Below are 56271 nucleotides of genomic sequence, written 5' to 3'. Positions count from 1 at the left end.
ATGGCGCCGATGCCGTCGATCTTGCAGTCGATGTCGTGGTCGCCGTCGCACAGGCGGATGTTCTTCACCTTGGTGCCGACCTTGACCACCAGGGACGAGCCCTTGACTTTCAGGTCCTTGATCACGGTAACGGTATCGCCATCCTGCAGGGTGTTGCCGACCGAGTCCTTGATCACCTTGTCGTGTTCGCCGGCCGCAGCCTCCTCGGTGGCGGACCACTCGTGGGCGCACTCCGGGCAGACCAGCATCTGGCCATCTTCATAGGTGTATTCGGAGTTGCATTGGGGGCAGGGTGGCAGCGTGCTCACGGGAGGTCCTCGGGACGGAATTGCGGAAAGCCGCGCATTGTATAAGGTTTTGTCCCGCTTGGGGGCTGGTGCGCAGGCGGCGTAGGGCAATCGCGCTATGGCGCTATTCCGTAACGGCCATTCGATAACAAAGCACTGAAGGCTGGAAAGCTGGACGAAAGAAACGCCAGATCTGCGTTCACTCTCGAGCCACTTGTCGTTCAGCCTCCAGCTTCCCGCGCTGTTTTCGGCTTTTTTGAGCGCATAGTGCGATCACGCGGTCAGTTCACCGCGGCGAGGGGCTCGTTGCCGGTACGCAGGTCGCGGTAGCGCTGTTCCAGTTCGCGACGGATTTCGCGGCGCTGGTAGGCCTGGGCGAAGCGGCGCTGCTGCTCGGGCGTCTTCGGGTTCAACGGCGGTACCGGCACCGGCTTGCCGTCCTCGCCGAGGGCGACCATGGTGAAGAAACAGCTGTTGGTGTGACGTACGGTCTTCGTCCGGATGTCTTCGGTGACGACCTTGATGCCGATCTCCATCGACGTGGTGCCGGTGTAGTTGACCGAGGCGAGGAAGGTGACCAGTTCGCCGACGTGCACCGGCTGGCGAAACACCACCTGGTCCACCGAGAGGGTTACCACGTACTGCCCGGCGTAGCGGCTGGCGCAGGCGTAGGCGACTTCGTCGAGGTACTTGAGCAGCGTGCCGCCATGTACGTTGCCGGAAAAATTGGCCTTGTCCGGCGTCATCAGTACGGTCATGGTCAGCTCTGCATGTCCATCTAGCATGGGGGTCACGGCTCCTCGGTGGATGAAGGGGTGCTACTTTAGTCGAATGCGCCGCGCCTGTGTGCTGATTTTCCGATTCGCTTCATCTTTTTTTTCGATCGTCAATGCGGCGCAAGCGCGCAGTGGGTGCTTGGCCGTAATAACCGCCGCAACGGCGGGATCGTCGTACCGCGAGCGAGAACCTGACGCCGATCTGTGATGGTTTTCGCAAAAGGTGCCAGGCCGCCCCGCTCGGGACGCCTTTTGTTGATTTGGGCCGGGATTCGAGCTCTCCCCACACCTATAGTCGGTCACCCCAAAACGATCCCACTGGCCCACCTCGGTACCGGATGACCCCATGCGCGCTCTTGTCCTCGCTCTGTTCTGCTGTTTCGTCCCACTCACCCACGCCAGCGAGGAGGCGATGCAGCGCTTCAACTACCTGATGGCCGATGAACAGCGGCGCCAGCAGGCCAGCCTGGCCGGCCAGGAACGCGCGGTGTTCTGCACCTACTGCCATGGCGAGACCGGCAACAGCAAGCGCAAGCACATTCCCAATCTGGCCGGGCAGAATCCGCTGTACCTGTTCCACTCCTTCGAGAAGTTCGCCAGCGGCGAGCGCAGCGACTTCGTCATGTCCAGGCTGGCGGAGAACCTCACCCTGGAGGACCGGGTGAACGTCGCGGTGTATTTCAGCCAGCAGAAGGTCAATCCGACCGAGGGCGCGCCGGACGAGCAGTTGCGCAAGACCGGCGAGAACATCTTCCAGAGCACCTGCACCGGTTGCCATGGCACCCACGCCGAGGGCATGGAAACCATGCCGCGGCTGGCCGGGCAGCCCGACGAATACCTGCGCAAGGCGCTGATGCGGTTTCGCGAGAACGACCCCAGTCGCGCCGGTTCGGTGATGATCGCCGTGGCCAGCAAGCTCTCGGTGACCGAGATCGAGGCGCTGGCCGCCTATCTGTCGAGCCTGCAACTGAGCCCGAGCGAGGAGTTGGCCAACCTCGTCCGGCTGCGCAAGGTGGCCGCTCAGTAGCGCTCGATCTGCGCCGGTGTCCGGCGCATCAGTACCTTGCCATTGCGGATCGACAGCAGCGCATGGCCCTGGGTGCGCAGCATCTCGTAATCGTCCGGCGCCGAGAGAATCAGCAGGTTCGCCGGCCGACCCGCTTCCAGCCCGTAGCGCTCGCCCAGGTTCAGCGTGCGGGCGCTGTTGTCGGTGATCAGGTCGAGGCAGCGTTGCAGATCCTCGTAGCCGAGCATGTGGCAGATGTGCAGCCCGGCTTCGAGGATGCGCAGGATGTTGCCGTTGCCCAGCGGATACCAGGGATCGACGATGGAATCCTGGCCGAAGCAGACGTTCATCCCGGCGCGGTCGATTTCGGCGACGCGGGTCAGCCCGCGGCGCTTGGGGTAGGTGTCGAAGCGGCCCTGCAGGTGGATGCTCTCGGTCGGGCAGGAGACGAAATTGATCCCGCTTATCTTCAGCAGGCGGAACAGCTTGGAACAGTAGGCGTTGTCGTAGGAGCCCATCGCCGTGGTGTGGCTGGCGGTGACCCGCTGGCCCATGTCGCGCACCCGCGCCTCTTCGGCGAGCACTTCGAGAAAGCGCGACTGCGGATCGTCGGTCTCGTCGCAGTGCACGTCCACCAGGCAGCCCGTGCGCTCGGCCAGGTCCATGAGGAACCTGATCGAGCTGACGCCCTGGTCGCGGGTGTTCTCGAAGTGCGGAATGCCGCCGACCACGTCGGCGCCCATGGCGATGGCCTCGGCCATCAGCGCGCGGCCGTCCTTGAACGACTCGATGCCCTCCTGGGGGAAGGCGACGATCTGCAGGTCGATCAGGTGACGGGTTTCCTCGCGCACTTCGAGCATCGATTTGAGCGCCGAGAGCGTCGGGTCGGTGACGTCGACGTGGGTGCGCACGTGCTGGATGCCGTGCTCGACCAGCATGTCGATGGTCTTCTTCGCCCGCGCCTTGGTGTCCTCGTGGGTCACCAGCGCCTTGCGCTCGCCCCAGCGCTCGATGCCCTCGAACAGCGTGCCGCTCATGTTCCAGGCCGGCTCGCCGGCGGTGAGGGTGGCGTCGAGGTGGATATGCGGTTCGATGAAGGGTGGCACCACCAGGTTGCTGGCGGCGTCGATATCGCCGTCGCAGGCTTCGGCCGGCGCCTGCTGCGCGGTGATGGCGGCGATCCGCGCGCCATCCAGCTCGATGCGATGGAGACCGCTGCGGCCTCGTAGGCGGGCGTTGAGGATGTTCATGGCGACTCCTTGTTCAGCGTGAGCTCGGGTGCGTCAGTACCGTGCGCGACAGGGCCAGGCGCCGGCCCTCGTGCAGGACAATATAGGCCGTGGCGCCCACCAGTATGCCGACGATGGGCGCGATCCAGGGCGAGAAATAGGCGCAGGCGGCGCCCAGGAAGTAGGCCGCCAGGCCCAGGCTGTTGTACTTCGGCAGGCGCGCCTCGGCCAGTTTCGGGTATTGGCCGCGGTGGCGGTAGAAGTAGTCGGCCATGATCACGCCGCCGATCGGCGGGATGATCGAGCCGAGCAGGATCAGGAACGGGATCAGCAGTTCGTACATGCCGCCCAGCGCCAGCAGCGTGCCGACGAAAGCGCCACTCAAGGTGACCAGCCGGCGCCGTTCGGTGCGCAGCAGATTGCAGCCGGCGGCGGCGAAGTTGTAGATGGTGTTGTCCTGGGTGGTCCAGAGGTTGAGAAAGAGCATCACCACCGCGGCCATCGACAGCCCCTGCAGCACCAGCACCTCGACGATGTCCGGCTGCTGGTAGACGATCGCCCCGTAGGCGCCGGCGACGATCATCAGGCCGTTGCCGACGAAGAAGCCGATCAGGCTGGCCCACACCGCGACCTTGCCGCTCCTGGCGAAGCGCGTCCAGTTGGTGGCCTGGGTCGCGCCGCTGACGAAGGTGCCGAAGATCAGCGTGATGGCCATGCCGAGGTCCATGCTTTCGCCTGGCGTTACTGCCAGCAGTGCATCCAGGCCGCCGATGTCGCGCGTGGCGATCCATAGTGAAGTGACCAGCAACAACAGCATTGCCGGCACCGCCACCCGCGAGAGCAGGTCCAGGCCCTTGTAGCCGACGAAGGCGGTCAGGCAGAAACCGAAGCCGAACAGCACCATCAGCGGCATCGTCCAGCCTTGCGGCAGTTCCAGCAGGCGCACCAGGACGATGGCGATGGTGGCGGTGCCCCAGGCGTACCAGCCGACCTGGGTGAAGCCGAGCAGCAGGTCCGAGAGCCGGCTGCCGCTTTCACCGAAGCAGAAGCGGCCCATCAGCACCGAATTCAGGCCGCTGCGACAGGCGATCAGGCCGAGCGCCGCGGCATAGGCGCCGAGCAGCAGGTTGCCGATCACTGCCGCCCAGAGCATGGTCTTGAAGTCGAAGGCCAGGCCGATCTTGCCGCCGGCGAACATGGTGGCGGTGAAGAAGGTGAAGCCGAACAGCAGGATGGAGGTGGACCACAGGCCCTTGCGCGCGCCTGCCGGCACTTCGCTCAAGGGGAAGTCGCTGTCGCTGTGCTGGGTCATTGCCGTTGCTCCGTGTCGAGAAGTGATGGCCGGCCGTAGCAGGTGTCATGCCATTGGTTGACCGGATGGTCAGGTCAGCAATGCCGCGGGGATTGTGCCCGGTCGGCGGAACGAGTGCGCGCAATGGGTGCGGTGCGCCGTGGTTGTGCACCCGTTTAGCCCGGTTCCCGACGAGGACTATGCTCCGCTCTGACAGCCCAATGCCAATGCTTGCTGCGGGAGTGTGCGCGTACCGGGATCAGTCGTACTCCGTCGGCTCGTGCTCGCCGAGCAGACGCCGTTGGCGCGGCGTGGCGGCGGCCAGCACCTCGGGGTCGAAGGTGAAGTGCAGATAGGGTGAGAACTTCTGCGCCACCATCCGCCGGCCGTAATGCACCTGGAGCAGGTAGCGGCTGCGGTCGCGCGTGCGGTTGCGGCTGCCGGCGTGCCAGAGTTCGCTGCGAAAGAACAGCACGTCGCCGGCGTCGCACAGCACCGGCTCGGTCTCGCGGCCTTGCCAGTGGGTTTCGCCCGGGCGCGGCTTGCGCCCGGCGCGGTGGCTGCCGGGTGTCACCCGGGTCGGGCAGAGATCCGCGTCGATGCGGTCGAGGTACAGGTGCGCGGTGCAGACCTGCATCGGCAGCTCGAATGCCGGGTCTGCCAGCAGGCTTTCCGGCAGTTCCATGGCCAGGTAGTCCGCATGCAGTTCGCCGCCGACGAAGCCCGGGTGGCTGCGCCAGGCGGTCTGGCCGATGACGTGGCAGTCCGCGCCGAGGGCCGCTTCGGCCAGTTCGATCACGCCGGGCAGGTCCAGGTACGGCAGCCAGAACGGCGAGCGGTTGAAGACGCACTTGTAGTGATCGTCCACCAGTCCCTGGTAGTCCCAGTGAACCGGTTCGAGCCGGTCGATGGCCGTGCGCAGCTCGGCGATCCGCGCCGCGTCGATCACCCTGGGCAGCAGGGCGAAGCCCTGTTCGTGCAGCGCCCGCAGGCGAGTGGCGGTGAGGCTGTCGGGCGGCATGGCAGGCATCGGGCAGGTTCCACGTGTTCTGATCGCTACAAGGATAGTCGGGTGCGGTCATCGCGGGCCGGCGATGCCACGGGCCGCGCAGGCGAGGTTTCGGTCAGCTTTGGGTAAAGGGATTTCAGTTCTGTCCGCGCGTTGGGGGAAAATCCTCGCCATCCATGATTCGCTGAAAACCGGATGTACAGATGACTCACTCTCGTTTCTCTGCGTTGCAGATCGCCTTTCACTGGCTCACCGCCGCTCTGATCCTGCTGATCGTCGCGTTGCCCTATGGCAGCGAGGCGTTCTTCGAGGCCTTGCTCGGCGGCAAGGGCAATGTGTTCACCCTGCACAAGTCGCTGGGCGTGCTGGTGCTGCTGCTCACCGTGCTGCGCCTGTGCATGCGCCGCCGCGCCCAGCCGCTGGAGGCCAAGGCGCCGCTGGAGCGGTTCCTGGTCAAGGCCGGGCATGGCCTGCTCTACCTGTTGCTGCTGGCGATGCCGCTTTCCGGACTGCTGTTCGGCAGCCGGCCGTTCAGCCTGTTCTGGCTGGTGGAGGTCGGCCCGCTGCCGCTGTCGGCCGACCTGCGCGGGCTGGCCAAGGACGTGCACATCCTCGCCCAGTACCTGCTGTTCGCCATGATCCTCGGCCACGCCGGCGCCGCGCTGTGGCACCACTACGTGCGCCGCGACGATACCCTCAAGGGCATGCTGCCGCTGCTGCGCTGAGTTCGCCCGGCGCTCAGCCCTGCACCGCTCGCGCGATGGCGCTCGCCAGATGGTCCAGCCGCTCGGCATCCAGCCCGGCGACGTTGGCGCGGCCGCTCTCGACCAGGTACACCGCATCCTCGGCGCGCAGGCGGCGCACCTGTTCGGCGCTCAGCCCGGTGTAGGAGAACATGCCGCGTTGCCGGGCGATGTGGCCGAAACGCTGATCCAGGCCGTAAGGCGTCAGGGCCTCCACCAGGCCGCGACGCAGGCTGGCGATGCGCTGGCGCATGCGTTCGACCTCGTCCTGCCAGATCTGCCGCAGCGGGTCGTCCGCCAGGATCGCCGCCACCACCGCGGCGCCATGGGCCGGTGGCGTCGACCAGAGGTTGCGCGCCAGCGAGGCGAGCTGGCTGCGCACATCCAGCAGGCGCTCGGCATTGGCGGCGATGGCGAGCAGCGCGCCGGTGCGTTCGCGATACAGCCCGAAGTTCTTCGAGCAGGAGCTGGTGACCAGCATTTCCGGCAGCGTTTCGGCGAACAGGTGCACCGCCCAGGCGTCCTCCTCCAGGCCGTCGCCGAAGCCCTGGTAGGCGAAGTCGAACAGGGGCAGCAGTTCGCGCGCGCGTACCACTTCCAGTACCCGCAGCCAGTCGTCCTGGCCGAGGTCGAAGCCGGTGGGGTTGTGGCAGCAGGCGTGCAGCAGCACGATGTCGCCGCGCGGAATCTGTTGCAGGGCGGCGAGCATGCCGTCGACATCGAGGCGGTTGTCGGCGCCGACATAGGGGTAGTGGTTGACCGGCAGGCGGGCGGCGGCGAAGAGGGTTTCGTGGATCGGCCAGGTCGGGTCGCTCAGCCAGATGCCCCGCCCGGGCAGGCATTTGGCGATGAACTCGCCGGCCAGGCGCAGCGCCCCGGTGCCACCGGGGGTCTGGGTGCAACCGGCGCGGTGCTCGCTGAGGGCGATGGAGCGGCCGCCGAGCACCAGGCGCAGCAACTGGGCGCCGAACTGCGGGTCACCGTGGCCACCGATGTAGCTCTTGGTCTGCTCGCTGTCCACCAGCCGCTGCTCGGCCAGCTTCACCGCCCGCGGGATCGGCGTCAGGCCTTGGGAGTCCTTGTAGACGCCGACGCCGAGATCGATCTTGGCCGGGTTCGGATCGCTGCGATACAGCTCCATGAGCCCGAGGATCGGGTCGCCGGGTACGCGGGAAATCTGACCGAAGTGCATCATTTGCGCCCCTGCGCGGTGCTCGCGACCTGGTCGGTGCGCGCGGCCATGATGAAGTCGTTGCGGTGCAGGCCCTTGATCGAGTGGCTCCACCAGGTGACGGTGACCTTGCCCCATTCGGTGAGCAGGCCGGGGTGGTGGCCCTCGGCTTCGGCGATCTCGCCGACCGCGTTGGTGAAGGCCAGGGCGTGCTTGAAGTTCTTGAACAGGAAAACCTTCTCCAGCTCCAGGTGGCCGTCGCGGGTTTCGACGTTCCAGTCCGGGATTTCGCGGATCAGCTCGGCCAGCTCCTCGTCGGAGACCTTCGGCGCGTCGGCACGGCAGGCTTCGCAGTGGGCTTGGGTGAGGGCGGTCATGGTCGCTCCTTTTGTTGGAATGATTGAGAGTATGAGCGTAGGTGAAATCGAGGGGTTGGCAGCGGCGGCGTTCCGCGTGGATAAGCCTGCGGCGTTGTCCACCCTACAAGCCAAGAGGCTTCGCGGCCAAGGCCGCTCCCACGGGTTTGTTGTTTGCCCGCGTAGGGTGGAAAACCGCGAAGCGTTTTCCACGCGTCGGCTTCGGTCTGCACGTTTGGCCTGCACAGGCTGAGCGACGGCCTCGAGCGACGCGTGGACAAGCCTGCGGCGTTGTCCACCCTACGCCGCCCTGGGCGGAAACTTCGGTGCGTGCAGGCCGAGGCGCATGGCCTCGTGGACTAGGGCCATGATGTCCTGGCGGGCCAGGTCGAACAGCGCATGCAGGTCCGGCAGGACGAAATACAGCGGCTGCAGAATGTCGATGCGATAGGGCGTGCGCATGGCTTCCAAGGCATCGAAGGGCTGCCGTTCGGGCGCGGCGGACAGGCTGTAAAGCGTCTCCTTCGGCGAGGAGAGGATGCCGCCGCCATAGATGCGTCGCCCTGCCGGGGTCTCGACCAGGCCGAACTCGATGGTCATCCAGTACAGCCGCGCAAGGTAGACGCGCTCCTGCTTGCAGGCGCGCAGGCCGAGCTGGCCATAGGTATGGGTGAACTCGGCGAACCAGGGGTTGGTCAGCAGCGGGCAATGGCCGAAGATCTCGTGGAAGATGTCCGGTTCCTCCAGGTAATCCAGCTCCTGCGGCGTGCGTATGAAGGTGGCCACCGGGAAGCGTTTGCTCGCCAGCAGCTCGAAGAAGGTCTGGAACGGGATCAACGCTGGCACCCGCGCCACCTGCCAGCCGGTGCTGGCCTGCAGCACGCGGTTGATCTCGCCGAGTTGCGGGATGCGTTCGCGCGGCAGGGCGAGCTGGGCGAGGCCGTCCAGGTATTCCGGGCAGGCACGGCCGTCGAGCAGCTTCAGCTGCCGCTCGATCAGCGTCTGCCAGACGGCATGTTCGGCGTCCGGGTAATGGATGTGCCCCTGCGCGTCCGGTTCGCGGGCAACGTAATGGGTGGTTTTCATCCGACCTCCCAGGCCTGAGCGTGCATCTTGTTGTTCTGAGCGTCCATTCAAGCGCGGTTGCATGCCCAAGGGGCATTCCGAGGTCGTCTCGGGAAATACTGGAAATGCGGATTTCGTAAATAAATGCTGACGATTAGTCAGGGTGGCGCCCTGGCGGGTAACTGCGAGGCGTGACTCGTAAGCAATTCTTTACGACGAGTTGCACGGCGTATGTAAAACCCAGCGGCCCAAGCTTGGCAGTGCGGCGGCGAGGGCTATCCTGCTGGCGGTACACCTGGGCGTGGTGATGGCTTTCTTCCTGACCATGCCCTATGGCAAGTTCGCCCATGGCATCTTCCGCAGCGCCGCGTTGCTGAAGTACGCCATCGAGAAACGCCAGCCCGACCGGATCAAGCGGGGCAGCGAATGAAGACCGCCGCTCATCAGGAGAGCCATGCATGCATATCGTGATTCCCGACGACTACCAGAACGTCGTCCGCTCGCTGGACTGCTTCGCCCGCCTCGACGGGCACCGGGTGACGCTCTACCACGACACGCCCGCCGATCGCGACGAGCTGGCCGCGCGCTTCGCCGACGCCGATGCGCTGGTGCTGACCCGCGAACGCACGGTGATCGACGCGGCGCTGCTGGCGCGGCTGCCACGGCTCAAGCTGATCAGCCAGACCGGCAAGGTCGCCGCGCATCTGGACCTGGCCGCCTGCAGCCGTCATGGCGTGGCGGTGATGGAAGGGCGCGGCTCGCCCATCGCGCCGGCCGAGCTGACCTGGGCGCTGATGCTCATGGCGCGGCGCCAGCTGTTCCCGGCGTTGCAGGGCTTCTATGCCGGGCACTGGCAGGTCAACCTGGGCGAGCGGCTGTACGGCCAGACGCTGGGCATCTGGGGCTACGGCAAGATCGGCCAGCGCCTGGCCCGCTACGCCCAGGCCTTCGACATGCCGGTGCTGGTCTGGGGCAGCGAGGCTTCCCGCGAAGCCGCGGTGCGCGACGGCCACCGCGCGGCGGCCAGCCGCGAGGCCTTCTTCGCCGAAGCCGACGTGCTCAGCCTGCACCTGCGGCTGGTGGACAGCACGCTGCACAGCGTCACCGCCGCCGACCTGGCGCTGATGAAACCCACGGCGCTGCTGGTCAATACCAGCCGCGCACAGCTGATCGCCCCGGGCGCGCTGCTCGAGGCGCTGGAGCGCGGTCGGCCGGGATTCGCCGCGCTCGACGTGTTCGAGGACGAACCGCTGGACGACCCCGATCATCCGCTGCTGCGTCACCCCCGGGTGCTTTGCACGCCGCACCTGGGCTACGTGGAGCGGCAGGGCTACGAGCTGTATTTCGGCGATGCCTTCGCCAATGTGCGGGCCTTCTTCGCCGGCGAGCGCTGCGAACTGGCCAATCCGGAGGTCAGCGTTCGCGGTGGCTGAGCTTTTCGTGGATTGCCTGTAGACAGCTTGCTGGCGATCGACGTTTCAACAGCATCGCCAGCAAGCCGGCTCCTACGTAAGTGTGCCCCCGCTGCGACCGGCGGGCGCACCGACCTTGCGGTCTTCGCGCAGCGTCAAATAATCTTGACAGCCAATGGCGGCGCGACCGGATCGCAGCGCCCGCCCCATAACAACAAACCCGGGCAGCCTTCATGCGTATCAAGATTCTCTGCCAGAACCGCGTCGGCATCCTGCGCGACATGCTCGAGCTGCTCGTCGACTACGGCATCAACGTTGCCCGTGGCGAAGTCGGCGGCGAGCAGGGCAACGCCGTGTACCTGCACTGCCCCAACCTGATGAACCTGCAATTGCAGGCGCTGCGGCCGAAGATCGAGGCGCTGCCGGGCGTGTTCGAGCTGCGCAAGGTCGGCCTGATGCCCAGCGAGCGGCATTCGCTGGAACTCAACGCGCTGCTCGGTGCGCTGGAGTTCCCGGTGCTGTCGATCGACATGAGCGGCGCCATCGTCGCCGCCAACCGCGCCGCGGCGCAGCTGCTCGGCGTGCGCGTCGACGAGGTGCCGGGGATGAGCCTGTCGCGCTACGCCGAGGATTTCGACCTGCCCGAGCTGGTGCGCGCCAACAAGGCGCGGATCAACGGCCTGCGGGTGACCATCAAGGGCGACGTGTTCCTCGCCGACATCGCGCCGCTGCAATCCGAACACGACGACAGCGAGGCGCTGGCCGGCGCCGTGCTCACCCTGCATCGCGCCGACCGGGTCGGCGAACGCATCTACCAGGTGCGCAAACAGGAACTGCGCGGTTTCGATAGCATCTTCCAGAGCTCCAAGGTCATGGCCGCGGTGGTGCGCGAGGCGCGGCGCATGGCGCCGCTGGATGCGCCGCTGCTGATCGAGGGCGAGACCGGCACCGGCAAGGAGTTGCTGGCGCGCGCCTGCCACCTGTCCAGCCCGCGCGGGCAGTCGCCGTTCATGGCGCTCAATTGCGCCGGGCTGCCGGAGTCCATGGCCGAAACCGAGCTGTTCGGCTATGGCCCCGGTGCCTTCGAGGGCGCGCGGCCGGAGGGCAAGCTCGGCCTGCTGGAGCTGACCGCCGGCGGCACGCTGTTCCTCGATGGCGTCGGCGAGATGAGCCCGCGGCTGCAGACCAAGCTGCTGCGCTTCCTGCAGGACGGCGGTTTCCGCCGGGTCGGCAGCGACGAGGAGGTCTACCTCGACGTGCGGGTGATCTGCGCGACCCAGGTGGATCTGTCCGAACTTTGCGCCAGCGGCCAGTTTCGCCAGGATCTCTATCACCGCCTCAATGTGCTGTCGCTGCACATCCCGCCACTGCGCGACTGCCTGGACGGGCTGCAGCCGCTGGCCTTGCACTTCATCGACCAGGCCAGCCGGCAGATCGGCTGCGCCTTGCCCGCGCTCTCGCCGCCGGCGCTGGAACGGCTGGCCGGCTACCACTGGCCGGGCAACGTGCGCCAGCTGGAGAACACCCTGTTCCAGGCGGTTTCATTGTGCGAAGGCGGCAGCATCAAGCCCGAGCACATCCGCCTGCCGGGCTACGGCGCGGCGCAGCCGCTGGGCGACTTTTCCCTCGAGGGCGATCTGGCGAGCATCGTCGGGCGCTTCGAGAAGGCCGTGCTGGAGGGCCTGTACAAGCAGTTCCCGAGCAGCCGCCAGCTGGGCAAGCGCCTCGGCGTGTCGCACACCACCATCGCCAACAAGCTGCGCGAGTACGGTATCGGCCAGAAGGGATAAGTGGCGCGCGCTGGAGGTCCGCTCGGGCCTCGGTGCGGTGTTGGGCTTCGCCGCTGCGCGGCTCAATCCAACCTACGAAAAACCGGCCCGGCCGGGCTCGTGGGATGAACCCCCTTCAGCATTCGACGATATTCACCGCCAGCCCGCCGCGGGCGGTTTCCTTGTATTTGCTCTTCATGTCGGCGCCGGTCTGGCGCATGGTGCGGATCACCTTGTCCAGCGAGATGAAATGCCGGCCGTCGCCGCGCAGCGCCATGCGCGCGGCATTGATCGCCTTCACCGCGCCCATGGCGTTGCGCTCGATGCAGGGCACCTGCACCAGTCCGCCGACCGGGTCGCAGGTCAGCCCGAGGTTGTGCTCCATGCCGATCTCGGCGGCGTTCTCCACCTGTTGCGCGGTGCCGCCGAGTACCTCGCACAGCGCGCCGGCGGCCATCGAGCAGGCCACGCCGACCTCGCCCTGGCAGCCGACTTCGGCGCCGGAGATCGAGGCGTTCTCCTTGTAGAGGATGCCGATGGCCGCGGCGGTGAGCAGGAAACGCACCACGCCGTCCTCGTTGGCGCCCGGCACGAAGCGCACGTAATAGTGCAGCAGCGCCGGAACGATGCCCGCGGCACCGTTGGTCGGCGCGGTGACCACGCGCCCGCCGCTGGCGTTTTCCTCGTTCACCGCCAGGGCGTAGAGGTTGACCCAGTCCAGTACGTTGAGCGTGTCGCGCAGGTTGGCCTCGGGCTGTTCGCTGAGCTGGCGGTACAGGTCCGCGGCCCGGCGCCTGACCTTGAGCCCGCCGGGCATCACGCCTTCGGTGCGACAGCCGGCGGCCACGCACGCCTGCATCACCTGCCAGATATCCAGTAGCCCGGCGCGGGTCTGCGCTTGCGGGCGCCAGGCGGCCTCGTTGGCCAGCATCAGCTGGCTGATGCTCAGACCGTGCGCCGCGCAGTGGCCGAGCAGTTCGGCCGCGCTGTGAAACGGGTAGGGCAGTGGGGTGGCGTCCTCGACGATGCGGTCGTGGCCGGCGGCCTGCTCGTCGACCACGAAGCCGCCGCCCACCGAGTAGTACTCCCGGCTGCGCACTTGCAGGCCGGCGGCATCGAAGGCGCGGAAGATCATGCCGTTGGGATGGAAGGGCAGCGCCTTGCGGATGAACACCAATTGCTTGGCGACCTCGAAACGGATGCTCCTCTCGCCCAGCAGGCGCAGCTCGGCGCTTTCGCGGATCGCCGCCATGCGCGCGGGAATCGCCGCGGTATCCACCGTTTCCGGCTGCTCGCCCTCCAGCCCGAGCAGCACCGCCTTGTCGCTGCCATGGCCTTTGCCGGTGGCGCCGAGCGAACCGTACAGCTCGACCCTGACGCTGGCGGTGACCTCCAGCAGCCGATCGCGGCGCAGGCCCTCGGCAAAACGCAGCGCCGCGCGCATCGGCCCGACCGTATGCGAGCTGGACGGGCCGATGCCGATCTTGAACAGGTCGAACACACTGAGAGACATGGGTGGCTCCGGTTGGCGTGATGGCGGCGCAGGCTGTCGAAGCCTGCGTTGCCGATGCGGCGGCCTCCGGCCAAACCGCATCGACCGGGATACCCCTAGCCTAGACCGTGAAGCCCGCCGCTGACGGTCGGGGCGGCAGGTTATCGGGAACCCGGCCAGGGATTGGCCTCGAGGCCATTGTGCACGGCGGTCGCCGCCTGCGCGGCCTGGCCGATGGCGACACTGATCTGCTTGAGCCCGACGACCACGTCGCCCAGCGCGTAGAGGCCGGGTACGCGGGTCTGCTGATGCGCGTCGACCTCGAGCGCGCCGTCCGCGTCGCAGTCGACACCCAGCGCCCGCGCCACCTCGGAGCGAAAGCGTGCGCCGAGGCAGGGGTAGATGATGTCGAACCGGCGGATGTCGCCGCTGGCGGTGACCAGCTCGATGCCATCGGCGCATGCGCGCAGCGAGGCGACCCGGTCGCGGATCAGTTCGATGCCGTGGTGCCGGGCCAGCGCCACGGCCTGTTCGCAGGCGTCGTGCTCACCGTAGCCGACCACCGTTATCCGATCGCTGAAGGTGCGCAGGAAGGCGGCATGGCCGATGGCGCACTCCACCTCGCCGTATACCGCGACGTTGTCGCCGCTGACCTCGTAGCCATCGCAGATCGCACACAGGCGCAGATGGCCGGCAGCGATGGCCTGCTGCGCATCGTCCATCTGCGGCAGCGTATCCTCGATGCCGGTGGCCAGGATGACCCGGCGGGCGATGCGCCGCTGGCCGCCCCAACTGACGAGAAAACCCAGCGGGTGCCGTTCGATGCGTTCGACGGTGCCCTGTTCGATTCGCGCGCCATACTCGCTGGCCTGTTGCCGCAGGCGCTCGAGCAGGTCGGTACCGGTGATGCCCGGCGGAAAGCCCGGGTAGTTGCGCGAACGCGGAATCAGCGCGGCGCGGCTGTTGCCGGCATCCACCACCAGGCAGCTGCGGCGAAAGCGCGCCAGGTACAGCGCCGCGGTCAGCCCGCCGGGGCCGCCGCCGACGATCAGGCAGTCCAGGTCGGCGCGCGCGTCGTCGGAGTTGGGCGTGGGGACGTTTTCTTCAGTGGTCATCGGCGCGGCGGTTCTTGCGAGGCGATGCCTTTATGAAGGGCACGCCGGCATCGAAGTTCACGCCGGCCGATGGCCGGGCAGCGGCCTATGCGCCAGGGGAACGTGGCGAGCGCTGTAGGACCGAGCCATGCTCGCGAACCCTGGTCCTTCTCGCGGCGATGTGGTTCATGATGAAACGTCGACAGACCCTACGCCAGGTCGGTATCCAGCATGGCGCCATGGCGGTCGGAATACTTCTCGCGAATGCGCAGGATGTCCGCCAAGGCCCGTCTGAACGGCTCGATCAGCGCCGGATCGAAGTGCTTGCCGGCCTGCTGCTCGATGTAGTCCAGCGCGTCCTCCACCGCCCAGGCCTTCTTGTAGGGGCGTTCCGAGGTGAGCGCGTCGAACACGTCGGCGATCGCGATGACGCGTGCCATCAGTGGAATCTCCTCGCCGCGCAGGCCGCGCGGATAGCCGCTGCCGTCCCACTTCTCGTGGTGGCAGAGGGCGATGCTGCGGGCCGCCTGCAGCAGCTCGTCGCTGTGGTCGCCGATGATGTCCGCGCCGATCTGCGCATGCTGGCGCATGCTGGCGCATGATCGCCCATTCCCGGTCGTCCAGCTTGCCCTGCTTGAGCAGGATATGGTCCGGCACGCCGATCTTGCCGACGTCGTGCATCGGCGCGGCGTTGAACAGGATCTCGGTGAAGTTCTCGCCGAAGCCCGCCGCCTGGCTGAGCAGGCGCGAGAAGTGGCTCATGCGGATGATGTGGTTGCCGGTCTCGTTGTCGCGGAATTCCGCGGCGCGGCCGAGGCGGCGGATGATCTGCAGGCGGCTGTTGTTCAGCTCGGCGGTGCGCAGGTTGACCAGCCGGGCCAGTTCGCGGGTCTGGTCGTAGAGCGCCAGGTGGGTCTGCACCCGGGCCAGCACCAGGTGCGGGCTGATGGGTTTGGTGATGTAGTCCACCGCGCCCAGTTGCAGCCCCTTGCGTTCGTCCTCGATCTCGCTCATCCCGGTAATGAAGATGACCGGGATGTCGCGGGTGTCCGGGTTGCGCTTGAGCCGTTCGCAGATCTGGAAGCCGTCCAGTCCCGGCAGCATCACATCGAGCAGGATCAGGTCCGGCGGGTTCTCGGCGAAGGCGATGCGCAACGCCTTCTCGCCGTCGAGGGCGACCCGGGTGCGGTAGAAGGGCGCGAGTACCGTGGTGAGCAGGTCGATGTTTTCCGGCTGGTCGTCGACCACGAGAATGGTGCTTGGCTGTTCGGTTCCGTTCACGGTCTATCCCTGTCTGTGTGGTTGGCCCGCCGCGACGCGCGGATCGCGATTTCCAGTCATTTCGCCGGCGAGTTCTTCCACCAGCGCCAGTGCTTCCTCGAAGGCATAGCGCGTGACCAGTTCGTTCAGTTCATCGGCCGCCACCATGCGTTGCATGAGCCCGAGTTGTTCGACGATGTCCGGCACCACGCGGATCGCCGCGGCATCGTCCTCGCGCAGCAGCCTGGCCAGTTGCTCCAGCTGGCCGAGCAGCCGCTCAGGATCGTGCACGGCCTGCCCCGACGGCGCCTCGTCCGTGGCGGGCGGCAGGGCGCGATGAATCTGCTCCAGCAACTGCCCCAGCGTTTGCCCGAGGGCGGCGAGCGCCGAAGGCGCGGGGTCGTGTCGTTCGTGCCGCAGCTGATGCTCCAGCGCGGCGGCCTGCTCGGCGAGGGCCGTGGCGCCGATGGTTGCGGCCAGTCCCTTGAGTGTATGGGCGATCCGCGCGGCGCTGGCGCGGTCCTCGCTGGCCAGCGCCTGGCGGATGCGTTCGACGCTGTCGGCCTGGGTTTCGCCGAAGCGGCGAATCAGGCGCCGCAGCAGTGGCGCGTCGCCGGCCAGGCGTTCGAGAGCCTGGGCCTGCTGCGGCAGGCCGGGAATCGCCGGCAGCGCCGAAGCGTCCGCCGATGGCTCGGCGGCGACCGCATCTTCCGGTGGCCGAGCCTGCCGCGGGGCGATCCACTGGCGCAGGGTGATGAACAGGCGCTGCACGTCGATCGGCTTGGCGATATGGGCGTTCATGCCGGCGGCCAGACAGCTCTCCTTGTCACCGGCCATGGCGTTGGCGGTCATCGCCAGCACCGGCAGGTCCAGCAGGCCGAGCTGCTGGCGGATTCGCCGGGTGGCCTCGAAACCGTCCATCACCGGCATCTGGCAGTCCATCAGTACACCGTCGTAGTCGCTGCACAGCAGCATCTCCAATGCCTGCGCGCCATGCTCGGCAACCTCCACGTGGATGCCGGCCTGGGCGAGGATGTCCACCGCCATTTCCTGGTTGAGCGGGTTGTCCTCGACCAGCAGCAGGCGTGTGCCGCGCAGTTCTTCGCGGGCCTGGCGGTATTCGCTGGCCGGCAGGTTGCGCTGGGGCTGGCGTGCGACCTGCTTGCCGAAGGCGTTGAGGAGGGTTTTGAGCAGGATCGAGGGCGTCACCGGCTTGATCAGGATCGCCTCGATCGGCAGGTCGCCGAGGCTCGCCATCAGCTCGTCGCGGCTGTAGGCGGTGGCCATGACGAACAGCGGCGTTTCGGCCACCTCGCTGGCGCGGATATGGCGCACCGCTTCGACGCCGCCCATGCCGGGCATCAGCCAGTCCATGATCACCAGGCGGTAGGGCCGGCCCTGCTGCTGGGCGCGCAGCAGCTCGTCGACGGCCTCTTCGCCGCGGCTGAGGGTGGCCACGTCGAAGCCCAGCGCGCCGAGCATGGCGGTGAAGATCTGCCGCGCGCTGGCATTGTCGTCCACCACCAGGATGCGCATGCCCTGTACGTCCTCGTCGCACATCGGCAATTCGCGCTGCCCGTGCTGCAGACCGAAGCGCGCGCTGAACCAGAAGGTGCTACCGGCGCCGGGGCCCGACTCGACGCCGATCTCGCCATTCATCATTTCCACCAGGCGCTTGCTGATGGTCAGCCCCAGGCCGGTGCCGCCATGGCGCCGCGAGGTGGACGAGTCGGCCTGGGTGAAGGCCTGGAACAGCCGCAGGCGATCGGCCTCGCCGATGCCGATGCCGGTATCGCTGACTTCGAAGCGCAGGCCGACGTCCTGCTCGCCGGCGTCCTCGACGCGGATGCTGACCTTGACCTCGCCCCGTTCGGTGAACTTGATGGCGTTGCTGAGCAGGTTCAGCAGCACCTGGCCGAGCCGCAGCTGGTCGCCGACCAGCGCGGTGGGAACGTCGGTGGCGATGTCGAAGAGCAATTCCAGGTCCTTGTCCTGGGCGTCGATCACCGAGAGATCGGCGAGGTTGTGCATGACGTCGTCGAGCTGGAAGTGCGCCTGTTCGAAGGCGAGCTTGCCGGCTTCGATCTTCGAGAAGTCGAGGATATCGTTGATGATGCCCAGCAGCCCTTGCGCGGCGCCGTGGACCTTCTCGATGTAGTTGCGCTGGCCGGGGGCGAGGTCGGACTGCAGGGCCAGGTGCGACATGCCGATGATCACGTTCATCGGTGTGCGGATCTCGTGGCTCATGTTCGCCAGGAAGTCCGACTTCATCCGCGCCGCCTCTTCGGCCAGCCGGCGGGCCTCGGCGATGACGCGCTCCGATTCCTTCTGCGCGCCGATATCGATCAGGGTGCCGACCAGCCCGCTGATGCCCTGCTCGCTGCCGGTGAAGCTGGCCAGGGTATAGATGATCGGGTGCAACTGGCCGTCGGCCAGCGGGATTTCCGTTTCCACGGTGAGCGTGCCGCCCTGCTGCAGCAAGGCCTGGTTCTGGGCCTGGAAGAAGAGGCGCTTGTCCACCGGCAGCTTGACCAGGTCATGCACGGTCTTGCCGAGCAGATCTTCCTCGCGCATCGCGAAGGCTTCCAGAAAGGCCTGGTTGCAACCCAGGTAGCGGCCCTGCGCGTCCTTGAAGAACACCGGGTAGGGCAGGGTGTTGAGCAGCACGCGCTTGAAGTTGAGCTGGTCGGCGATGGTCCGTTCGTAGGCCATGCGCTGGCTGATGTCGCGTAGCACCGCGCACAGGCAGATGCCGCGGCCGTCGAGATAGGGCATGCGCGTCATGCTCATCTCCAGCGGCAGTTCGTGCCCCGACCTGGTTAGGCCGATATAGCTGCCGGCACGGCTGCCCACGGCGATGGTGCCGCCGCTGTGCAGAAACGCCTCGCGCAGCATTGCGTGGCGGCTGCGGAAGCGCTGCGGCACCAGTAGGTCGGCGCCGAGGCCGAGCAGTTCGCCGGGCGGGTAGCCGAACGTTTCGTGCATCCTCGGATTGGCCATGAGGATGATGCCGCCGTCATCCACGACCACCATGGGGTCCGGGGAGGCCTCGATGATATGGCGATACCAGGTCTCGGTGCTCTGCAGCTTGCGCCGCTGGTTCTCCAGCTCCGCCATGGTGGCCTGGTAGTCCTGCAGGGCCCGCGACAGGTCGCCCATCTCGTTGTCCTCGGCGTGGCTGAAGTCGAGGCTGTGCTCGCCCTGGGCCAGGCGGTGGGTCTTGCGGGTCAGGCTTTCCAGCGGATCGAGAACCTTGCGTTTGTACAGATAGAAGAGCGTGAAAAGCACCAGCAGCAGGTTCAGCCCCATTGCCAGCAGGGCGGTTGCCATGGCGCGCTGCACCTTGCCGTCGAGCGTCCTGCGGATGTCCTGCATGCGGTTCTGCATGCTCAGCGAGATGTCGCCGATCAGGCTGTTGAGGGCGATCTTGTGCTCGCGGTAGCGCGTGCCGTAGATCGCATCCAGCGCCATGTTGATGTCGCCTCCCCTGGCAAAGGCGAAGACGGCGTCCTCCATCGCGGTCAGCCGCGCGGACCTTTCCCGGGCCTGTTCCAGCAGCGTCCGCTCGTCCCCGGCCAGGTTGTACCGGAGCAGCTGCGCGAGTATCGGCTCGCGTCCGCCGAAGCGCTCGATGGTCTGCTGGTGGGTTTCCAGGTACTGCTTCTGGCGCGTGTAGGCGTAGCCTTCGGTGATGTCGGTCAGTGCCTCGTTGGCGCGCAGGAAACGGTTCAGCAGTTCACCGGCCTGCTGGGTTTCCAGCAACCCGTCGCGGCGTTCCTGGGCCAGGGCGAACGCCAGTATCACACTGATACAGGCCATGCCCAGCAGGCTCATCATCAGCAGGGAAATGAGGTTGCTGAGCTTTCGAAGCTTCATCGAGGGCCGCCTTTGCAATTCCCGGGGACGAATTAATTGACCCAAGCGACGATGTGCGTCTTTGCCTGTGATGGCCACTAGCCAGTCTAGAAGGCCCTGTTGCGCCTGCACAGGTCATATCCGACTAATGGGGCGCGAGCCAGGACAGGGCTTGCGCTGCGGCCTGAATCTGTACGGATTAAGCCTATACAGGCTTGGCCTTGCCGCTCAGCTGTCCCGTGCAAACGTGAACCAGTTTGCAAGTGCGGACTGGCATGCGCTTCCCCCGCTTGTACCGGCGCCGTGTCTCCCGAACACTCCGCGTGCGTGCGCATTCGTCGCATGCAGGTCGCATTCCAATAAAGGCAGCCGCTGGTGATCGCCGCCGCGAACGAGCTGCCCCTCCAGTCGATGGGCCAGTTGCCAGCAGCGCACGGCTTCATCCATTGATTCCACTGAACGAATCGGGCGGCGCTCACCAGGTGCCCGGCCCGGTGCATTGCATTTTTGGGGGCTATATGTTCAGGTCTTGCGTTGCCGCAGCGGTCGCTGCGTTGTATGTTCTGGCCGCTCCGGCCATGGCCGCCGACGGCGAGCCGGTGGTCATCAAGTTCGCCCACGTGGTGGCGGACGACACGCCCAAGGGCAAGGGCGCCCTGTTGCTGAAGAAGCTGGTGGAGGAGCGCCTGGCCGGCAAGGTCAGGGTCGAGGTGTATCCGAATTCGACGCTGGTCGGCGATGCCGAGGAAATGCAGGCGCTGTTCGACAACAAGGTGCAGTTGCTGGCGCCGTCGATGTCCAAGTTCGCGCCCTATACGAAAAAACTGCAGGTGTTCGACCTGCCCTTCCTGTTCGACGACGCCGAGGCGCTGCAGCGCTTCCAGAAGCGCGATACCGCGCGCCAACTGCTGCGCTCGATGGCCGACTACGGCGTCTATGGGCTGGCCTACTGGAACAACGGACTGAAGCAGCTTTCCGCCACCACGGCGCTGCGCACGCCGAGCGATGCCAGTGGCCTGGCGTTCCGCATCCAGCCATCGCCGGTGCTCGAGGCGCAGTTCGCCGCAGTCGACGCCACGTCGGTGGTGCTGCCGTTCGCCAAGGTCTATGAGTCGCTCAAGACCGGCGTGGTGCAGGGCGCCGAGAACCCCTGGTCGAACATCCTCAGCCAGAACATGCACAGCGTGCAGCCCTATATCACCGAGAGCAATCACGGCGTGCTGGACTACATGCTGATCACCAACAATGAATTCTGGCTGAGCATGCCTTTCGCCCTGCGTTCCGAACTGGAAGGCATCATTCTCGAGGTGACCCAGGCGGTGAACCGCGAGGCCGCCGCGGTCAACCAGCGCGATCGCGAACGCATTCTCGCCAGTGGCAGCAGCCAGTTGATCACCCTGACGACGGAAGAACGCCAGCTGTGGCGCGACAAGATGCTGCCGATCTGGAACGCCTACGAGGCGGATATCGGTGCCGACGTGATCCGCGCGGCGACGACGGCCAACCGCCGGCGCTGAGGCGGCCTCAGCGATTCGAACACCACAGGAGCCGGCTTGCCGGCGATCCGCAGCCCTCGACAGCGGCTCGACGTCCCCCCTCTCCCCGGCCCTTCCCGCAGGGGGAGAGGGGGCAGCCGCAACCATGGCATCCCCATGTGATCGTGCGATCGCCCCGGGCAGGAAATGCCTGGGCGATCTGTCGTAGAGCGAGCCAAGCCCCGCAAAAGCATCGCCGGCAAGGACCCGGCGCAAGTGGTGCGCGTCGCGCACCCTACGACCGCCGACCGGCATAGCAGGCCGGCGAGCTGGGACGATCCAGCCGGTCCAGCTCCTCCTCCAGCCATTCGGCGAGCACTCGCGCGTTGTTGTGCTGTTCGTCGCGGGCGGCATAGACCAGCGTCAGCGTACCGTGCTCGGCCAGCTCCAGCAGCGGCCACCAGTGTTCCGGATGGGCCGCCAGCTCCGCGCGATAGCGCTGGCGAAACGCGGCGAAGTCCAGCGCGCCGCCCTTGAAGCCGCGGCGCAGCTCGGTCGATGGCGCCAGCGCCGGTAGCCAGGCGTCCAGCGGCAGGCTCTCCTTGCGGCAGTTGCGTGGCCAGAGCCGGTCCACCAGCACCCGTCTGCCATCGCTGGCCGCTGCGGTCTGGTAGGCACGCTTGCACTGAATCGTGGTTCGCTTCCGCGCAGTGGCAGGCTCATGCAGCGTAGGAGAAGCCGATCGCTTTTGTCGGGTATTAATGACTTCTTTTGTTGTCATAAAAACCATCATATATAGGGTATATAGAACCATTTTTATTCTATTTATTTGATTTATATAGACTAAATAATGGGCACGCTTCGTGAAGAGGAAGGTTGCGACTCACTATCCCTCAAGGAGCAAGACATGAAAAAGTCGACGGTTCTGATCGCTGCAGCGGCAATCCTGGTTAGCAACCTGGCCAGCGCGGACGAGATTCTCGAAGTGCATGAAGACCGGGCGGTGGGCGGCGGCTTCGGTGGGCTCAGCGGTTTCATGCTCGGCGCGGCGGCAGGCGGGCCGATAGGCGCACTGGTCGGCGGCGGCCTCGGTTATCTGCTGGGGCAGGGCGCGCAGAGTGCCGCCAGGCTGGAGCAGACCCTCTACGTGGTGAAGAAGGACGACGGCAACATTTCGCGCATCCGCACCTCCGACGGGCGCTTCCTGCAGGGGCAACATATCGAGCGCGACGGTGCACGGATCACCACTGCTGCGAAGTAGCGGAGGCGCCGCTGGTCGTGCGTCCGCCGGTTGAGGGATGATCGCCCTGGAGTGCCACTGCGGAGGTCCTGATGAGTTATTCACTGTTGCATGTGCTGCACCTGCTGGCGGCGATCTTCTTCATCGGCACGCTGTTCTTCGAGGTGACGATCCTCGGCCGTATCCGCCAGCAGCTCGGCGAGCAGGCCATGACGCGGGTGGATCGGGCCGTGGGTGCGCGTTCGCGGGTGGTGCTGCACTGGGTGGTGCTATTCGTCTACGGTGCCGGCATCGGCCTGGGCTGGTATCACCGCGAGGCGCTGGCCGATCCGCTGGCCAGCAGCTTCGCCACCTTGCTGACGCTGAAGATCCTGCTGGCGATCGGCGTGTTCTTCAGCTTCGGCCTGGTCGCTATCCTGCTGCGCAAGGGGCGCATGACGCCCGCCCGCTACCGGGCCATCCACTGGGCGATCCTGCTGCAGATGATCGGCATCGTGCTGCTCGCCAAAGGCATGTTCTACCTGCATTGGTGAGGCTGCGCCGCATAGCAGTTTCGTCAGCCGCGGTGATGACCAGGGTCAATTCGGCTGGCGCTTCGCTCCGTGCTTATCGGGCCTGATTCAGCCATTGCAGCCTCGTTGCTTTAGCGGCCGCGGGGGCTAAGGTGGCTGCATCCTTTCCCGATCAGCAGAGGTTAGCCATGGATTTCGCCTACAGCCCGCGCGTGGAGGCGCTGCGCCAGCAGCTGCGCGCCTTCATGGAGCAGCACATCGTGCCGCGCATCGGCGCCTGGCATGCCGAGGTCGCCGCCGGCCAGTACCCCGTTTCCTTCATGGACGATCTCAAGGCGCTGGCGCGTTCGGAAGGGTTGTGGAATCTGTTCCTGCCCTCGCTCGGTAAAGACGAACCGGGCATGGGCCTGAGCAATCTGGAGTACGCGCCGCTGGCGGAAATCATGGGCCGCGTGCACTGGGCCTCCGAGGTGTTCAACTGCAACGCACCGGACACCGGCAACATGGAGCTGCTGCATATGTTCGCCACGCCGGAGCAGCGCCAGCGCTGGCTCCAGCCGTTGCTCGAAGGCGAGATCCGCTCGGCCTTCGCCATGACCGAGCCGGACGTGCCGTCCTCGGACGCCACCAACATCCAGACGCTGATCCGCCGCGACGGCGACGATTACGTGATCAACGGCCGCAAGTGGTTCATCACCAACGCCTCGCATCCCAACTGCAAGCTGTTGATCGTCATGGGCAAGACCGACCCTGACGCCGAGACCCACCAGCAGCAGAGCATGATCCTGGTGCCGTTCGACACGCCTGGTGTCGAGCTGCTGCGCAACATCCCGGTGATGAACCACATCGCCCCGGAAGGCCACAGCGAACTCTTGCTGCGCAATGTGCGGGTGCCGGCAAGCAACCTGCTGGGCGAGGAGGGCGACGGCTTCATGATGGCGCAGGCGCGCCTGGGGCCGGGGCGCATCCACCACTGCATGCGCTCGATCGGCATGGCCGAGCTGGCGCTGGAGCTGATGGTCGAGCGCGCCCAGGAGCGCAAGGCATTCGGCAAGTACCTGCAGCAGTATTCCAATGTCGCCGACTGGATCGCCGAGTCGCGCATCGAGATCGAGCAGGCGCGGCTGCTGGTGCTCAAGACCGCCTGGATGATCGACGAGGTCGGCGCCAAGGCGGCGCGCAAGGAAATCTCGATGATCAAGGCGCTGGTGCCGCGCATGCACACCAGCGTGGTCGACCGCGCGATCCAGGTCTATGGCGCGATGGGCCTGACGCCGGACACGCCGCTGGCCGACATGTGGACCGGTGGCCGCGCCCTGCGCTTTGCCGACGGCCCGGATCAGGTGCATCTGCGCAGCATCGCGAAGATGGAAATCAAGGCCAGTGAAGCCAGCCGCGGTGCGACGGCGGCCTATCTCACCCCGCCCGGCCGTCACTGAACGCGCCGTCTCCGCTGCCTGCGCCTCTGCCCGGAGCGCGCAGGCAGCGCCCCACGCTCATCATCCATCACCGCCCCGCCCCGCCCACTTCGTTCGGGGGGCAGGGCGTTTCTTTGACATAAGCCAACGAAAGCGGCCGCCGGAGGCGTCCTTGATTGCAATCAAGGGGGATCGACTGGGCGCTCTCCTACCATGCGAGCCACATCAATAGTGCAAGCAGGTGGTTTGATGGCTCCCCGCGAGTTCTGGTCGCTGTCCGGTGTTCTACGCGCCTGGGCCAAGGGCCTTCTTATCGTTCTGGCCCTGGCGTTCTGCGCGTTGCCGCTGCAGGCCAGGGAATACCAGGCCGAACAGCAGCGCCTCGACAAGTTCTTTCCCGGTGCCAGCCTCTCGGTGGCCGAGGGCGACTACCAGGTCCGCACCATCAGCAAGGGTGACGAGATACTCGGCTACGCCTTCCAGTCCATCAACGTGGTGGATATCCCCGCCTATTCCGGCAAGCCGATCAACATGCAGGTGCTGCTCGATCCGCAGGGTGTGATCGTCGATGCCTACGTGCTCGAACACCATGAGCCGATCCTGCTGATCGGCATTCCCGAAGCAGAGCTGCACGCGTTCAATGCCAAGTACCAGGGCATCAGGGTCGATCAGCGCGTCGTGGTCGGCCGTTCCCGGGACGAGAATGCGGTCACCATCGATGCAGTCACCGGTGCCACCGTCACGGTGATGGTGGTCAACGAGATCGTCATGCGCGCCGCCCACGACGTCGCGGTATCGCTGGGGCTGGTGGAAGACAACGCCGGCATTGCGCAGAAGCCGGCGACCGTCCGCGAGGATTACTACCAGCCTGCGACCTGGAGCGACCTGACCGGCAACGGCGCGATCCGCCGCCTGCACCTGACCAAGGGCGACATCGACCAGGCGTTCAAGGGCACCGAGGCCGAAGGCATCGACGAGGCCGCGGCCGATGAGGTGCAGGACACCTTCATCGACCTCTACGCCACCCATCTCAATCCGCCGAGCATCGGCCGCGCGCTGCTCGGCGATGCGCACTACCGCACGCTGATGGACGCGCTCAAGCCCGGCGAGCACGCCGTCGCGGTGATGGCCAGCGGCGAATACTCGTTCAAGGGCTCGGGCTACGTGCGCGGCGGCATCTTCGATCGGGTCCAGCTGCGCCAGTTCGGCAACGTCATCAGCTTCCGCGACATGGACTTCCAGCGCCTGGACGATGTGTACGCCGACGGCATTCCGGATTTCAGCGAGATGGCGGTGTTCGTCGTCCGCGAACAGGCCGCGTTCGACCCCGGCTCGCCCTGGACGCTGGAGCTGCTGGTGCGGCGCCAGACCGGTCCGGTCAGCGGCATGTTCACCAGCTTCGAACTGCCGTATCAGATGCCCGAGCAGTACATCGAGCGCCCCCAGCCGACTGCCGAGGAACTGGCCGCCATCGAGGAAGCCAACCGCCCGCTGTGGGTCAGCATCTGGTACCAGAAGTCGTTCCAGATCGGCGTGATCCTCGCGGCGCTGGGCCTGCTGACGGTCATCCTGTTCCTGCAGGACACCTTCACCCAGAAGCCGCAATTCCTGCACTGGCTGCGTCGCGGCTACCTGGTCTTCACCGTGGTGTTCATCGGCTGGTACGCGCTGGGGCAGTTGTCGGTGGTCAACGTGCTGACCTTCGTGCATGCGCTGTTCCAGGACTTCCGCTGGGAGCTGTTCCTCTCCGATCCGCTGATCTTCATCATCTGGACCTTCACCGCCGCCAGCATCCTGCTCTGGGGCCGCGGCGTGTTCTGCGGCTGGCTGTGCCCCTTCGGTGCGTTGCAGGAGCTGATCAACGAGGCCGCCCGCAAGCTGAAGATTCCGCAATACGAGCTGCCCTTCGCCGTGCACGAGCGGCTCTGGGCGATCAAGTACATCGTCCTGCTGGTGCTGTTCGGCATCTCCCTGGAGTCGATGATGCTGGCCGAGAAGGCCGCCGAGGTGGAGCCGTTCAAGACCGCCATCACCCTCAAGTTCGACCGCCAGTGGTGGTTCGTCGCCTACGCGCTGTTCCTGCTGGTGATCAACCTCTTCACCCGCAAGGTGTACTGCCGCTACGTCTGCCCGCTGGGTGCGGCGCTGTCGATCAGCAGCAAGGTCCGCCTGTTCGACTGGCTCAAGCGCCGCCCGGAATGCGGCAGCCCCTGCCAGCTGTGCGCCAAGGAATGCGAGATCCAGGCCATCCACCCGGACGGGCACATCAATCACAACGAGTGCCACTACTGCCTGGACTGCCAGATGACCTATCACAACGAAAACAAGTGCCCGCCGCTGATCCTGAAGAACAAGCGCGCCAAGCGCGGCAAGAAGGCGCCGGCCGACCCGTCGCTGATCCCCGTGGTGCAGGTAGTGGAACCCTGAGCCGTCGCCGCTGGCGAGGTGCTCGACCGATGTATTTGAAGCAGATGTCCCAAAGGAGCGAAACCCCATGAGTGACAAGAGCAAGAACCATCCCGAGGTGCTGGAAAAGGGCGGCATGAGCCGTCGCGGCTTCCTCGGCGCCAGCGCGATGACCGGCGCGGCCGTTGCCGCCACTGCCTTCGGTGGCGCGGTGATGAGCCGCGAATCCTGGGCCGCGGCGGTCAAGGACGCGCGGCAGAACATCCACGTCGCGCCGGGCGACCTGGACGACTACTACGGCTTCTGGAGCGGCGGCCACCAGGGCGAAGTGCGCGTGATGGGCATCCCGTCGATGCGCGAGCTGATGCGCATCCCGGTGTTCAACGTCGACTCCGCCACCGGCTGGGGCCTGACCAACGAAAGCCGCGCGATCATGGGCGACAGCGCCAAGTTCCTCAACGGCGACTGCCACCACCCGCACATCTCCATGACCGACGGCAAGTACGACGGCAAGTACCTGTTCATCAACGACAAGGCCAACACCCGCGTCGCGCGTATCCGTCTGGATATCATGAAGTGCGACAAGATGATCACCGTACCGAACTGCCAGGCCATCCACGGCCTGCGCCTGCAGAAGGTGCCGCACACCCAGTACGTGTTCGCCAACGCCGAATTCGTCATTCCGCACCCGAACGACGGCAAGGTCTTCGACCTGCAGGATGAAAACAGCTACACCATGTACAACGTCATCGATGCCGAAAAGATGGAGATGGCCTTCCAGATCATCGTCGACGGCAACCTGGACAATACCGATGCCGACTACACCGGCCGCTTCACCGCTGCCACCTGCTACAACTCGGAAAAGGCCTACGACCTCGGCGGCATGATGCGCAACGAGCGCGACTGGGTCGTGGTGTTCGACATCGAGGCAGCGGAGAAGGCGGTCAAGGCCGGCAAGTTCATCACCCTCGGCGACTCCAAGGTGCCGGTGCTCGATGGCCGCAAGAAGGCCGAGAAGGACAGCCCGTTCACCCGCTACATCCCGGTGCCGAAGAACCCGCATGGCTGCAACACCTCGTCCGACGGCAAGTACTTCATCGCCAATGGCAAGCTCTCGCCGACCGTATCGATGATCGAGATCGCCAAGCTGCCGGACCTGTTCGCCGGCAAGCTCAAGGACCCGCGCGACACCATCGCCGCCGAAGTGGAACTGGGCCTCGGCCCGCTGCACACCACCTTCGACGGTCGCGGCAATGCCTACACCACCGTGTTCATCGACAGCCAGGTGGTCAAGTGGAACATGGCCGACGCGGTGCGCGCCTACAACGGCGAGAAGGTCAACTACATCAAGCAGAAGCTCGATGTGCATTACCAGCCAGGGCACCTGCACGCTTCGCTCTGCGAAACCAGCGAAGCCGATGGCAAGTGGCTGGTGGCGCTGTGCAAGTTCGGCAAGGACCGCTTCCTGCCGACCGGCCCGCTGCACCCGGAAAACGACCAACTGATCGACATCTCCGGCGAGGAGATGAAGCTGGTCCACGACGGCCCGACCTACGCCGAGCCGCACGACTGCATCATGGCCCGTCGCGACCAGATCAAGACCAAGAAGATCTGGGATCGCAACGACCCGTTCTTCGCCGGCACCGTGGCCATGGCGAAGAAGGACGGCATCAACCTGGAGACCGACAACAAGGTCATCCGCGACGGCAACAAGGTACGCGTCTACATGACCTCGATGGCGCCCAGCTACGGCGTGCAGGAGTTCACCGTCAAGCAGGGCGATGAGGTCACCGTGGTCATCACCAACATCGACCAGATCGAGGACGTGTCCCACGGCTTCGTCATGGTCAACCACGGTGTGAGCATGGAGATCAGCCCGCAGCAGACCTCCTCGGTGACCTTCGTCGCCGACAAGCCGGGACTGCACTGGTACTACTGCAGCTGGTTCTGCCACGCGCTGCACATGGAGATGGTCGGCCGCATGATGGTCGAGCCGGCCTGAATCCTGCCTGGGCAAGGGAGCCGCAGCCTATGGCTGCGGTTCTCTCCAGAGGATGGAGACCGGCAAGCGCTGCGGTCTGCCAACCGAACCTGCAGGAGCCTGGGGGACGCCGAGTCCTTGTCGGCGATGCTTTTTTGCCTGGCTGATCGCCGGCAAGCCGGCTCCTTACAAATTGCTACAGGGGCTGCGAAAGATGTGCATACGCAAGCCAGCGGATAGAAAGAAGGTAAACGCAGTGCCCAGACCTCAGGCGCTCGAATCGCTCCACCCCTTGGCACTTCTGGTGCTCCTGTTTCTCGGCGGCGCGGCCCAGGCGGCGCCGCAACCGATCACCGCGCTGCCGCTCGTGGCAGAGGGTGATGCCCGCTGGCGGCTTCCCGCCGGTGAGTACTCCGGACAGTTCAGTATCGACCAGCCGCTGCAACTGCGCTGCGAGCCCGGGGCGATCATTCGTGCGCAGGGCGTCGGCAACGCGCTGGCCATCGGCGCGCCTGGCGTGACCGTCGAAGGCTGCACCCTGCTCGACTGGGGGCGCGACCTGACCGAAATGAACTCGGCCGTGTTCATCGGCTCCGGGGCCCATGGCGCGGTGATCCGCGACAACCACCTCGAAGGCCCCGGCTTCGGTATCTGGGTCGATGGCTCCCGCGATGTCGAGCTGCGCGGCAACCACATCGTGGGCGACCCCTCGGTGCGCTCCCAGGACCGTGGCAACGGCATCCACCTGTATGCCGTGAGCGGGGCGCGGATCATCGGCAACTACGTCCGCGATACCCGCGACGGCATCTACATCGACACCTCGAACGGCAACCACCTCGAAGGCAACGTCCTCGAGGACCTGCGCTATGGCGTGCACTACATGTTCGCCAACGACAACAGCGTGATCGGCAACATCACCCGCCGCACCCGCACCGGTTACGCCCTGATGCAGAGCCGCAAGCTGACCGTGATCGGCAACCGCTCCGAGCAGGATCAGAACTACGGCATCCTGATGAACTACATCACCTACTCGACGCTCAGGGACAACTTCGTCAGCGCCGTGCAGCGTGGCGACACCGGCGGCGACAGCATGATCAGCGGCGGCGAGGGCAAGGCGCTGTTCATCTACAACTCGCTGTTCAACACCATCGAGAACAACCGCTTCGAGAACAGCTCGCTGGGCATCCACCTGACCGCCGGCTCGGAGGACAACCGCATCGCCGGCAACGCCTTCGTCGGCAACCGCCAGCAGGTCAAGTATGTCGCCACCCGTACCCAGGAGTGGTCGGTGGACGGCCGCGGCAACTACTGGAGCGATTACCTGGGGTGGGATCGCAATGACGACGGCCTGGGCGATGTCGCCTACGAACCCAACGACAACGTCGACCGCCTGCTCTGGCTCTACCCGCAGGTGCGCCTGCTGATGAACAGCCCGAGCATCGAGGTGCTGCGCTGGGTGCAACGCGCCTTCCCGGTGGTCAAGGCGCCGGGGGTGCAGGACAGCCATCCGCTGATGAAGCTGCCCACCGAAGAACGCCTTACCGTAAAGCAGGAGCCAACGTCATGAACGCCGTCGAGATCCAGGGCGTAAGCCAGCGCTACGGCAGCATGACCGTGCTGCACGATCTGAACCTGAACCTCGCTGAAGGCGAGGTGCTGGGGCTGTTCGGCCATAACGGCGCGGGCAAGACCACCAGCATGAAGCTGATCCTCGGCCTGCTCGCGCCGAGCGAGGGCCAGGTGAAAGTCCTCGGCCGCGCGCCGAACGATCCGCAGGTGCGCCGCCAACTCGGCTATCTGCCGGAGAACGTGACCTTCTATCCGCAACTGAGCGGCCATGAAACCCTGCGTCATTTCGCCCACCTGAAGGGCGCGGCGCTGAGCCAGGTGGACGACCTGCTCGAGCAGGTCGGCCTGGCGCATGCCGCCGATAGGCGGGTGAAGACCTATTCCAAGGGCATGCGCCAACGCCTCGGCCTGGCCCAGGCGCTGCTCGGCGAACCCCGCCTGCTGCTGCTCGACGAGCCGACCGTGGGCCTCGATCCGATCGCCACTGGCGATCTCTACCTGCTGATCGACCGCCTGCGTCAGCGCGGCACCAGCGTCATCCTCTGCTCCCACGTACTGCCGGGTGTCGAGGCGCACATCAACCGCGCAGCGATCCTCGCCAAGGGCCGCCTGCAGGCGGCCGGCAGCCTGGCGCAGCTGCGTGCCGAAGCCGGGCTGCCGGTGCGCATCCGTGCCAGCGGCATCAGCGAGCGTGACAGCTGGCTGCAACGCTGGACCGATGCCGGGCACAGCGCCCGTGGCCTCAGCGAATCGAGCCTGGAGGTGGTCGCGGTCAACGGCCACAAGCTGCTGTTGCTGCGCCAGCTGCTGGGCGAGAGCGAGCCGGAGGACATCGAGATCCACCAGCCGTCGCTGGAAGACCTCTACCGCTATTACATGGAGCGCGCCGGTGACGTGCGCGCCCAGGAGGGTCGCCCATGAACCAGGTCTGGAACATCGCCCGCAAGGAACTCAGCGACGGCCTGCGCAACCGCTGGCTGCTCGCCATCAGCCTGCTCTTCGCCGTGCTCGCGGTGGGCATCGCCTGGCTCGGCGCCGCCGCGTCCGGGCAATTGGGCTTCACCTCGATCCCGGCGACCATCGCCAGCCTGGCCAGCCTGGCTACCTTCCTGATGCCGCTGATCGCGCTGTTGCTGGCCTATGACGCCATTGTTGGCGAGGACGAGGGTGGCACGCTGATGCTGCTGCTGACCTATCCGCTGGGGCGCGGGCAGATCCTGCTCGGCAAGTTCGTCGGCCACGGGCTGATCCTCGCCCTGGCGGTGCTGATCGGCTTCGGCTGTGCGGCGCTGGCCATTGCGCTGCTGGTCGATGGCGTCGAGTTCGGCCTACTGTTCTGGGCCTTCGGCCGCTTCATGGTTTCCTCGACGCTGCTCGGCTGGGTGTTCCTCGCCTTCGCCTATGTGCTCAGCGGCAAGGTCAACGAGAAGTCCAGCGCCGCGGGGCTGGCGCTCGGCGTGTGGTTTCTCTTCGTGCTGGTGTTCGATCTGGTCCTGCTCGCGCTGCTGGTGCTCAGCGAAGGCAAGTTCAACCCGGAACTGCTGCCCTGGCTGCTGCTGCTCAACCCCACCGACATTTACCGCCTGATCAACCTGTCCGGCTTCGAAGGCAGCGGCAGTGCCATGGGTGTGCTGTCGCTGGGCGCCGACCTGCCGGTGCCGGCCGCGGTGCTCTGGCTGTGCCTGCTGGCCTGGATCGGCGTTTCGCTGCTGCTCGCCTACGGCATCTTCCGCCGGCGCCTGGCCTGACTTTCATGATTCGAAAAGGAAATCCCTCTATGAACGCACTGCATCGCATCGGCGCCGGAACGCTACTGGCCCTGTTGCTCGCCGTCGGCCTGGCCGGCTGCGGCGAGAAGGAGGAGGTCCGGCAAGCGCTCGATCCGGTGGCCTTTCACGACGCGGACGAATGCCACGTCTGTGGCATGATCATCAGCGATTTCGCCGGGCCCAAGGGCCAGGCGGTGGAAAAGGACGGGGTCAGGAAGTTCTGCTCCACCGCCGAGCTGCTCGGCTGGTGGCTGCAGCCGGAAAACCGTATGCGCGACGCCAAGCTGTATGTGCACGACATGGGCCGCAGCGTTTGGGAAAAGCCCGATGACAATCACCTGATCGATGCAACCAGTGCCTACTATGTCGTCGGCACCTCGCTCAAGGCCGCCATGGGCGCGTCGCTGGCGAGCTTCGCCGAAGAGCAGGCCGCCCGGCGCATGGCCGACGAGCACGGCGGTCGCGTCCTGCGCTTCGAGGAAATCGATCAGGCTCTGCTGCAGGAAGCGGCGAGCATGCAGCACGGCGGCATGCACGGGCAGGCATCCGGCGCGCAACACAACGCACACGCGGGTCACTGAGCCGCGATCATCTCCGACACATCCGAGGTAAGCACAATGATGGGTATCAGCGTCTGGCAACTTCTGATCATTCTCCTGATCGTCGTCATGCTGTTCGGCACCAAGCGCCTGCGCGGTCTGGGCTCCGATCTGGGCAGCGCGATCAGCGGCTTCCGCAAGTCGGTGAGCGAGGGCGAGAAGGAGCTGAAATAGGGCGGGAGTGGGGCCATGCCTGGAGTTGGCTACTGTGGATATCCATGTGCTGTACAGGTATAAAATGCCGGCAAAAGCCGATCTGGTCTCGCTGAAGATGGCCGAGGCACTGGCACGGGAGGAGGCGCATGAGACCCTCTGAGGCACTGGACTTGAACCGGGCGGCCATCCGGCGGGTGGTCGAGTCCCATCGCGCCCGTAACGCTCGGGTATTCGGCTCCGTCCTGCATGGCCAGGACACGGACAGCAGCGACCTGGACATCCTCGTCGATCCGACAGCGGAAACGACGCTGATGGACGTGGCCACCATTCAGGTGGAGCTGCAACGCCTGCTTGGCGTGTCGGTTGACGTGCTGACGCCCAAGGCGTTGCCTGATGCATTGCGCAATCGAGTGCTCGCCGAGGCCGTGCCGGTATGAGCAAAGCGCTGCGCGTACCGGATTACCTTGCGCACATCCTGAACGCAATGGAGCGTATCGACCGCTATACAGCGGACATGGATGAGGCCGGATTCCTGGATAACGAGCTGGTGCAAGACGCGGTGATCCGCAACATCGAGGTCATCGGCGAGGCATCGAATAACATTCTGCGTGCCGATGCTGCGTTTGCCGCCCAGCACGACGACCTTCCCTGGCAGGTCATGTACACCATGCGCAATCGTCTCTCGCATGGCTATGACAAGGTGGATCTGGAAATCGTCTGGAGAACGATCCAGGATGATCTTCCCCGCCTGCATTCACGGTTCATCGAGATGGGCACGACGCTTCCTGGCTCCGTTCCTGAAGAGACAGGGCCAGGGCAATCCTGAGTCTCGGGGCTCCACAAGAGCGGTATATGCACTTCGCAAGGCCTGCCCGCGATTCCGGGAACATCCTCCAACGCCGAGCTTGCGCAAGCACGAAAAGCGTCGCGCCACACGCCACCGTGGCTGCGCGCAACGGGGCTCTCCAACCGATTGTCACTTCATCCACCGTCTCGGAAAAAGCTGATTGCAATCAAGTCTGTGCAAGCCGCCTAACCTGTAAAAAGTAGCCAGCGTCCCCAGTCGGAGGCGCGGCTGCGCCGGCATGCTGAGCATGCGGCAGGATAAAGAGCGTTCTGGAGGCCTTCCGTGCAAGTTATCGATCGGCGAAAAGCCCTGAGTATCCCGCCTGTCTGGCGGCTCGCCTTTCGCCCCTTCTTTCTCGCCGGCAGCATCTATGCGCTGCTGGCGATTCCGCTCTGGGTAGCGGCCTGGACCGGGCTGTGGCCGGGCTTGCAGCCGACCGGCGGCTGGCTCGCCTGGCATCGCCACGAAATGCTGTTCGGCTTCGCCATGGCCATCGTTGCCGGCTTTCTGCTCACCGCCGTGCAGACCTGGACCGGCCAGACGGCACCGTCGGGGCGTCGCTTGATGGGGCTGGCGGTGGTCTGGCTGGCTGCTCGTCTGGGCTGGTTGTTCGGCTTGCCGGCCGCCTGGCTGGCGCCGCTGGATCTGCTGTTCCTGCTGGCGCTGGCCTGGATGATGGCGCGGATGCTCTGGGCCGTGCGGCAGAAGCGCAACTACCCCATCGTGGTGGTGCTGTCGCTCATGTTCGGCGCCGATGTGCTGACGCTGGCGGGGCTGCTCAAGGGCGACGATGGTCTGCAACGGCAGGGCGCACTGGCCGGCCTGTGGCTGGTCGCGGCACTGATGGCGCTGATCGGCGGCCGGGTGATTCCGTTCTTCACCCAGCGCGGGCTGGGCAAGGTCGAGGCGGTCAAGCCGTGGGTCTGGCTGGATATCGCCTTGCTGGTGGGCAGCGGGGTTGTCGCCCTGCTGCATGCCTTCGGCACTGCCCTGCAGCCACATCCGCTGCTGGGCCTGCTGTTCGTCGCCATCGGCATCGGCCATCTGCTGCGCCTGGCGCGCTGGTACGACCACGGCATCTGGAAGGTCGGCCTGCTTTGGTCGCTGCACCTGGCGATGCTCTGGCTGGCGGCCGCCGCGTTCGGCCTGGCGCTGTGGCATTTCGGCTTGCTGGCGCAATCCAGCCCCGCGCTGCATGCGCTGAGCGTCGGCTCGATGAGCGGCCTGATCCTGGCGATGGTCGCCCGCGTATCCCTCGGCCATACCGGCCGCCCGCTGCAACTGCCGGCGGGCATGGTTGCGGCTTTCATCCTGTTCAACCTCGGCACGGTGGCACGGGTGTTCGTCTCGGCGATCTGGCCGGTCGGCGGCCTCTGGCTGGCGGCGGCCTGCTGGGCGCTGGCCTTCGCCCTCTATGCCTGGCGCTACGCGCCGATGCTGGTCGCGCCGCGCGTGGACGGCCATCCGGGCTAGCCGGAGCGCGCAAGCGAGGCGGGCGCCCGGCGCGCTCGGCGACAACTACTACCCAACCTTCAACACCGCTGCCTCGCCCCGAGGCAGCCAGCGACTCGGCGTGCGCCGAGCATCGGAGATGATGATGAAAAGCGAGTTCCAGGATCGTCTGGCAGTGGTTACCGGCGCCAGCTCGGGGATCGGTCTGGCGCTGTGCGCGGCGTTGCTGCAACGGGGCGCGCGGGTGCTGGCGATGTCGCGCAGCCTCGGTGGGCTCGAACCGTTGCTGGGCACCCACCCGGAGCAGCTGCAGTGGCTGCGTGGCGATGTCACTTCGGCCGAGGACCTGGCGCAGCTGGCGCGCCGCGCCGCGCAGCTCGGCCCGGTGCACTACCTGGTGCCCAATGCCGGCATCGCCGAACTGGCCGATGGCCTGGACATGGCGGCGTTCGACCGGCAGTGGGCGGTCAATGGCGCCGGTGCACTGAATACCTTCGCGGTCATGCGCAACGAATTGGCCAAGCCCGCTTCGGTCGTGTTCGTCGGTACCTTTCTGATTCGCTCGAGCTTTCCCGGGCTGGCCGCCTACATCGCCAGCAAGGCGGCGCTGGCGGCTCAGGCGCGCACCCTGGCGGTGGAGTTCGCGCCGCTGGACGTGCGCATCAACATGGTCTCGCCCGGCCCGACGGCCACCGCCATCTGGGGCACGCTGGGGCTGAGCGACGATCAGCTCGAGAGCGTCGCCGACGGCGTTACCAAGCGCCTGCTGCCGGGGCATTTCCTCGAGTCCGCGGCGGTGGCCAATGTCATTCTGTTCCAGCTTTCGCAGGGCGCCCGCGGTGTGTTCGGCCAGGACTGGGTGGTGGACAACGGCTATACCATCGGCTGACGGAGGTGGCAGATGTGGTTCGAAAGCAAAAGCGCGGCGCGCCTGCGACAGGAACGAGACGAGTTGCGCGCCAGCTGTGCGGCGCAGGCAGCACGCATCGAGGCTCTGCAGCTGTCGCTGACGGCTGCCGAACAGGCCGACCGGAACAGCCAGCGTCTGCTGGCTTATTACCGTGGGGTGTCGGCCAACCTGATCCGCTTCAGCCACTCGGTAGCCCATCTGGGCGATTCCTTCGAGCACCTCAGCGGGCAACTGGACGAAAACCGTTCGCGCGCCGAGCAGGTGGCCGGCGCGGCCTTGAGCAACCAGAAGCATTTTGGCGAACTGCAGGGCAAGGCCGCGGACATGGAAAGCGGTCTGGAGCACGCCTCGCACAAGGTCGACACCCTGGCCGAACGGTCGCATGAGATCAACGGCATCGTCGATCTCATCAGCGGCATCGCCAGCCAGACCAACCTGCTGGCGCTCAATGCCGCTATCGAAGCGGCGCGTGCCGGCGAGGCAGGGCGCGGCTTTGCCGTGGTCGCCGGCGAGATTCGCAACCTGGCGGAAAAGACTGCGCTGGCCACCGGCGACATCGTGCGCAAGATCGAGGAGGTGCAGGCCGAGATCGCCAACGTACACGACTACATCCGCCTGCAGGGCAGCCAGGCGCAGGGCTTCAACCGGACGACCGAGAAGGCGGTGGAGGCCATGCGCAGCCTGTACCAGCTGGCGGGTGCCATGCGTGACAGCAGCGCGGCGTCGTCTCTGCGCGCTGGCGTGGAACTGGCGAACCTGGACGAGTTGTCGCTGAAATTCGTCGTCTACAACCACCTGCTGGGCAGCGAAAGACAGACCGTTGCGCAACTGCCCGGCGAGCGCGAATGCCGCTTCGGCCGCTGGTACTACGCTCAGGATTACGGCGCAATCCAGGGGCTGGAGCACTTCCGCCAGATCGAGCGGCCGCATACCGCCGTACATGAACAGGGGCAGGCGGCGCTGGACGCGTTCGATGCGGATGCGCTGGAGGTGGCGCTCGACCATCTCGGACGAATGGAGGAGGCCAACCTGGAGGTGATGCGCATCGTCACCGAAGTGGTCGATCACATCGAACGCGGCAATGGCGCCTGAGTCGACCATGGCGCCACGCCCGGGCCGCGCGGGCCGGCACCCCTCGGTATCGGATGACTGGCCCTCCGGTGCAAAATAATTGCACTAACCAAGCAATACTATTCGTTAGAGCTCATTCCAATTCTTCGGCACCATCGCCAGCGATTGGATGGCGATGATCTTCATCTGGCTCGCTGTAGCACCTGATCCACAACACTTGGGACGCTGGCAGATGCACCGTATCGGCCTGGCCACCATTGCCACCGTGCTCTATATCGCTTCGATGTGGATCATTGGCCTCACCCAGGGTCTGGTGTGGCGGGCGATCAACGAGGACGGCACGCTGGCGATTCCTTCGACGAGGCGCTCGATGCCAGCCATACGGGCTGCCTGGCGCGCATGCTCGGCGGTGGCCTGTTCGCCTCCGGCATGCTGCTGATGGCGCTGGCTGATCGTGTGCCAGGCACGCCGGGAGCCGCGGCCGGTGACCGCCTGATTTTCCGTCGCCCCCCCTGTAGCTCCTGACGGTCCAGGGGTGGACTTTTTTTACCTGGTCGCGCTCTGATGGCGGCCGGCCCTTCGATTGACAGAGCCTTCATGCAAGACACCCTGATCGACTGGTTCAAATCCTTCGTGCCCGCTCCGCTGAACGTCGCACCGCGGCAATGGCTGCGCGCGGCCGTCGGCGTCGCCCTGGTCGTGCCCCTGGCGTTCATCAGCGATCGCTGGCTGCTGGGCAGCAGCCTGGCGCTGCAGGTGATCGCCCCGGTGGGGGCGTCGGCGGTGCTGGTGTTCGTTGCGCCTTCCAGCCCGTTCGCCCAGCCCTGGTCGGTGATCGGCGGCAACTTCTTCGCCGTGCTGATCGGCATCCGCTTGGGGCTAAGCGGACTGCCCCCGGTGCTGGCCGCCACGCTCGCCGCCTGTTTCGCGCTCCTGTGCCTGTTTTGCCTGCGCTGCCTGCACCCGCCGAGCATCGCCCTGGCACTCGTTGCGGCCGTCGGTAGCACGGAGTTGCACGACCTGCGCTACGGGTTGCTCTGGCCGGTCACGTTCAATTCGTTGCTGCTGGTGACCTTTGCCCTGCTGTTCAACAACCTCACCGGCAACGCCTATCCCAGGGCGCGCCTGTCGCGGGACAACGAGCACCGCACCCGCGATCCGCGCCCCGGTGAGCGGATGAGCTTCATGCAGGACGATGTCGAGCGGGCGCTGGCCGAGTTCGGCGAGTACGTCGACGTTTCCCGCGACGACCTCGCGCGGCTGATCAAGCAGACCGAGAAGCATGCGCTGCGGCGCAGCATGGGTGAAATCACCGCGGCGCACGTGATGTCGCGGGATATCCACTGGCACACGCCGGACGTCTTCATCGAGCAGGCCTGGCAGACGCTGCAGCACCACCGCCTGCGCTCGCTGCCGGTGGTGGAGGGCGACGACCACCGCCTGGTGGGGATCGTCACCCTGGTCGATCTGCTCAAGCACTTCCATCCACGTCCGGGGCGGCTCAGCTTCGGCCAGCTGAAGTTCCTGCGCGGCACCAAGTTGCGCGCAATCATGAGCTCGCCGGTGGTTTCGGTGGGCATGGACACGCACATGGTCGAGCTGGTCTACCTGCTGTCCGATCGCGGTTTGCACTGCCTGCCGGTGGTGGACGAGCGGCAGCGGCTGGTCGGGATGATCACCCAGACCGACCTGATCGCCGCGCTGTATCGCAACTGGCTCAAACAGCTGCCGGATTGAGCGGCGGCCGGTTCAGATCTCGTAATACCCGCGTGACCAGTCGTAATCGTCGAGGGCCACCTCGCGCAGCAACTCGATGGCCCTGAGCAGCGCCGGGGATTCGCTGGCGCGTGCATGGACCAGGTAGATCGGGTAGGAAAATTCCGGCGCCTGCTCCACCCGCTTGAGAATGCCTTCTTCCAGATAGCGCTGGACCACCCGGGTGCGGAAGTAGCCGCGCCCGCCACACTGCACCAGGTATTGCAGCGCCAGCGGGCCGAGGCTGAACGACAGCGCGGCACGGGTGCATTCGGGCAGCGCCTGGTTGTGCTGCTTGCGGAATGCCGGTCCCCAGTCCACATACAGGTACGGGTCGGGATTCTGGGTCTGCACCACCTGGATCAGCTTTTCCTCCAGCAACTGCTCGACCTGCAGGCCCGGCCAGTACTCCGGCAAGTGCACCAGCGCGGCGTCCAGCACGCCCAGATCGAGCTTCTTCTGCAGCTCTTCGCCACTGCCGACTTCCAGCCGCACCGCGTGGCTCGGCAGTCCCTGGCGCAGGCGCTGGGCCCAGGCCAGCATCAACGGGTTGCACAGGCTCACCTCGGAACCGAGGGTCAGCAGCTTGCCGCCACCCTGCGACAGCGGCAGGTCGCGCCGCGCGGCTTCCCAGGTTTGCACCAACTGGGTGGCATAGGCGACGAAGCGCTGGCCATCATCGGTCAGTCGCGCGCCGGCGCGGTTGCGCACGAACAACCGGCAACCCAGCTGGCCTTCGAGGTTGTGTACCCGTGCGGTCACCGCCGTCTGGGTGATGTGCAGGCGTTCGGCGGTGGCGATGAAACTGCCGCTGCGGATGATCTCGAGAAAAGTGCGGGCGAGATCGATATCCATGGCGGCCTCATATTAAATAAATTCATATCAAGGCCAGTTTGGATGAGGCATCGAGGTCGGTAAATACAACAAAAGACCGGGACTCCCTGTAGGGTGGGCTTCAGCCCACCAACCCGTAACGGTGGGCTGAAGCCCACCCTACATGCCTACATGGCCGAAGCAGAACGTTACTAGGCGACTCGCACAGCGCTCAATGCGAGGTGCCTTCGGCGAACTCGATCTTGTTGCCGACGTTGTACTTGCCGGAGGGCTTGTTCATCGGGATGCGCTTGACCTCTTCCAGGCTGTTGGCGTCGTAGACGATCAGCGCGCCGTCGGCGTCCCAGACGCTGAGCAGGGCATAGCGGCCATCATGGGTGAACTCGACGTGTGCGGCGTTCTTGCCCGGCATCGGGCGTAGCGTATGGGCGACTTCCAGGGTCTGCTTGTCGATCAGGTGCACGGCGTCGTTGTTCGGGCCGAAGAACACGTCGGTCCAGGCGTAGGGCGAGTTGGCCTGGCTGCGCATGAAGAAGCCCGGGCCTTCGGTGGGAATCTCCTTGATCAGCTTCCAGGTTTCCAGGTCCAGCACCGAGATCAGTCCCTTGCTTACGTTGGGCGTGGCGAATACCCACTTGCCGTCGCGCTTCCAGTAGATGCCCGAGCCCAGGTGCGGCATGCCTGGCAGCGGAATGTCGGTGACCGCCTTGCCGGTATCCAGATCGATCACCTGGCCACCGTGGGCCTTGCGCGAGGTGGCCAGCAGGTGGCGGTAGTCGGGGGTGAAGGAAAAGTCGTCGAGGAAGTCGGCGGCCTCGATCCGGCGGGGTTCGAAGTTTGGCTCGCCGGCATAGGAGAGCTCCCAGGCCTCTTTCACATCTTTCAGCGCGACCACGAAGCTGTCGCGCGGTGGCGCGGTGTACACGGCGCTGACCCGTGACGGCGTGCCGTCCTGGCCGACCGCGGGGATGTGCTTGACCAGCGACAGGTTGCGGGCATCGAGCAGCACCAGGTTGCCCGGCAGGTAGTTGCCCACCAGCACCCAGCGGCCGTCGTTGCTCACCGCCAGGTTGCGCGTGTTCAGCCCGGCGCGGACCTCGGCGATCATGCTCAGGTTGTGCAGGTCGTAGACGCTGATCCAGCCGTCGCGGGAGGCGAAATAGACGAAGCGGCCATCCGGCGAGAACTTCGGCCCGCCATGCAGGGCGAAGTGCGACTGGAAGTTCGCCAGCTCCTCGAAACGATCGCCGTCCAGCACCCGGACATGGTGATTGCCGGCCTCGACCACGACGAACAGGTTGAGCGGGTCGGCGCCGTGCTGCGGGGTCGTCGGCAGGGTGGCGACGTCCTTGAGGATGCGGTGGCTGGCGCGGATGTCGGCATCGCTCCAGGTCGGCGCTACCGCGGAAGGCTGATACAGGTAGTCGACCAGACTGGCGATCTGGGCTTCGTCCAGCACCTTGGAATAGGCCGCCATCTGGCTCGCCGGGCGGCCGTCGCGGATCACCGCGTGGGCTTCGGCCGGCTTGATGCGGCTGAGGCTTTCCGGTAGCAGCGCCGGACCGGCGCCGCCGAGGCGATTGACGCCGTGGCAGCTCTGGCAGTGCTGTTCGTACAGCGCCTGGCTACCGGCTGGCGGGTTCGCCGCGGCAGCCCTCGGAATGGCCAGGTCGAGGGCGACGAAGGTGGCCGCCGGCAGCGCGGTGGCCAGCAATAGGGCGGGTATCAGTTGCATAAGGCCTCCGTTTGCGCGGCTGGATCACCGTGCAGCCGCGCCGGATGCTGGACCTGGCGCTCGGCGAACAGGCCGACCACTCGGCCGATCACGGTCAGGGTCGGCGGCGTGAGTTGCTGCTCATCGGCCATGCCCGGCAGCTGGCGCAGCGTGCAGCGCACCACCTGCTGGTTCTCCCGCGTGCCGTTGCCGATCAGCGCGGCGGGTGTGTCCACTGGCAGGCCGGCGGCGATCAGGTTGCGCGAGATCTCGCCGAGGCTGGCCAGGCCCATGTAGAACACCAGCGTCTGTCCGCCCTGGGCCAATGCGTCCCAAGGCAGGTGCAGCTCGCCGTTGCTCTGCAGATGGCCGGTGATGAACTGGCAGGAATGGGCCAGATCACGGTGGGTCAGCGGGATGCCGGCATAGGCGCTGCAGCCGGCCGCGGCGGTGATGCCCGGCACTACTTGGCAGTCGATGCCGCGCTGCAGGAGGAATTCGAGTTCTTCGGCGCCGCGGCCGAAGATGAACGGGTCGCCGCCCTTGAGCCGCACCACGCGCTTGTTCTGCAGGGCCAGGTCGGCCAGCAGCTGGTTGATCTCCGGCTGCGGCAGGCTGTGGTAGCCGCTGGTCTTGCCGACGTAATGGCGGCTGCAGTCGGCCGGCAGCAACGCCATCAGGCCGTCGCTGACCAGGCGGTCGTAGACCACCGCATCGGCTTGCTGCAGCAGGCTCCATGCACGCAGGGTGAGCAGGCCGGGGTCGCCCGGCCCGGCGCCGACCAGAGCGACTTCGCCCGGGGCGAACGCGGCGCTCAGCGCGGCGGGAAATGTGAGTGGCTGGTCCATGCGGTGCTCCTGAATGCTCATCGGACTACGGTGTGCGGGCGGCGCTTGGCGGCCGCTTCGATCAAATGGCGATGCTGGGAATGCGCTCGGCGGCTGGCAGGCCGATCTCTTCGTCGGAGAGGTAGCAGCCCGGGTCTTCGGCCCAGAGATCACCCTGCGCCCAGGCGCGGGTGCGGGTGTTGCCGTTGCAGATCGCCAGCCAGCGGCAGTCGACACAGCGTCCGCCGACCGCGCGCGGATGCTGGCGCAGCTCCTGCAGCAGCGGCGCCGGCTCGTTCAGCCAGATGTCGCTGAAGCGCTGGCGGCGCACGTTGCCGACGGTGTGCTGCCACCAGTAGGTGTCCGGGTGCACGTCGCCGATGTTGTCGATGTTGGCGATGCCGCTGCCCGAGGCGTTGCCGCCCCAGGCGCGCAGCATGCCTTCCAGGCGCTCGCGATGTTCCGGCAGGTGTTCCTCGACCCACTGCAGCAGCAGTACGGCGTCGGCGTCGTTGTTGCCGCTGACGAAATCGGTTTCGCGGCCGTGCTGGACGTCGTCCCAGGCCTGCTCGAAGAGCTGGCGCATGGCGTCGCGGGTCATCTGGTGATGGGTGTCGGCCTTGCGGCTGCGCTTGCCGCGGCCGCTGTAGTTGAGGTGCGAGAGGTAGAACTTCTGCACGTCGTGTTCGCGCATCAGCGCCAGCAGCGCCGGCAACTGCGGGTAGTTGTTCTGCGTCAGGGTGGTGCGCAGGCCGACGCGGATGTCGCGCTGGCGGCACAGGTCGATGGCATGCATGGAGGCGGCGAAACTGCCCTTGAGCTGGCGCCAGTCGTCATGCACCGCCTCCAGGCCATCGATGCTGATGCCGACGTAGTCGAACTGCGCCGCGGCGATACGCTCGATGTTGCCCTCGTCGATCAGCGTGCCGTTGGTGGACAGCGCAACGAAGAAGCCCTTGTCGCGGGCGTAGTCGGCGAGCTGGAAGATGTCGGCTCGCAGCAGCGGTTCGCCGCCGGAGAGGATCAGCACGCGCACGCCGGCTGCGTGCAGGTCGTCGATCACCTTCAGCGCCTCGGCAGTATCCAGTTCGTCGCGGAACTCGCTGTCGGCGGAGGTGGCGTAGCAGTGCCTGCAAGTCAGGTTGCAGCGCCGCAGCAGGTTCCAGATCACCACGGGCGGGCGCTTGTCGCTGACGCTGCGGACACCGAGCACCGGAGTGGTCGGCCGAGCCAGGGCGCGCAGGTAATGGCTGATTCTCAACATGGACGTCTCTCCTCATGGCGCGCCAAAGCGCTGCACGGGCGCGTGATTCGATGACGGCAGAATCCCCGACGGTGGGCCGGGCATCCTTGATCGGAAACAACAAACGGGCGCGGGAGGTGAGCAGGGTGGCGATCCGCTTCGGCCCATGCTGGCCTGCAGTCCGCGTGGGGTGGATCACGCTTCACCGGTCCACCTTGCGGCGCGATGGTGGATGTAAAACGCGCCATTCCTCCCGGCCCTGCTGACCGCCATTGATAGACGGTGGCTCACGCGGTCGTCATCACGTAGTCCGGTATTGGCCTTCGTAGGGTGGATCACGCTTCACCGATCCACCTAGCGGCGCGATGGTGGATGTAAAACGCGCCATTCCCCCCGGCCCTGCTGACCGCCATTGGTAAGCGGTGGCCCACGCGGTCGTCATCACATAGTCCGGTATTGGCCTTCGTAGGGTGGATCACGCTTCACCGATCCACCTTGCGGCGCCACGGTGGATGTAAAAAGCGACATCCACCCTACGTGCCTTTGCCATCCCCGACAGTTAACGCAGGCACAGCCGAAGCATGCGCCGCAGGGCAGCGCCACCCGACCGAATGCGAGTGATATACGGGTTCAGAGCAGGGTCAGCAGCATGCCGATGGCCATGACCAGGGGCCAGCCGAGCAGCAGCAGACGCCATGCGCGAGGTGCGTGGCGCAGCTCCATGAAGCCGTCAGTGATCAGCCAGGCCTTGCCGAACGCTGCGAGCAGAACGCCTGTCGCCAGCGCCTGCGTGGCACCGGCGTTACCCAGCAGGACGGTGCAAACCGATAGTGCGACCAGGCCGAGCCAGCAGGCGACCAGCACCTTGGAAGCGGACATGAGTTACCTCAGCACGTAGACCAGCGGGAACAGCAGCACCCAGACCAGATCGACCATGTGCCAGTAGAGCACGCCGGATTCCAGTCCGCCGTGGTCGTCCGGCCGGTAGGCGCCGCGGCGGCAGCGCTCGGCCAGCCAGGCGAGGATCAGCATGCCCAGCAAGACATGCAGGAAATGAAAGCCGGTCAGAATCCAGTAGAGGGTGAAGAAGGTGTTGTGCTCCATGCCCAGGCCGAGCCCGGCCAGATGCCGGTACTCGTCGAGCTTGAGCGCCACGTAGACGCAGGACGAGGCCAGCGCGGCGAGCAGCAGCAGGGCCGCGCGTCCCTGGCGGGCCTGGCGTACCTGTTCGACCGACAGGGCGGCGAACAGGCCGGAGGTCAGCAGGCCCAGGGTCAGTGCCAGGCCCGTCGAGCTGTCCAGCGCCGCGCGGCTTTGGTCGAACAACTGCGGGTTGAACATCTGCGTGACGGCGAAGGCCAGGATCAGGATGGCGAACACGGTCAGCTCGGCGAGGATGAAGAACCACATCGCCAGGTCGCCCGGCAGCCGCCGGGGCGCGCGGGCGAGCGTTTCAGCCGAAGTGGACATCGACCACATCCATCAGCGCGGCGACGGTCTGCGGATCATCCGACAGCGGTTCGGCCAGGCAGGCCAGGCAGGCCTGGCGCGGCGTCATCCCGGAGCGAATCATCCGCGCGGTGAAGATCAGCAGGCGGGTCGAGGCGACTTCTTCCAGATCATGCTGCTCCAGCCGGCGCAGCGCCTGGCCGAGCCTGACCACCTGCGCCGCGAGCGCGGCATCCACCTGCGCCTCGTTGGCGACGATGCGCTCTTCCTCGGCGGCCGGCGGATAGTCGAAACGCATCGCCACGAAGCGCTGGCGGGTGCTCGGCTTCATGCCCTTGAGCAGGTTCTGGTAGCCGGGGTTGTAGGACACCACCAGCATGAAGCCCGGTGGCGCCTGGAGCGCCTCGCCGGTGCGCTCGATGAACAGTTCGCGACGATCATCGGCCAGCGGGTGCAGCACCACGGCGGTGTCCTGCCGCGCCTCCACCACTTCGTCCAGGTAGCAGATGCCACCCTCGCGCACCGCACGGGTCAGCGGGCCGTCCTGCCACCAGGTGCCCTGGGCGCCGATCAGGTGCCGACCGACCAGGTCGGCGGCGGAGAGGTCGTCGTGGCAGGCCACGGTGTACAGCGGCAGGTTCAGCCGATGCGCCATGTGCTGCACGAAGCGGGTCTTGCCGCAGCCGGTCGGGCCCTTGATCAGCACCGGCATGCCGTGCCGCCAGGCCTGCTCGAACAGCGCCTGCTCGTTGCCCAGCGGTTGATAGAAGGGGGCGTCCGGCCTGTCTGCGGTCGGGATCTCTGGCGCATTCACGGTAATACCTCACTGCGGCAGTTGGTTAAGCATCTGCCGCCAAGCTACCGACCTCGCCGGCTCCCCTCAAGCCATCCGCCGGCAAAGCTTGATTGCGATCAAGACTGCTCGAGATCGCGACCGGATCGACGCGCGAAGCCGCGACAAGGCGTCACGTTCAAGGGGTGCCGATCTATCTCTTGATTGTCGTCAAGCGCGTCGGCAATGGGCCTCTCCTAGGATGCAAGCGCACCACGCGAGCCCCGGGGAACTGCCACACCGCTGCCACATAGCAGGAATCGCAAGACGCGATCCAGAGGAGATAACCGTATGAGCAAGCACCATCTGGCAGGCTTCATCGCTGCCTTTTCGCTGCTGGGCCTGGGCGTCACCCAGGCCGCGGCCAACCCCGAGAATGCCGAGGCGGCCTACAAGGGGCAGGCGTCGGCCGTCGACCCGGCCAGCGCCCAGGTCGTGCATTCTCCCGGCGCGCCTGACCTGACCTCGGCCGAATTCGAAGTGGCCAAGGAAATCTATTTCCAACGCTGCGCCGGGTGCCACGGCGTGCTGCGCAAGGGTGCGACCGGCAAGCCGCTGACGCCGGACATCACCAAGGAGCGCGGCCAGGCTTACCTGGAAGCGCTGATCACCTACGGCTCGCCCGCCGGCATGCCGAACTGGGGCACCTCCAATGCGCTGACCAAGGACCAGATCACCCTGATGGCCAAGTACATCCAGCACACGCCGCCGACCCCGCCGGAGTGGGGCATGGCCGAGATGAAGAACTCCTGGAAGGTGCTGGTCAAGCCGCAAGACCGGCCGAAGAAGCAGATGAACGATCTGAATCTGCCGAACCTGTTCTCCGTCACCCTGCGTGACGACGGCAAGATTGCGTTGATCGACGGCGACAGCAAGAAGATCGTCAAGACCATCGAGACCGGCTATGCGGTGCACATCTCGCGCATGTCCGCCTCGGGTCGCTACCTGCTGGTGATCGGCCGTGACGCCAGGATCGACATGATCGACCTGTGGTCCAAGGAGCCGGCGAAGGTCGCCGAAATCAAGGTGGGCATCGAGGCCCGTTCGGTGGAGACGTCCAAATTCAAGGGCTACGAGGACAAGTACGCCATCGCCGGTTCCTACTGGCCGCCGCAATTCACCATCATGGATGGCGAGACGCTGGAGCCGAAGCAGATCGTCTCCACTCGCGGCATGACCGTGGACAAACAGGAGTACCACCCGGAACCGCGCGTCGCGGCGATCATCGCCTCGCACGAGCATCCGGAGTTCATCGTCAACGTCAAGGAAACCGGCAAGATCATGCTGGTCAACTACAAGGACATCGACAACCTCACCATCACCAGCATCAATGCCGCGCCGTTCCTGCACGACGGCGGCTGGGACAGTTCGCACCGCTACTTCATGACGGCGGCCAACAACTCCAACAAAGTGGCGGTGGTCGATTCCAGGGAGCGCAAGCTGAGCGCGCTGGTTGAAGTCGGCAAGATCCCGCACCCGGGACGTGGCGCCAACTTCGTTCACCCGAAATATGGCCCGGTCTGGGCGACCAGCCACCTCGGCGACGAGAGCATCTCGTTGATCGGCACCGATCCGAAGAACCATCCGCAGTATGCCTGGAAGCACGTCGACACGCTCAAGGGGCAGGGCGGTGGTTCGCTGTTCATCAAGACCCATCCGAAGTCCAGGCACCTGTACCTGGACACCACCTTCCATCCCGATGCCAAGGTCAGCCAGTCGGCTGCGGTATTCGACATCGGCAACCTGGACGCCGGTTATCAGGTCCTGCCGATCGCCGAGTGGGCCGGTCTGAAGGAGGGCGCCAAGCGCGTCGTGCAGCCTGAGTACAACGAAGCCGGCGACGAGGTGTGGTTCTCGGTGTGGAGCGGTCAGGAGGAGGAGTCGGCCATCGTGGTGGTCGATGACAAGACCCTGAAGCTGAAAACAGTGATCAAGGACAAAAGGTTGATTACCCCAACCGGTAAATTTAACGTCCACAACACTCAGTATGACGTGTACTGAGTCCCACCGGGAGCGGGCCTCAAGATCCGCTCCCAATTAGCCTTGAGGAAGTAACGCATGAAGAAAATCCTGATTCCCTTGCTCGCCCTGGGTGGCGCGCTGACCCTGCAGCCGGCCCTGGCGCAGGACGGCGAAGCGCTGTTCAAGAGCAAGCCTTGCGCCGCGTGCCATAGCATCGATGCCAAGCTGGTCGGTCCGGCCTTCAAGGAAGTCGCCGCCAAGTACGCGGGCCAGGACGGCGCTGCCGACCTGCTGGCCGGGCACATCAAGAATGGCAGCCAGGGTGTCTGGGGTCCGATCCCGATGCCGCCAAATGCTGTCACCGAAGAAGAAGCCAAGATCCTCGCCGAGTGGGTTCTTAGCCAGAAGTAACACCCGGAGGACGTCATGATTCTGTCCCGCCATGCCGTATCGCGTCTGGGGCTCGCACTGGCGTCCCTCCTCCTGATTCCCGCGGCCCAGGCCGATGCGCCCAGCGCCGCGCGCCAGGCCCAGCTCGACCATCTGCTCCTGCAGGACTGCGGCTCCTGCCATGGCCTGCGCATGACCGGCGGCCTCGGCCCCGCGCTGACCCGCGAGGCGCTTGCCGGCAAACCCCGTGACAGCCTGATCGCCACCGTCGCCCATGGCCGCCCCGGCACCGCCATGCCCGGCTGGAATGCCCTGCTCGACGAGCCGGACATCGCCTGGCTGGTCGATCGTCTCCTCGAAGGATATCCCACGCCATGATCCGTCCTTTCCTGCTGCTGGCCGCGGCCGGTCTGCTCGCCGCCTGCGCGCAACACCCGCTGCGCGGCACGGGCGATCTCGGCGTGGTGGTGGAACGCGCCACCGGCAGCCTGCAGATCGTCGAGAGCAGCGGCCAGATCCGGTTGGCGCGCATCGAGGGGTTGGGCGATCTGTCCCACGCCTCGGTGGTGTTCTCCCGTGATCAGCGCTACGCCTACGTATTCGGCCGCGACGGCGGGCTGACCAGGGTCGACCTGCTGCGCCAGCGTATCGACCGGCGCGTGATCCAGGGCGGCAACAGCATCGGCGGCGCGATCAGCCAGGATGGCTCGCTGATCGCGGTCGGCAACTACGAGCCGGGCGGGGTGAAGGTGTTCAACGCCGACACGCTGGAGCTGGTCGCCGACATCCCGGCCACGCCGCTGGCCGACGGCAGTCGCAATTCGCGTGTCGTCGGGGTGCTCGACGCACCGGGCCGGCGCTTCATCTACAGCCTGTTCGACACCAACGAGACCTGGCTGCTGGACTTCAGTCAGGGCGATACACCCACCGTCACGCGCTTCGAGAATGTCGGCAAGCAGCCCTACGACGCGCTGCTCACGCCCGACGGCCGCTACTACATCGCCGGCCTGTTCGGCGAGGACGGTATGGCCAAGATCGACCTCTGGCACCCCGAGCGTGGCGTCGAGCGCATCCTCGACGGCTACGGCCGCGGCCAGCAGAAGCTGCCGGTGTACAAGATGCCGCACCTGGAAGGCTGGACCGTGGCCGGCAACCAGACCTTCGTGCCGGCGGTCGGCCAGCACCGCGTGCTGGTGATGGATTCCGAGAAGTGGCAGCAGACCGACGCCATCGACGTCGCCGGCCAGCCGATCTTCGTCATGGCGCGCCCCGATGCGCGGCAGATCTGGGTCAACTTCGCCCACCCGGACAACGGCAAGGTGCAGGTGATCGACAGCGAGACGCACGAGGTCATCGCCACCCTGGAGCCCGGCCCGGCGGTGCTGCACATGGAATTCACCGCCCGCGGCGACCAGCTCTGGCTGTCGGTACGCGACGCCAACGAGGTGCAGGTCTGGGACCCCTACACGCTGAAGTTGATCAAGCGTCTGCCGGCGCAGAGTCCGAGCGGCATCTTTTTCAGCAGCCGCGCCCACCAGACGGGGTTGTGACATGCACATCGACGCCCTCAGTCGCCGCCTGATCGACTGCTACCAGCACGGCATGCCGCTGTGCGCCGAGCCCTACCGCGCGATGGCCGAGACGCTCGGCTGCGCGGAAAGCGAGGTGCTCGCCTGCCTCGAACGGCTGCAGCAGGGCGACGGCCTGTCGCGTATCGGCCCGGTGTTCGAACACAGCCGCGCCGGCGCCAGCACGCTGGTTGCCCTGGCCGTTCCGCAGGCGCGCCTGGAGCGGGTCGCCGAATGGATCAGCGCCTTTCCCGAGGTCAATCACAATTACCTGCGCGAGCATCGCTACAACCTCTGGTTCGTGCTCACCGGCCCGGATCGTGCGCATATCGACCGCTTGCTCGCCGTGATCGAGGCCGAAACCGGTCTGAAACCGCTCGACCTGCCGATGCAGAACGCGTTTCGCATCGACCTGGGTTTTCCGCTGGGAGACGCCCGATGAACGCCTGCCTCGACAATCGACAGGCGCTGCAGCTGCGCCGCCTGCTCGAAGCCGGCCTGCCGCTGGTGCCGCGCCCGTATCGGCGGCTCGCCGAGCAGATCGGCAGTCGTGAAGCGCTGGTGCTGGAACAGGTCCGGCAGTGGCAGGCCGATGGCCTGTTCCGCCGCGTCGGCCTGGTGCTCAAGCACCGCGCCCTGGGCTTTCGCGCCAACGCTATGCTGGTGCTGGACGTGCCCGACGAACAGGTCGACGCGGTCGGCCGCCTGCTCGGCCAGGCCGCGGGCGTCAACCTCTGCTACCAGCGCCCGCGACGGCTGCCACAGTGGCGCTACAACCTGTTCTGCATGGTCCATGGCCGCGAGCGCGAGCAGGTGCTCGGGCTGATCGAGGCGCTGCTGGCCGCGCACGGCCTGAGCGCGCTGCCGCATCAGGTGCTGTTCAGCACGCGCGCCTTCAAACAGTGCGGCGGGCGTTATGCGCCGCCAGCGGAGGCCGCCCATGGATGAGTTCGACCGCGCGCTGATCAACCGCCTGCAGCATGGCCTGCCGCTGGTGCGCCAGCCCTGGGAGGCGCTGGCCGAGGAACTGGGCAGCATGTCCGAGACGCTGCGCGCGCGGGTGCAGGCCTTGCTGGACGATGGCGTGCTGACCCGCTTCGGGCCGATGTTCGATATCGAGCGCCTGGGCGGCGCCTTCACCCTCGCGGCGCTGGCGGTGCCCGAGGCGCGCTTCGACGAGGTCGCCGCGCAGCTCGCGGCGATGCCGGAAGTGGCGCACAACTATCGCCGTGAACACCCCTGGAACATGTGGTTCGTGCTCGGTTGCGCGACCCCGCAGGGCATCGCCGAAACCGTGGCGCGCATCGAGGCGCGAACCGGGTTGGCGGTGCTCAACCTGCCGAAGGAGGAAACCTACCATGTCGGATTGCATTTCCCCGTCTGACCAGGCGCTGGCGCAGCGCCTGGTGGCGCTCACCGAAGCCGGCCTGCCGCTGGTCGAGGACCCCTGGGCCTGGCTCGCCGGTGAGCTCGGCCTCGAGGTGGATGAGACCCTGGCGCTGCTGCAGCGGTTGCAGGCCGCCGGCGCGATCCGCCGCATCGCCGCCGTGCCCAACCACTACCGTCTGGGCTACCGGCACAACGGCATGACCGTGTGGGACGTCGACGATGCCGAGATCGAGCGCCTCGGCGCGCTGATCGGCGCCCAGCCCTTCGTCAGCCATTGCTATCGTCGCCCCCGCCGCGAGGGCTGGTCGTACAACCTGTTCGCCATGGTCCACGGACGCGACGCGGCAGCCATCGAGGCCTACCGCAACCAGATCCGCGCCTTGCTCGGCAAGGCCTGCCATGGCGACGAAATGCTGGTTTCCAGCCGCATCCTGAAGAAGACCGGCCTGCGCATCGGCGCGCTGCAGCGCAGCGCCTGAGACGTCCGTTCCGGCGACTGCGCGGGCGATGTTGGGCTTCGGCGCTTCGCGCCCCAACCCAACCTACCGGCAATCGCACGACGTACCTTGGGTTGAGCGCAGCGAAGCCCGACGGGCGACCTCCCAGGCGATGCCTTCGCATGGCGCCGGGCTTCGGCGCGTATGAGTCATCCGGCTTTCGCTGCAAGCTGCCGGCGTGAGCCGGCGCGCTGTGCGGCGTGCTTGGCATGTTCTGCAAGGACCCCCGGCAGCCCTCGAAGCGCCCGGAAAGACCGACTGCCACGTTCGGTTTTTTCTTGATTGCCATCAAGCAGGTTTCGATAGCCTCCTTCTTAAACTGGCTACGCCAAGCCATGAGGAGGCGACCATGTCCGAGACCTTCACCAAGGGTATGGCCAGGAATATCTACTTCGGAGGAAGCGTCTTCTTCTTCCTGGTGTTTCTCGGCCTGACCTATCACACAGAGCAGACTTTCCCCGAGCGTTCGAATGCATCGGAAATGACCGAAGCGGTCGTGCGCGGCAAGGCAGTCTGGGAAAACAACAATTGCATCGGCTGTCACAGCCTGCTCGGCGAGGGCGCCTACTTCGCGCCGGAGCTGGGTAACGTGTTCGTCCGTCGTGGCGGCGAGGAGGCTTTCAAGCCCTTCCTGCAGGCCTGGATGAAGGCTCAGCCACTCGGCGCCCCCGGTCGTCGCGCGATGCCCCAGTTCCATCTTTCCGAGCAGCAGGTTGACGATATGGCGGAGTTCCTCAAGTGGACTTCGAAGATCGATACCAACAACTGGCCGCCGAACAAGGAGGGTTGATTGATGGACGTCTTTGTTTCCGATTTCACTGGAGGGGCCACGAGATGAGCATCATCAATCCGCATCTCAAATTCCAATCGCAGGCGGTTGCCAAACCCTACTTCGTGTTTGCACTGATCCTATTCGTCGGTCAGATCCTTTTCGGTCTGATCATGGGGCTGCAATACGTGGTGGGCGACTTCCTGTTCCCGCTGCTGCCGTTCAACGTGGCCCGGATGGTCCACACCAACCTGCTGATCGTCTGGCTGCTGTTCGGCTTCATGGGGGCCGCCTACTACCTCATTCCCGAGGAAGCGGATCGCGAGCTGCACAGCCCGAAACTGGCCATCATCCTGTTCTGGGTGTTCGCCGCCGCCGGTGTGCTGACCATTCTCGGCTACCTGTTCGTGCCTTACGCGGGTCTGGCGGAAATGACCAAGAACGAGCTGCTGCCGACCATGGGACGCGAGTTCCTCGAGCAGCCGACGATCACCAAGATCGGTATCGTGGTGGTGGCCCTGGGCTTCCTCTACAACATCGGCATGACCCTGCTCAAGGGTCGCAAGACCGTGGTCAGCACGGTAATGATGACCGGCCTGATCGGCCTCGCGGTGTTCTTCCTGTTCTCCTTCTACAACCCGGAGAACCTGGCGCGCGACAAGTACTACTGGTGGTTCGTCGTGCACCTGTGGGTGGAAGGCGTGTGGGAACTGATCATGGGTTCGATGCTGGCCTTCGTCCTGATCAAGATCACCGGCGTGGACCGTGAAGTGATCGAGAAGTGGCTCTACGTGATCATCGCCATGGCCCTGATCACCGGCATCATCGGTACCGGTCACCATTTCTTCTGGATCGGCGCGCCGACCGTATGGCTGTGGCTGGGCTCGATCTTCTCCGCGCTGGAACCGCTGCCGTTCTTCGCCATGGTGCTGTTCGCCCTGAACATGGTGAACCGTCGTCGTCGCGAGCATCCGAACAAGGCCGCCTCGCTGTGGGCCATCGGCACCACCGTGACCGCCTTCCTCGGCGCTGGTGTATGGGGCTTCCTGCACACCCTGGCTCCGGTGAACTACTACACCCACGGCTCGCAGATCACGGCCGCGCATGGTCACCTGGCTTTCTACGGTGCCTACGCGATGATCGTGATGACCATGATCAGCTACGCCATGCCGCGTCTGCGTGGCCTGGGTGAAGCACCCGATGCACGTGCCCAGCGCATCGAAGTCTGGGGCTTCTGGCTGATGACCCTGTCGATGGTGGCCATCACGCTGTTCCTCACCGCCGCCGGTGTGGTGCAGGTCTGGCTGCAGCGCATCCCGGCCGATGGCGCCGCCATGTCCTTCATGGCGACCGCCGACCAGTTGGCCATCTTCTTCTGGCTGCGCCTGGTCGCCGGGGTGTTCTTCCTGATCGGCCTGGTCTGCTACCTGTGCAGCTTCCGCCAGCGCGGTCGGGTGCCGGTCGCAGCAGCGACAGCCGCCACGGCCTGAGACGAGTCGCAATGAGCATCGACGGCCCGGCTGGTAATAGCGGGCCGTTTTGCGTTTCAACTGCCAGCACGGAGTAACCCGCATGGCCTTTACCATCGAAGTGGAAGAGTGGGTCGGCAGTGTCTGGCACCGCTTCATCACCCGTCGCGCCAGCCCGGACTTTCCCGAGGCACGGGTGGAGCTTCAGAGCATGCAGCGGCCGCTGTCGCTGCTGTTCCGCGCCATGGGCGGGGCCAGCGGGGTCGGCGTCGAAGCCGCCAGCGCGCGAGATCTGCTGCTGCGGCGCAACCTGCTGCAACAGGTCGCCGGGACCTGCAAGCAACTGCCGGTGGCCTGGTGCGACGCCAGCAACCTGCGGCTGCCGCAGAGCCTGGCGGTCTACCCGGAAGTCTCGCTGAACCAGGATCTGTATCGCTGGCTGGCGTTGCTCGCCGCGCAGGCGGGCCAGATGCGCCACTGGGCGCGGGACAACCAGCGCTGGACCCGGGCCATCCTCGAGCAGTTCCCGGCCATGCGTGCGCGTTACCGGCGCCTGGTCGAGGCCCATCTGCAGTTGCGCCCGGACCCGAGCCAGTTGCCCAAGGCCGAGGCCGCGCTGGAAAGCGCGCTGTGCCAAGCGCTGCGTGAACCAGGCAGCGTCAGCCAGTTCCCGCGCAGCGAACGCGCGCCTTGGCCATTGCCGCTGTGGCTGTACCCGGCGGACAATCTTGGTGAGCCCCAGGCTGCCGATCGGGCCGAGGAAGGCGAGGGCAACCTGGAAGCGCCGCCCGGCGGCGAATCGCGCCAGCGCAAGCGTGCCCGGCGCGTGGAGGAGAGCGCCAGCAAGGGCGGCCTGCTGCTGTTCCGCCTGGAGAACCTGTTCAGCTGGTCCGAGCATATCGAACTGGATCGCTGCGGCGACGACACCGAGGACCTGGATGCGGCGCGCGTCGCCGAGGACCTCGACGAGCTGGCCCTTTCGCGTCAGCGCATGCGCCAGGGCGGCGGCCTCAAGCTGGATCTGGACCTGCCGGCCGCCGACTTCGACGACATGCCGCTGGGCGAGGGCATCAAGCTGCCCGAATGGGACTACCGCAAGCAGTGCCTGCGGCAGGATTTCGTCAACCTGCAGCTGATGCTGCCCCGCGGCGCCGAGGCCAGGCCGCTGCCGCCGCACCTGGCACCACTGGCGCGGCGTCTGCGTCGGCAGTTCGAGCACCTGCGCAACGACCGCCAGTGGCTGCGTCAGCAACCCCAGGGTTCCGAACTGGACATGCAGGCCTGGCTCGACTTTCACGTCGAGCGGCAGAATGGTCAGTGCGCCGAGCGCGGTCTGTTCATGGAGCAGCGGCAGAATCGCCGCGACCTGGCCTGCCTGCTGCTGGCCGACCTGTCCATGTCCACCGACGCGCACCTGGACAACCAGCACCGGGTGATCGACGTCATCATCGACAGCCTGCTGCTATTCGGCGAGGCGCTGTCGGCGGTCGGCGACCCGTTTGCGCTGTACGGTTTCTCCTCGCTGCGTCGCCAGCAGGTGCGCATGCAGGAGCTGAAGAGCTTCCGCCAGCCCTATGGCGACGAAACCCGCGGGCGCATCCAGGCGCTCAAGCCCGGCTATTACACCCGCATGGGGGCCGCCATCCGCCAGGCCACCGAACTGCTCGGCAACTGCGAGCAGCGGCGCAAGCTGTTGCTGCTGGTGACCGATGGCAAGCCGAACGATCTGGATCTGTACGAAGGCCGTTACGGCGTCGAAGACACCCGCCAGGCCGTCATGGAAGCGCGCAAGCAGGGCCTGCTGCCGTTCTGCATCACCATCGACCGCGAGGCCGGCGACTACCTGCCGTACATGTTCGGCGCCAACGGCTACACCCTGATCAAGGAACCGCAACAACTGCCGTTCCGCCTGCCGCAGCTGTACAAACAGCTGACCCAGCCGTAGGCAAGGTGGGTGGAGGGCGGTGATCTCCACCGTGGCGCTGCATCGCGCGTGACAGCGCGTGACAGTAGGGTGGATGTCGCTTTTTACATCCACCGCGATGCCGCCCGGTGGATCGGTGGAGCGTGACCCACCCTACGCCGGAGCAGCCGCTTGCCACAACGCAACCGCGTAGGGTGGATGTCGCTTTTTACATCCACCGGGTGTCGCTTGGTGGATCGGTGAAGCGTGATCCACCCTACGTCGGAGCAGCCGCTTGCGGCAACGCAACCGTGTAGGGTGGATGTCGCTTTTTACATCCACCGCGATGCCGCCCGGTGGATCGGTGGAGCGTGATCCACCCTACGGAGCAGCCGCCTGCCGCAACGCAACCGCGTAGGGTGGATGTCGCTTTTTACATCCACCGGGTGT

52 protein-coding genes and 4 pseudogenes (1 of these 56 cut by a window edge) are annotated in these 56271 nt (G+C 65.9%); 35 read left to right on the top strand and 21 right to left on the bottom strand.

Features of this window, described 5'->3' with window-relative positions; all coding sequences use genetic code 11:
• Both IN820_RS14415 and IN820_RS14410 read right to left on the bottom strand, forming a co-directional pair.
• Window positions 1–308, bottom strand: partial view of a zinc ribbon domain-containing protein YjdM gene (locus IN820_RS14415; protein ID WP_193681618.1) — the 5' portion only. The gene continues 34 nt to the left of window position 1, outside the view; the window shows 308 of its 342 coding nt (coding positions 1–308); it begins with the start codon at window positions 306–308; its stop codon lies off the left edge, out of view.
• 260 nt (window positions 309–568) lie between these two features.
• Window positions 569–1072 carry an acyl-CoA thioesterase gene (locus tag IN820_RS14410; protein ID WP_193681617.1) on the bottom strand — a complete coding sequence of 168 codons (504 nt, stop codon included), beginning with the start codon at window positions 1070–1072 and terminating at the stop codon, window positions 569–571.
• A 337-nt stretch (window positions 1073–1409) separates the two neighbouring features.
• Between IN820_RS14410 and IN820_RS14405 the strand changes: the two genes are divergently transcribed.
• Window positions 1410–2090, top strand: coding sequence for a c-type cytochrome (locus tag IN820_RS14405; protein ID WP_193681616.1), 681 nt, complete (start codon window positions 1410–1412; stop codon window positions 2088–2090).
• Here the strand turns inward: IN820_RS14405 and codA are convergent.
• The 3 genes from codA to IN820_RS14390 form a co-directional block, all read right to left on the bottom strand.
• Complete coding sequence (gene codA, locus IN820_RS14400; RefSeq protein ID WP_193681615.1) at window positions 2084–3319, bottom strand: cytosine deaminase; 1236 nt, start codon at window positions 3317–3319, stop codon at window positions 2084–2086. The two genes, IN820_RS14405 and codA, sit on opposite strands and share 7 nt — an antisense overlap.
• Window positions 3320–3332: 13 nt before the next feature.
• Window positions 3333–4610, bottom strand: a complete 1278-nt coding sequence (codB, locus tag IN820_RS14395) for a cytosine permease (protein WP_193681614.1) — start codon at window positions 4608–4610, stop codon at window positions 3333–3335.
• Between the two features lie 238 nt (window positions 4611–4848).
• Complete coding sequence (locus IN820_RS14390) at window positions 4849–5610, bottom strand: phytanoyl-CoA dioxygenase family protein (RefSeq protein WP_193681646.1); 762 nt, start codon at window positions 5608–5610, stop codon at window positions 4849–4851.
• A gap of 191 nt (window positions 5611–5801) precedes the next feature.
• Between IN820_RS14390 and IN820_RS14385 the strand changes: the two genes are divergently transcribed.
• Window positions 5802–6323 (top strand): cytochrome b, encoded by a 522-nt coding sequence (locus IN820_RS14385; protein WP_193681613.1) that lies wholly within the window; start codon window positions 5802–5804, stop codon window positions 6321–6323.
• A gap of 13 nt (window positions 6324–6336) precedes the next feature.
• On the opposite strand, the gene IN820_RS14380 is transcribed toward IN820_RS14385, so the two are convergent.
• The 3 genes from IN820_RS14380 to phhA form a co-directional block, all read right to left on the bottom strand.
• Window positions 6337–7533: an amino acid aminotransferase gene (locus tag IN820_RS14380; RefSeq protein ID WP_408005241.1), complete on the bottom strand. Its 1197-nt coding sequence runs from the start codon at window positions 7531–7533 to the stop codon at window positions 6337–6339.
• Complete coding sequence (locus IN820_RS14375; protein ID WP_193681611.1) at window positions 7533–7889, bottom strand: 4a-hydroxytetrahydrobiopterin dehydratase; 357 nt, start codon at window positions 7887–7889, stop codon at window positions 7533–7535. The genes IN820_RS14380 and IN820_RS14375 overlap by 1 nt, the downstream gene beginning before the upstream one ends.
• Window positions 7890–8168: 279 nt before the next feature.
• A complete protein-coding gene (gene phhA / locus IN820_RS14370) occupies window positions 8169–8954 on the bottom strand; it encodes a phenylalanine 4-monooxygenase (RefSeq protein WP_193681610.1) in 786 nt (261 codons plus the stop codon).
• A gap of 232 nt (window positions 8955–9186) precedes the next feature.
• On the opposite strand from phhA, the pseudogene tcuB reads away from it, so the two are divergent.
• The 3 genes and pseudogenes from tcuB to IN820_RS14355 form a co-directional block, all read left to right on the top strand.
• Window positions 9187–9363: pseudogene (tcuB, locus tag IN820_RS14365) on the top strand (tricarballylate utilization protein TcuB); the annotation flags it as partial.
• A 28-nt stretch (window positions 9364–9391) separates the two neighbouring features.
• Entirely contained in the window at window positions 9392–10366 is a 975-nt protein-coding gene (locus IN820_RS14360; protein ID WP_193681609.1) for a D-2-hydroxyacid dehydrogenase family protein, read from the top strand.
• Window positions 10367–10578: 212 nt separating this feature from the next.
• The gene (locus tag IN820_RS14355; RefSeq protein ID WP_193681608.1) at window positions 10579–12135 is read left to right on the top strand and encodes a sigma-54-dependent transcriptional regulator; all 1557 of its coding nucleotides are present in this window, start codon (window positions 10579–10581) and stop codon (window positions 12133–12135) included.
• Between the two features lie 115 nt (window positions 12136–12250).
• On the opposite strand, the gene IN820_RS14350 is transcribed toward IN820_RS14355, so the two are convergent.
• The 5 genes and pseudogenes from IN820_RS14350 to IN820_RS14335 form a co-directional block, all read right to left on the bottom strand.
• A complete protein-coding gene (locus IN820_RS14350) occupies window positions 12251–13627 on the bottom strand; it encodes an L-serine ammonia-lyase (protein ID WP_193681607.1) in 1377 nt (458 codons plus the stop codon).
• A gap of 140 nt (window positions 13628–13767) precedes the next feature.
• Window positions 13768–14721, bottom strand: coding sequence for an NAD(P)/FAD-dependent oxidoreductase (locus tag IN820_RS14345; RefSeq protein ID WP_193681606.1), 954 nt, complete (start codon window positions 14719–14721; stop codon window positions 13768–13770).
• A 188-nt stretch (window positions 14722–14909) separates the two neighbouring features.
• Window positions 14910–15290, bottom strand: coding sequence for an HD-GYP domain-containing protein (locus IN820_RS22810; protein ID WP_268939456.1), 381 nt, complete (start codon window positions 15288–15290; stop codon window positions 14910–14912).
• Window positions 15291–15363: 73 nt separating this feature from the next.
• Window positions 15364–15948 (bottom strand): annotated as a pseudogene (locus IN820_RS22805) (response regulator); the annotation flags it as partial.
• 36 nt (window positions 15949–15984) lie between these two features.
• Window positions 15985–19836, bottom strand: a complete 3852-nt coding sequence (locus tag IN820_RS14335) for a response regulator (protein WP_193681605.1) — start codon at window positions 19834–19836, stop codon at window positions 15985–15987.
• A 497-nt stretch (window positions 19837–20333) separates the two neighbouring features.
• On the opposite strand from IN820_RS14335, the gene IN820_RS14330 reads away from it, so the two are divergent.
• Complete coding sequence (locus IN820_RS14330; RefSeq protein ID WP_235989162.1) at window positions 20334–21332, top strand: TRAP transporter substrate-binding protein; 999 nt, start codon at window positions 20334–20336, stop codon at window positions 21330–21332.
• Window positions 21333–21585: 253 nt separating this feature from the next.
• Here IN820_RS14330 and IN820_RS14325 read toward each other — a convergent pair whose 3' ends face one another.
• Entirely contained in the window at window positions 21586–21981 is a 396-nt protein-coding gene (locus IN820_RS14325; RefSeq protein ID WP_328822106.1) for a DUF488 domain-containing protein, read from the bottom strand.
• A 216-nt stretch (window positions 21982–22197) separates the two neighbouring features.
• Here IN820_RS14325 and IN820_RS14320 point away from each other — a divergent pair, with 216 nt between their 5' ends.
• The 18 genes and pseudogenes from IN820_RS14320 to IN820_RS14240 all read left to right on the top strand — a co-directional run bounded on the left by IN820_RS14320 (window position 22198) and on the right by IN820_RS14240 (window position 38957).
• Window positions 22198–22551 (top strand): hypothetical protein, encoded by a 354-nt coding sequence (locus IN820_RS14320; RefSeq protein ID WP_193681603.1) that lies wholly within the window; start codon window positions 22198–22200, stop codon window positions 22549–22551.
• Between the two features lie 71 nt (window positions 22552–22622).
• Window positions 22623–23063: a CopD family copper resistance protein gene (locus IN820_RS14315; RefSeq protein ID WP_193681602.1), complete on the top strand. Its 441-nt coding sequence runs from the start codon at window positions 22623–22625 to the stop codon at window positions 23061–23063.
• 167 nt (window positions 23064–23230) lie between these two features.
• Window positions 23231–24481, top strand: a complete 1251-nt coding sequence (locus IN820_RS14310) for an acyl-CoA dehydrogenase family protein (protein ID WP_193681601.1) — start codon at window positions 23231–23233, stop codon at window positions 24479–24481.
• Window positions 24482–24709: 228 nt separating this feature from the next.
• Window positions 24710–26887 carry a transcriptional regulator NosR gene (gene nosR / locus IN820_RS14305; RefSeq protein WP_193681600.1) on the top strand — a complete coding sequence of 726 codons (2178 nt, stop codon included), beginning with the start codon at window positions 24710–24712 and terminating at the stop codon, window positions 26885–26887.
• Window positions 26888–26954: 67 nt separating this feature from the next.
• The gene (nosZ, locus tag IN820_RS14300; protein WP_193681599.1) at window positions 26955–28868 is read left to right on the top strand and encodes a TAT-dependent nitrous-oxide reductase; all 1914 of its coding nucleotides are present in this window, start codon (window positions 26955–26957) and stop codon (window positions 28866–28868) included.
• Between the two features lie 235 nt (window positions 28869–29103).
• Complete coding sequence (locus tag IN820_RS14295) at window positions 29104–30414, top strand: nitrous oxide reductase family maturation protein NosD (RefSeq protein ID WP_193681598.1); 1311 nt, start codon at window positions 29104–29106, stop codon at window positions 30412–30414.
• Window positions 30411–31337, top strand: a complete 927-nt coding sequence (locus IN820_RS14290; RefSeq protein ID WP_193681597.1) for an ABC transporter ATP-binding protein — start codon at window positions 30411–30413, stop codon at window positions 31335–31337. The genes IN820_RS14295 and IN820_RS14290 overlap by 4 nt, the downstream gene beginning before the upstream one ends.
• Window positions 31334–32164: an ABC transporter permease gene (locus IN820_RS14285; protein WP_193681596.1), complete on the top strand. Its 831-nt coding sequence runs from the start codon at window positions 31334–31336 to the stop codon at window positions 32162–32164. Before IN820_RS14290 ends, IN820_RS14285 begins: the two co-directional genes overlap by 4 nt.
• Window positions 32165–32193: 29 nt before the next feature.
• Window positions 32194–32766, top strand: a complete 573-nt coding sequence (locus IN820_RS14280; RefSeq protein WP_193681595.1) for a nitrous oxide reductase accessory protein NosL — start codon at window positions 32194–32196, stop codon at window positions 32764–32766.
• A 36-nt stretch (window positions 32767–32802) separates the two neighbouring features.
• On the top strand, window positions 32803–32958 hold the full coding sequence (gene tatA / locus IN820_RS14275) for a twin-arginine translocase TatA/TatE family subunit (protein ID WP_193681594.1): 156 nt from the start codon (window positions 32803–32805) through the stop codon (window positions 32956–32958).
• Between the two features lie 128 nt (window positions 32959–33086).
• Window positions 33087–33377 carry a nucleotidyltransferase family protein gene (locus IN820_RS14270; RefSeq protein WP_193681593.1) on the top strand — a complete coding sequence of 97 codons (291 nt, stop codon included), beginning with the start codon at window positions 33087–33089 and terminating at the stop codon, window positions 33375–33377.
• Window positions 33374–33766 carry a HepT-like ribonuclease domain-containing protein gene (locus IN820_RS14265; RefSeq protein ID WP_193681592.1) on the top strand — a complete coding sequence of 131 codons (393 nt, stop codon included), beginning with the start codon at window positions 33374–33376 and terminating at the stop codon, window positions 33764–33766. The genes IN820_RS14270 and IN820_RS14265 overlap by 4 nt, the downstream gene beginning before the upstream one ends.
• Before the next feature lie 303 nt (window positions 33767–34069).
• Window positions 34070–35260: an NnrS family protein gene (locus IN820_RS14260; RefSeq protein ID WP_193681591.1), complete on the top strand. Its 1191-nt coding sequence runs from the start codon at window positions 34070–34072 to the stop codon at window positions 35258–35260.
• A gap of 124 nt (window positions 35261–35384) precedes the next feature.
• Window positions 35385–36128, top strand: coding sequence for an SDR family NAD(P)-dependent oxidoreductase (locus IN820_RS14255; RefSeq protein WP_193681590.1), 744 nt, complete (start codon window positions 35385–35387; stop codon window positions 36126–36128).
• A 384-nt stretch (window positions 36129–36512) separates the two neighbouring features.
• Window positions 36513–36782 (top strand): annotated as a pseudogene (locus IN820_RS22990) (methyl-accepting chemotaxis protein); the annotation flags it as partial.
• A 39-nt stretch (window positions 36783–36821) separates the two neighbouring features.
• Window positions 36822–37241 (top strand): CZB domain-containing protein, encoded by a 420-nt coding sequence (locus tag IN820_RS22985; RefSeq protein WP_376779366.1) that lies wholly within the window; start codon window positions 36822–36824, stop codon window positions 37239–37241.
• A gap of 136 nt (window positions 37242–37377) precedes the next feature.
• Window positions 37378–37745 (top strand): annotated as a pseudogene (locus IN820_RS14245) (hypothetical protein); the annotation flags it as partial.
• Between the two features lie 72 nt (window positions 37746–37817).
• Window positions 37818–38957, top strand: a complete 1140-nt coding sequence (locus tag IN820_RS14240) for an HPP family protein (RefSeq protein WP_193681588.1) — start codon at window positions 37818–37820, stop codon at window positions 38955–38957.
• 12 nt (window positions 38958–38969) lie between these two features.
• Here IN820_RS14240 and IN820_RS14235 read toward each other — a convergent pair whose 3' ends face one another.
• The 7 genes from IN820_RS14235 to IN820_RS14205 form a co-directional block, all read right to left on the bottom strand.
• The gene (locus IN820_RS14235) at window positions 38970–39830 is read right to left on the bottom strand and encodes a LysR family transcriptional regulator (RefSeq protein WP_193681587.1); all 861 of its coding nucleotides are present in this window, start codon (window positions 39828–39830) and stop codon (window positions 38970–38972) included.
• A gap of 190 nt (window positions 39831–40020) precedes the next feature.
• Complete coding sequence (locus tag IN820_RS14230) at window positions 40021–41544, bottom strand: nitrite reductase (RefSeq protein ID WP_193681586.1); 1524 nt, start codon at window positions 41542–41544, stop codon at window positions 40021–40023.
• Entirely contained in the window at window positions 41535–42371 is an 837-nt protein-coding gene (gene cobA / locus IN820_RS14225) for a uroporphyrinogen-III C-methyltransferase (protein ID WP_193681585.1), read from the bottom strand. The genes IN820_RS14230 and cobA overlap by 10 nt, the downstream gene beginning before the upstream one ends.
• 61 nt (window positions 42372–42432) lie before the next feature.
• Window positions 42433–43614, bottom strand: coding sequence for a heme d1 biosynthesis radical SAM protein NirJ (gene nirJ / locus IN820_RS14220; RefSeq protein WP_193681584.1), 1182 nt, complete (start codon window positions 43612–43614; stop codon window positions 42433–42435).
• 609 nt (window positions 43615–44223) lie between these two features.
• Complete coding sequence (locus IN820_RS14215) at window positions 44224–44472, bottom strand: cytochrome C oxidase subunit IV family protein (RefSeq protein ID WP_003293341.1); 249 nt, start codon at window positions 44470–44472, stop codon at window positions 44224–44226.
• A gap of 3 nt (window positions 44473–44475) precedes the next feature.
• Window positions 44476–45063, bottom strand: coding sequence for a cytochrome c oxidase subunit 3 (locus IN820_RS14210; RefSeq protein WP_193681583.1), 588 nt, complete (start codon window positions 45061–45063; stop codon window positions 44476–44478).
• Window positions 45047–45856 carry a CbbQ/NirQ/NorQ/GpvN family protein gene (locus tag IN820_RS14205; RefSeq protein WP_193681582.1) on the bottom strand — a complete coding sequence of 270 codons (810 nt, stop codon included), beginning with the start codon at window positions 45854–45856 and terminating at the stop codon, window positions 45047–45049. Before IN820_RS14205 ends, IN820_RS14210 begins: the two co-directional genes overlap by 17 nt.
• Before the next feature lie 309 nt (window positions 45857–46165).
• Here IN820_RS14205 and nirS point away from each other — a divergent pair, with 309 nt between their 5' ends.
• The 11 genes from nirS to IN820_RS14150 all read left to right on the top strand — a co-directional run bounded on the left by nirS (window position 46166) and on the right by IN820_RS14150 (window position 55863).
• Window positions 46166–47875, top strand: coding sequence for a nitrite reductase (nirS, locus tag IN820_RS14200; RefSeq protein WP_193681581.1), 1710 nt, complete (start codon window positions 46166–46168; stop codon window positions 47873–47875).
• A 57-nt stretch (window positions 47876–47932) separates the two neighbouring features.
• Window positions 47933–48247 carry a c-type cytochrome gene (locus IN820_RS14195; RefSeq protein WP_193681580.1) on the top strand — a complete coding sequence of 105 codons (315 nt, stop codon included), beginning with the start codon at window positions 47933–47935 and terminating at the stop codon, window positions 48245–48247.
• A 15-nt stretch (window positions 48248–48262) separates the two neighbouring features.
• Window positions 48263–48604, top strand: coding sequence for a c-type cytochrome (locus tag IN820_RS14190; RefSeq protein ID WP_193681579.1), 342 nt, complete (start codon window positions 48263–48265; stop codon window positions 48602–48604).
• Complete coding sequence (locus IN820_RS14185; protein ID WP_193681578.1) at window positions 48601–49776, top strand: cytochrome D1 domain-containing protein; 1176 nt, start codon at window positions 48601–48603, stop codon at window positions 49774–49776. Before IN820_RS14190 ends, IN820_RS14185 begins: the two co-directional genes overlap by 4 nt.
• Window position 49777: 1 nt before the next feature.
• The gene (locus IN820_RS14180; protein WP_193681577.1) at window positions 49778–50236 is read left to right on the top strand and encodes an Lrp/AsnC family transcriptional regulator; all 459 of its coding nucleotides are present in this window, start codon (window positions 49778–49780) and stop codon (window positions 50234–50236) included.
• Window positions 50233–50742 (top strand): siroheme decarboxylase subunit beta, encoded by a 510-nt coding sequence (gene ahbB / locus IN820_RS14175; RefSeq protein ID WP_193681576.1) that lies wholly within the window; start codon window positions 50233–50235, stop codon window positions 50740–50742. Before IN820_RS14180 ends, ahbB (IN820_RS14175) begins: the two co-directional genes overlap by 4 nt.
• The gene (locus IN820_RS14170; protein WP_193681575.1) at window positions 50735–51178 is read left to right on the top strand and encodes an Lrp/AsnC family transcriptional regulator; all 444 of its coding nucleotides are present in this window, start codon (window positions 50735–50737) and stop codon (window positions 51176–51178) included. Before ahbB (IN820_RS14175) ends, IN820_RS14170 begins: the two co-directional genes overlap by 8 nt.
• Window positions 51153–51662, top strand: a complete 510-nt coding sequence (gene ahbB / locus IN820_RS14165; protein WP_193681574.1) for a siroheme decarboxylase subunit beta — start codon at window positions 51153–51155, stop codon at window positions 51660–51662. Before IN820_RS14170 ends, ahbB (IN820_RS14165) begins: the two co-directional genes overlap by 26 nt.
• 367 nt (window positions 51663–52029) lie before the next feature.
• Window positions 52030–52470: a c-type cytochrome gene (locus IN820_RS14160; RefSeq protein ID WP_193681573.1), complete on the top strand. Its 441-nt coding sequence runs from the start codon at window positions 52030–52032 to the stop codon at window positions 52468–52470.
• Window positions 52471–52514: 44 nt separating this feature from the next.
• On the top strand, window positions 52515–53939 hold the full coding sequence (locus tag IN820_RS14155) for a cbb3-type cytochrome c oxidase subunit I (protein WP_193681572.1): 1425 nt from the start codon (window positions 52515–52517) through the stop codon (window positions 53937–53939).
• 82 nt (window positions 53940–54021) lie between these two features.
• Window positions 54022–55863 (top strand): nitric oxide reductase activation protein NorD, encoded by a 1842-nt coding sequence (locus IN820_RS14150; protein WP_193681571.1) that lies wholly within the window; start codon window positions 54022–54024, stop codon window positions 55861–55863.
• The last annotated feature ends 408 nt before the right edge of the window (window positions 55864–56271 follow it).

It is taken from the genome of Pseudomonas lopnurensis (assembly GCF_015070855.1).
GTDB classification, from domain to species: Bacteria; Pseudomonadota; Gammaproteobacteria; order Pseudomonadales; family Pseudomonadaceae; genus Stutzerimonas; species Stutzerimonas lopnurensis.
The sequence above is the reverse complement of the archived record's forward strand: the minus strand, read 5'-3'. Positions and strand labels throughout refer to the sequence as shown.

Bases quoted from the DNA above. Each gene is read 5' to 3' on its own strand.
- IN820_RS14410 (WP_193681617.1), bottom strand. From the start codon at position 1,072: ATGCTAGATGGACATGCAGAGCTGACCATGACCGTACTGATGACGCCG.
- IN820_RS14405 (WP_193681616.1), top strand. From the start codon at position 1,410: ATGCGCGCTCTTGTCCTCGCTCTGTTCTGCTGTTTCGTCCCACTCACC.
- codA (WP_193681615.1), bottom strand. From the start codon at position 3,319: ATGAACATCCTCAACGCCCGCCTACGAGGCCGCAGCGGTCTCCATCGC.
- codB (WP_193681614.1), bottom strand. From the start codon at position 4,610: ATGACCCAGCACAGCGACAGCGACTTCCCCTTGAGCGAAGTGCCGGCA.
- IN820_RS14390 (WP_193681646.1), bottom strand. From the start codon at position 5,610: ATGCCGCCCGACAGCCTCACCGCCACTCGCCTGCGGGCGCTGCACGAA.
- IN820_RS14385 (WP_193681613.1), top strand. From the start codon at position 5,802: ATGACTCACTCTCGTTTCTCTGCGTTGCAGATCGCCTTTCACTGGCTC.
- IN820_RS14380 (WP_408005241.1), bottom strand. From the start codon at position 7,533: ATGCACTTCGGTCAGATTTCCCGCGTACCCGGCGACCCGATCCTCGGG.
- IN820_RS14375 (WP_193681611.1), bottom strand. From the start codon at position 7,889: ATGACCGCCCTCACCCAAGCCCACTGCGAAGCCTGCCGTGCCGACGCG.
- phhA (WP_193681610.1), bottom strand. From the start codon at position 8,954: ATGAAAACCACCCATTACGTTGCCCGCGAACCGGACGCGCAGGGGCAC.
- IN820_RS14360 (WP_193681609.1), top strand. From the start codon at position 9,392: ATGCATATCGTGATTCCCGACGACTACCAGAACGTCGTCCGCTCGCTG.
- IN820_RS14355 (WP_193681608.1), top strand. From the start codon at position 10,579: ATGCGTATCAAGATTCTCTGCCAGAACCGCGTCGGCATCCTGCGCGAC.
- IN820_RS14350 (WP_193681607.1), bottom strand. From the start codon at position 13,627: ATGTCTCTCAGTGTGTTCGACCTGTTCAAGATCGGCATCGGCCCGTCC.
- IN820_RS14345 (WP_193681606.1), bottom strand. From the start codon at position 14,721: ATGACCACTGAAGAAAACGTCCCCACGCCCAACTCCGACGACGCGCGC.
- IN820_RS22810 (WP_268939456.1), bottom strand. From the start codon at position 15,290: ATGCGCCAGCATGCGCAGATCGGCGCGGACATCATCGGCGACCACAGC.
- IN820_RS14335 (WP_193681605.1), bottom strand. From the start codon at position 19,836: ATGAAGCTTCGAAAGCTCAGCAACCTCATTTCCCTGCTGATGATGAGC.
- IN820_RS14330 (WP_235989162.1), top strand. From the start codon at position 20,334: ATGTTCAGGTCTTGCGTTGCCGCAGCGGTCGCTGCGTTGTATGTTCTG.
- IN820_RS14320 (WP_193681603.1), top strand. From the start codon at position 22,198: ATGAAAAAGTCGACGGTTCTGATCGCTGCAGCGGCAATCCTGGTTAGC.
- IN820_RS14315 (WP_193681602.1), top strand. From the start codon at position 22,623: ATGAGTTATTCACTGTTGCATGTGCTGCACCTGCTGGCGGCGATCTTC.
- IN820_RS14310 (WP_193681601.1), top strand. From the start codon at position 23,231: ATGGATTTCGCCTACAGCCCGCGCGTGGAGGCGCTGCGCCAGCAGCTG.
- nosR (WP_193681600.1), top strand. From the start codon at position 24,710: ATGGCTCCCCGCGAGTTCTGGTCGCTGTCCGGTGTTCTACGCGCCTGG.
- nosZ (WP_193681599.1), top strand. From the start codon at position 26,955: ATGAGTGACAAGAGCAAGAACCATCCCGAGGTGCTGGAAAAGGGCGGC.
- IN820_RS14290 (WP_193681597.1), top strand. From the start codon at position 30,411: ATGAACGCCGTCGAGATCCAGGGCGTAAGCCAGCGCTACGGCAGCATG.
- IN820_RS14285 (WP_193681596.1), top strand. From the start codon at position 31,334: ATGAACCAGGTCTGGAACATCGCCCGCAAGGAACTCAGCGACGGCCTG.
- IN820_RS14280 (WP_193681595.1), top strand. From the start codon at position 32,194: ATGAACGCACTGCATCGCATCGGCGCCGGAACGCTACTGGCCCTGTTG.
- tatA (WP_193681594.1), top strand. From the start codon at position 32,803: ATGATGGGTATCAGCGTCTGGCAACTTCTGATCATTCTCCTGATCGTC.
- IN820_RS14270 (WP_193681593.1), top strand. From the start codon at position 33,087: ATGAGACCCTCTGAGGCACTGGACTTGAACCGGGCGGCCATCCGGCGG.
- IN820_RS14265 (WP_193681592.1), top strand. From the start codon at position 33,374: ATGAGCAAAGCGCTGCGCGTACCGGATTACCTTGCGCACATCCTGAAC.
- IN820_RS14255 (WP_193681590.1), top strand. From the start codon at position 35,385: ATGAAAAGCGAGTTCCAGGATCGTCTGGCAGTGGTTACCGGCGCCAGC.
- IN820_RS22985 (WP_376779366.1), top strand. From the start codon at position 36,822: ATGCGCAGCCTGTACCAGCTGGCGGGTGCCATGCGTGACAGCAGCGCG.
- IN820_RS14240 (WP_193681588.1), top strand. From the start codon at position 37,818: ATGCAAGACACCCTGATCGACTGGTTCAAATCCTTCGTGCCCGCTCCG.
- IN820_RS14235 (WP_193681587.1), bottom strand. From the start codon at position 39,830: ATGGATATCGATCTCGCCCGCACTTTTCTCGAGATCATCCGCAGCGGC.
- IN820_RS14230 (WP_193681586.1), bottom strand. From the start codon at position 41,544: ATGCAACTGATACCCGCCCTATTGCTGGCCACCGCGCTGCCGGCGGCC.
- cobA (WP_193681585.1), bottom strand. From the start codon at position 42,371: ATGGACCAGCCACTCACATTTCCCGCCGCGCTGAGCGCCGCGTTCGCC.
- nirJ (WP_193681584.1), bottom strand. From the start codon at position 43,614: ATGTTGAGAATCAGCCATTACCTGCGCGCCCTGGCTCGGCCGACCACT.
- IN820_RS14215 (WP_003293341.1), bottom strand. From the start codon at position 44,472: ATGTCCGCTTCCAAGGTGCTGGTCGCCTGCTGGCTCGGCCTGGTCGCA.
- IN820_RS14210 (WP_193681583.1), bottom strand. From the start codon at position 45,063: ATGTCCACTTCGGCTGAAACGCTCGCCCGCGCGCCCCGGCGGCTGCCG.
- nirS (WP_193681581.1), top strand. From the start codon at position 46,166: ATGAGCAAGCACCATCTGGCAGGCTTCATCGCTGCCTTTTCGCTGCTG.
- IN820_RS14195 (WP_193681580.1), top strand. From the start codon at position 47,933: ATGAAGAAAATCCTGATTCCCTTGCTCGCCCTGGGTGGCGCGCTGACC.
- IN820_RS14190 (WP_193681579.1), top strand. From the start codon at position 48,263: ATGATTCTGTCCCGCCATGCCGTATCGCGTCTGGGGCTCGCACTGGCG.
- IN820_RS14185 (WP_193681578.1), top strand. From the start codon at position 48,601: ATGATCCGTCCTTTCCTGCTGCTGGCCGCGGCCGGTCTGCTCGCCGCC.
- IN820_RS14180 (WP_193681577.1), top strand. From the start codon at position 49,778: ATGCACATCGACGCCCTCAGTCGCCGCCTGATCGACTGCTACCAGCAC.
- ahbB (WP_193681576.1), top strand. From the start codon at position 50,233: ATGAACGCCTGCCTCGACAATCGACAGGCGCTGCAGCTGCGCCGCCTG.
- IN820_RS14170 (WP_193681575.1), top strand. From the start codon at position 50,735: ATGGATGAGTTCGACCGCGCGCTGATCAACCGCCTGCAGCATGGCCTG.
- ahbB (WP_193681574.1), top strand. From the start codon at position 51,153: ATGTCGGATTGCATTTCCCCGTCTGACCAGGCGCTGGCGCAGCGCCTG.
- IN820_RS14160 (WP_193681573.1), top strand. From the start codon at position 52,030: ATGTCCGAGACCTTCACCAAGGGTATGGCCAGGAATATCTACTTCGGA.
- IN820_RS14155 (WP_193681572.1), top strand. From the start codon at position 52,515: ATGAGCATCATCAATCCGCATCTCAAATTCCAATCGCAGGCGGTTGCC.
- IN820_RS14150 (WP_193681571.1), top strand. From the start codon at position 54,022: ATGGCCTTTACCATCGAAGTGGAAGAGTGGGTCGGCAGTGTCTGGCAC.